General features: G+C 71.8%; 50 protein-coding genes (2 of these 50 running past the window's edge). 30 read left to right on the top strand and 20 right to left on the bottom strand.

Annotated features, from left to right (window positions below; translation table 11 throughout):
* From QFW81_RS17585 to QFW81_RS17525, 13 genes are all read left to right on the top strand, one after another.
* Positions 1-170 carry the final stretch of a sensor domain-containing diguanylate cyclase gene (locus QFW81_RS17585; RefSeq protein ID WP_280580513.1) on the top strand. Its footprint begins 1318 nt before the window's first position, so 170 of the gene's 1488 nt are visible here — the last part of the coding sequence; its start codon lies beyond the left edge, outside the window; it ends in the stop codon at positions 168-170.
* A gap of 81 nt (positions 171-251) precedes the next feature.
* Complete coding sequence (gene pyrH / locus QFW81_RS17580; RefSeq protein ID WP_280580512.1) at positions 252-974, top strand: UMP kinase; 723 nt, start codon at positions 252-254, stop codon at positions 972-974.
* Positions 975-1181: 207 nt separating this feature from the next.
* On the top strand, positions 1182-1739 hold the full coding sequence (gene frr / locus QFW81_RS17575) for a ribosome recycling factor (protein WP_280580511.1): 558 nt from the start codon (positions 1182-1184) through the stop codon (positions 1737-1739).
* A 47-nt stretch (positions 1740-1786) separates the two neighbouring features.
* The gene (uppS, locus tag QFW81_RS17570) at positions 1787-2599 is read left to right on the top strand and encodes a polyprenyl diphosphate synthase (protein WP_425604066.1); all 813 of its coding nucleotides are present in this window, start codon (positions 1787-1789) and stop codon (positions 2597-2599) included.
* Positions 2596-3471 (top strand): phosphatidate cytidylyltransferase, encoded by an 876-nt coding sequence (locus QFW81_RS17565; protein ID WP_280580510.1) that lies wholly within the window; start codon positions 2596-2598, stop codon positions 3469-3471. Before uppS ends, QFW81_RS17565 begins: the two co-directional genes overlap by 4 nt.
* Before the next feature lie 133 nt (positions 3472-3604).
* Complete coding sequence (gene dxr, locus QFW81_RS17560; RefSeq protein WP_280580509.1) at positions 3605-4777, top strand: 1-deoxy-D-xylulose-5-phosphate reductoisomerase; 1173 nt, start codon at positions 3605-3607, stop codon at positions 4775-4777.
* 9 nt (positions 4778-4786) lie between these two features.
* Positions 4787-6148 (top strand): RIP metalloprotease RseP, encoded by a 1362-nt coding sequence (gene rseP, locus QFW81_RS17555; protein WP_280580508.1) that lies wholly within the window; start codon positions 4787-4789, stop codon positions 6146-6148.
* A 62-nt stretch (positions 6149-6210) separates the two neighbouring features.
* The gene (bamA, locus tag QFW81_RS17550; RefSeq protein WP_280580507.1) at positions 6211-8769 is read left to right on the top strand and encodes an outer membrane protein assembly factor BamA; all 2559 of its coding nucleotides are present in this window, start codon (positions 6211-6213) and stop codon (positions 8767-8769) included.
* A 15-nt stretch (positions 8770-8784) separates the two neighbouring features.
* Positions 8785-9825, top strand: a complete 1041-nt coding sequence (gene lpxD / locus QFW81_RS17545) for a UDP-3-O-(3-hydroxymyristoyl)glucosamine N-acyltransferase (RefSeq protein WP_280580506.1) — start codon at positions 8785-8787, stop codon at positions 9823-9825.
* Positions 9822-10277 carry a 3-hydroxyacyl-ACP dehydratase FabZ gene (gene fabZ, locus QFW81_RS17540; protein ID WP_280580505.1) on the top strand — a complete coding sequence of 152 codons (456 nt, stop codon included), beginning with the start codon at positions 9822-9824 and terminating at the stop codon, positions 10275-10277. The genes lpxD and fabZ overlap by 4 nt, the downstream gene beginning before the upstream one ends.
* 1 nt (position 10278) lies before the next feature.
* On the top strand, positions 10279-11067 hold the full coding sequence (gene lpxA / locus QFW81_RS17535; protein WP_280580504.1) for an acyl-ACP--UDP-N-acetylglucosamine O-acyltransferase: 789 nt from the start codon (positions 10279-10281) through the stop codon (positions 11065-11067).
* A gap of 37 nt (positions 11068-11104) precedes the next feature.
* Entirely contained in the window at positions 11105-12316 is a 1212-nt protein-coding gene (gene lpxB / locus QFW81_RS17530; RefSeq protein ID WP_425604077.1) for a lipid-A-disaccharide synthase, read from the top strand.
* A complete protein-coding gene (locus tag QFW81_RS17525; RefSeq protein WP_280580502.1) occupies positions 12313-12888 on the top strand; it encodes a ribonuclease HII in 576 nt (191 codons plus the stop codon). Before lpxB ends, QFW81_RS17525 begins: the two co-directional genes overlap by 4 nt.
* A gap of 45 nt (positions 12889-12933) precedes the next feature.
* Here QFW81_RS17525 and QFW81_RS17520 read toward each other — a convergent pair whose 3' ends face one another.
* From QFW81_RS17520 to QFW81_RS17510, 3 genes are read right to left on the bottom strand one after another with little or no spacing between them, the layout of a single operon-like run.
* Positions 12934-13437, bottom strand: coding sequence for a gluconokinase (locus QFW81_RS17520; protein WP_280580501.1), 504 nt, complete (start codon positions 13435-13437; stop codon positions 12934-12936).
* Positions 13434-15824 (bottom strand): GH36-type glycosyl hydrolase domain-containing protein, encoded by a 2391-nt coding sequence (locus QFW81_RS17515; protein WP_280580500.1) that lies wholly within the window; start codon positions 15822-15824, stop codon positions 13434-13436. The genes QFW81_RS17520 and QFW81_RS17515 overlap by 4 nt, the downstream gene beginning before the upstream one ends.
* Positions 15821-17209 carry an MFS transporter gene (locus tag QFW81_RS17510; protein WP_280580499.1) on the bottom strand — a complete coding sequence of 463 codons (1389 nt, stop codon included), beginning with the start codon at positions 17207-17209 and terminating at the stop codon, positions 15821-15823. The genes QFW81_RS17515 and QFW81_RS17510 overlap by 4 nt, the downstream gene beginning before the upstream one ends.
* A gap of 216 nt (positions 17210-17425) precedes the next feature.
* Here QFW81_RS17510 and dnaE point away from each other — a divergent pair, with 216 nt between their 5' ends.
* Complete coding sequence (gene dnaE, locus QFW81_RS17505) at positions 17426-20971, top strand: DNA polymerase III subunit alpha (RefSeq protein WP_280580498.1); 3546 nt, start codon at positions 17426-17428, stop codon at positions 20969-20971.
* 61 nt (positions 20972-21032) lie between these two features.
* Here the strand turns inward: dnaE and QFW81_RS17500 are convergent, their stop codons facing one another.
* From QFW81_RS17500 to QFW81_RS17485, 4 genes are all read right to left on the bottom strand, one after another.
* The gene (locus QFW81_RS17500) at positions 21033-21749 is read right to left on the bottom strand and encodes a hypothetical protein (RefSeq protein ID WP_280580497.1); all 717 of its coding nucleotides are present in this window, start codon (positions 21747-21749) and stop codon (positions 21033-21035) included.
* A 333-nt stretch (positions 21750-22082) separates the two neighbouring features.
* Complete coding sequence (locus QFW81_RS17495; protein ID WP_280580496.1) at positions 22083-22796, bottom strand: rhodanese-like domain-containing protein; 714 nt, start codon at positions 22794-22796, stop codon at positions 22083-22085.
* Positions 22793-24031 (bottom strand): hypothetical protein, encoded by a 1239-nt coding sequence (locus QFW81_RS17490; protein ID WP_280580495.1) that lies wholly within the window; start codon positions 24029-24031, stop codon positions 22793-22795. The genes QFW81_RS17495 and QFW81_RS17490 overlap by 4 nt, the downstream gene beginning before the upstream one ends.
* Before the next feature lie 397 nt (positions 24032-24428).
* Positions 24429-24995, bottom strand: coding sequence for a sigma-70 family RNA polymerase sigma factor (locus tag QFW81_RS17485; protein WP_280580494.1), 567 nt, complete (start codon positions 24993-24995; stop codon positions 24429-24431).
* A 107-nt stretch (positions 24996-25102) separates the two neighbouring features.
* Here QFW81_RS17485 and QFW81_RS17480 point away from each other — a divergent pair, with 107 nt between their 5' ends.
* The 6 genes from QFW81_RS17480 (at position 25103) to QFW81_RS17455 (ending at position 32016) form a co-directional block, all read left to right on the top strand.
* Positions 25103-27481 (top strand): protein kinase domain-containing protein, encoded by a 2379-nt coding sequence (locus QFW81_RS17480; protein WP_280580493.1) that lies wholly within the window; start codon positions 25103-25105, stop codon positions 27479-27481.
* 90 nt (positions 27482-27571) lie between these two features.
* Positions 27572-28531: an acetyl-CoA carboxylase carboxyltransferase subunit alpha gene (locus QFW81_RS17475; protein WP_280580492.1), complete on the top strand. Its 960-nt coding sequence runs from the start codon at positions 27572-27574 to the stop codon at positions 28529-28531.
* A 63-nt stretch (positions 28532-28594) separates the two neighbouring features.
* Complete coding sequence (locus tag QFW81_RS17470) at positions 28595-29446, top strand: class I SAM-dependent methyltransferase (protein ID WP_280580491.1); 852 nt, start codon at positions 28595-28597, stop codon at positions 29444-29446.
* 23 nt (positions 29447-29469) lie between these two features.
* Positions 29470-30825, top strand: coding sequence for a tRNA lysidine(34) synthetase TilS (tilS, locus tag QFW81_RS17465; RefSeq protein WP_280580490.1), 1356 nt, complete (start codon positions 29470-29472; stop codon positions 30823-30825).
* A 35-nt stretch (positions 30826-30860) separates the two neighbouring features.
* On the top strand, positions 30861-31124 hold the full coding sequence (locus tag QFW81_RS17460; RefSeq protein WP_280580489.1) for an exodeoxyribonuclease VII small subunit: 264 nt from the start codon (positions 30861-30863) through the stop codon (positions 31122-31124).
* Complete coding sequence (locus QFW81_RS17455) at positions 31111-32016, top strand: farnesyl diphosphate synthase (RefSeq protein WP_331488096.1); 906 nt, start codon at positions 31111-31113, stop codon at positions 32014-32016. Before QFW81_RS17460 ends, QFW81_RS17455 begins: the two co-directional genes overlap by 14 nt.
* 114 nt (positions 32017-32130) lie before the next feature.
* On the opposite strand, the gene QFW81_RS17450 is transcribed toward QFW81_RS17455, so the two are convergent.
* The 3 genes from QFW81_RS17450 to pmbA all read right to left on the bottom strand — a co-directional run bounded on the left by QFW81_RS17450 (position 32131) and on the right by pmbA (position 34554).
* Complete coding sequence (locus QFW81_RS17450; protein ID WP_280580488.1) at positions 32131-32571, bottom strand: DUF4870 domain-containing protein; 441 nt, start codon at positions 32569-32571, stop codon at positions 32131-32133.
* A 170-nt stretch (positions 32572-32741) separates the two neighbouring features.
* Positions 32742-33101 (bottom strand): DUF4870 domain-containing protein, encoded by a 360-nt coding sequence (locus QFW81_RS17445; protein ID WP_280580487.1) that lies wholly within the window; start codon positions 33099-33101, stop codon positions 32742-32744.
* A 79-nt stretch (positions 33102-33180) separates the two neighbouring features.
* Positions 33181-34554, bottom strand: coding sequence for a metalloprotease PmbA (gene pmbA / locus QFW81_RS17440; RefSeq protein ID WP_280580486.1), 1374 nt, complete (start codon positions 34552-34554; stop codon positions 33181-33183).
* A gap of 17 nt (positions 34555-34571) precedes the next feature.
* Here pmbA and yjgA point away from each other — a divergent pair, with 17 nt between their 5' ends.
* Entirely contained in the window at positions 34572-35132 is a 561-nt protein-coding gene (gene yjgA / locus QFW81_RS17435) for a ribosome biogenesis factor YjgA (protein ID WP_280580485.1), read from the top strand.
* An 83-nt stretch (positions 35133-35215) separates the two neighbouring features.
* Here the strand turns inward: yjgA and tldD are convergent, their stop codons facing one another.
* The 4 genes from tldD to QFW81_RS17415 all read right to left on the bottom strand — a co-directional run bounded on the left by tldD (position 35216) and on the right by QFW81_RS17415 (position 42854).
* The gene (gene tldD, locus QFW81_RS17430; protein WP_280580484.1) at positions 35216-36667 is read right to left on the bottom strand and encodes a metalloprotease TldD; all 1452 of its coding nucleotides are present in this window, start codon (positions 36665-36667) and stop codon (positions 35216-35218) included.
* Positions 36668-36723: 56 nt separating this feature from the next.
* Positions 36724-40629: a YhdP family protein gene (locus QFW81_RS17425; protein WP_280580483.1), complete on the bottom strand. Its 3906-nt coding sequence runs from the start codon at positions 40627-40629 to the stop codon at positions 36724-36726.
* Positions 40630-40761: 132 nt separating this feature from the next.
* Complete coding sequence (gene rng / locus QFW81_RS17420) at positions 40762-42246, bottom strand: ribonuclease G (protein WP_280580482.1); 1485 nt, start codon at positions 42244-42246, stop codon at positions 40762-40764.
* Positions 42246-42854, bottom strand: a complete 609-nt coding sequence (locus tag QFW81_RS17415) for a Maf family protein (protein WP_280580481.1) — start codon at positions 42852-42854, stop codon at positions 42246-42248. The genes rng and QFW81_RS17415 overlap by 1 nt, the downstream gene beginning before the upstream one ends.
* Positions 42855-42975: 121 nt before the next feature.
* Between QFW81_RS17415 and QFW81_RS17410 the strand changes: the two genes are divergently transcribed.
* The 3 genes from QFW81_RS17410 to QFW81_RS17400 all read left to right on the top strand — a co-directional run bounded on the left by QFW81_RS17410 (position 42976) and on the right by QFW81_RS17400 (position 44852).
* Positions 42976-43713 (top strand): SIMPL domain-containing protein, encoded by a 738-nt coding sequence (locus tag QFW81_RS17410; protein WP_280580480.1) that lies wholly within the window; start codon positions 42976-42978, stop codon positions 43711-43713.
* A 3-nt stretch (positions 43714-43716) separates the two neighbouring features.
* Complete coding sequence (locus tag QFW81_RS17405; protein ID WP_280580479.1) at positions 43717-43881, top strand: hypothetical protein; 165 nt, start codon at positions 43717-43719, stop codon at positions 43879-43881.
* A gap of 281 nt (positions 43882-44162) precedes the next feature.
* A complete protein-coding gene (locus QFW81_RS17400; protein WP_280580478.1) occupies positions 44163-44852 on the top strand; it encodes an energy transducer TonB in 690 nt (229 codons plus the stop codon).
* Positions 44853-45029: 177 nt separating this feature from the next.
* Here the strand turns inward: QFW81_RS17400 and rlmH are convergent, their stop codons facing one another.
* The 6 genes from rlmH to leuS form a co-directional block, all read right to left on the bottom strand.
* Positions 45030-45500, bottom strand: a complete 471-nt coding sequence (rlmH, locus tag QFW81_RS17395; RefSeq protein WP_280580477.1) for a 23S rRNA (pseudouridine(1915)-N(3))-methyltransferase RlmH — start codon at positions 45498-45500, stop codon at positions 45030-45032.
* 147 nt (positions 45501-45647) lie between these two features.
* Complete coding sequence (rsfS, locus tag QFW81_RS17390; RefSeq protein WP_280580476.1) at positions 45648-46070, bottom strand: ribosome silencing factor; 423 nt, start codon at positions 46068-46070, stop codon at positions 45648-45650.
* A 30-nt stretch (positions 46071-46100) separates the two neighbouring features.
* The gene (gene nadD, locus QFW81_RS17385; protein WP_280580475.1) at positions 46101-46823 is read right to left on the bottom strand and encodes a nicotinate-nucleotide adenylyltransferase; all 723 of its coding nucleotides are present in this window, start codon (positions 46821-46823) and stop codon (positions 46101-46103) included.
* A gap of 22 nt (positions 46824-46845) precedes the next feature.
* Positions 46846-47886, bottom strand: coding sequence for a DNA polymerase III subunit delta (gene holA / locus QFW81_RS17380; protein ID WP_280580474.1), 1041 nt, complete (start codon positions 47884-47886; stop codon positions 46846-46848).
* A 13-nt stretch (positions 47887-47899) separates the two neighbouring features.
* On the bottom strand, positions 47900-48415 hold the full coding sequence (locus QFW81_RS17375) for an LPS-assembly lipoprotein LptE (protein ID WP_280580473.1): 516 nt from the start codon (positions 48413-48415) through the stop codon (positions 47900-47902).
* Between the two features lie 54 nt (positions 48416-48469).
* On the bottom strand, positions 48470-51223 hold the full coding sequence (gene leuS / locus QFW81_RS17370) for a leucine--tRNA ligase (protein WP_280580472.1): 2754 nt from the start codon (positions 51221-51223) through the stop codon (positions 48470-48472).
* 129 nt (positions 51224-51352) lie between these two features.
* On the opposite strand from leuS, the gene QFW81_RS17365 reads away from it, so the two are divergent.
* From QFW81_RS17365 to QFW81_RS17340, 6 genes are all read left to right on the top strand, one after another.
* On the top strand, positions 51353-52654 hold the full coding sequence (locus tag QFW81_RS17365; protein WP_280580471.1) for a metal-dependent hydrolase family protein: 1302 nt from the start codon (positions 51353-51355) through the stop codon (positions 52652-52654).
* A complete protein-coding gene (locus tag QFW81_RS17360) occupies positions 52651-52902 on the top strand; it encodes a SemiSWEET transporter (protein ID WP_280580470.1) in 252 nt (83 codons plus the stop codon). The genes QFW81_RS17365 and QFW81_RS17360 overlap by 4 nt, the downstream gene beginning before the upstream one ends.
* Positions 52903-53470: 568 nt before the next feature.
* Positions 53471-54346 carry a thioredoxin gene (trxA, locus tag QFW81_RS17355; protein ID WP_280580469.1) on the top strand — a complete coding sequence of 292 codons (876 nt, stop codon included), beginning with the start codon at positions 53471-53473 and terminating at the stop codon, positions 54344-54346.
* A 123-nt stretch (positions 54347-54469) separates the two neighbouring features.
* Positions 54470-54916: a DUF4442 domain-containing protein gene (locus tag QFW81_RS17350; RefSeq protein ID WP_425604076.1), complete on the top strand. Its 447-nt coding sequence runs from the start codon at positions 54470-54472 to the stop codon at positions 54914-54916.
* Between the two features lie 79 nt (positions 54917-54995).
* Positions 54996-57053, top strand: coding sequence for a protein kinase domain-containing protein (locus QFW81_RS17345; protein WP_280580467.1), 2058 nt, complete (start codon positions 54996-54998; stop codon positions 57051-57053).
* 39 nt (positions 57054-57092) lie between these two features.
* A protein-coding gene (locus QFW81_RS17340; protein WP_280580466.1) for a DUF502 domain-containing protein crosses the window boundary here: on the top strand, positions 57093-57671 show its 5' portion. It continues 108 nt past the right edge of the window; the window shows 579 of its 687 coding nt (coding positions 1-579); it begins with the start codon at positions 57093-57095; its stop codon lies off the right edge, out of view.

Genomic DNA, 57671 nt, shown 5'->3' with positions numbered 1-57671 from the left:
TGGCGCTGGTCGACGGGGCGCCGCTGTACATCACCTTCTCGGCCGGGCTGGCCAGCCAGGGCGACGGCGACCGGTTCGCCAGCGCGCAGGACCTGCTCAAGGCGGCGGACGACGCGCTCTACGGTGCCAAGCGCGACGGCCGCAACCAGGTCGCCGCGCCGGAGGGTTGACGCGCCGATCGCGCTCCGGCGGCGAACCGGCGCACGGGCCGATGGGCTAGAATCCCCGCGCTCCCCAGCCCCGAGGTCCGGATGTCCCAGCTTGCCTATCGCCGCGTCCTGCTCAAGCTTTCGGGCGAGGCGCTGATGGGTGGGGAGGACTACGGCATCGACCCCAAGGTCATCGGGCGCCTGGCGCGCGAGATCATCGAGGCGCAGCAGGCCGGCGCCGAGGTCGGCGTGGTCATCGGCGGCGGCAACATCTTCCGCGGCGCGGGGCTGGCGGCCGCCGGCATGGACCGCGTGACCGGCGACCAGATGGGCATGCTGGCCACCGTGATCAACGCGCTGGCGATGCAGGATGCGCTGGAGAAGCTCGGCGCCAAGGTCCGCGTCATGAGCGCGATCAAGATCAACGACGTGTGCGAGGACTACATCCGCAGGCGCGCCATCCGGCATCTGGAGAAGGGCCGGATCGGGATCTTCGCCGCCGGCACCGGCAACCCGTTCTTCACCACCGACTCGGGCGCCGCGCTGCGCGCGATCGAGATCGGTGCCGACCTGCTGCTCAAGGCCACCAAGGTCGACGGCGTGTACGACCGCGACCCGAAGAAGCATCCCGACGCGGTGCGCTACGACACCCTGACCTACGACGAGGTGATCTCGCGCGACCTGCAGGTGATGGACACGGCGGCGTTCGCCCTGTGCCGCGACAGCGACCTGCCGCTGCGGATCTTCGACATGTCCCAGCTCGGCGTCCTGCTGCGCATCCTCGGGGGCGAGTCGATCGGCACACTCGTGCGAGGCCGGGGCTGAGGTCCACGGCCCCTGCAGGCGCGGCGCCCACGCCTGCGACACGGTCCGCCCCGCCGCCCGTTGCCGGGCCGCCTTGGGTCGCACATCCGTGATCCGCACCCGCACGAGGCCGCGCCGCGCCCCTGCCGGCACGCGCCGACCGCAGGCCCGGTTGCCACACCGCCTATAATCCCGCAGTTCAACCCAGCACAACGACCGGAGCCGGCGATGCTCAACGAGATCAAGAAGGACGCCCAGACCCGCATGGCCAAGAGCGTCGACGCGCTGCGCCACACCCTGGTGAAGGTGCGCACCGGCCGCGCCTCGACCGCGCTGGTCGAGCACCTCAAGGTGAGCTACTACGGCTCGGACATGCCGCTGAGCCAGGTGGCCAGCGTCGCCGTCAGCGACGCGCGCTCGCTCACGATCACGCCGTGGGAGAAGCAGATGGTCGGCGCGGTGGAGAAGGCGATCCTGGCCTCGGACCTCGGCCTGACCCCGAACACCGCCGGCACCACGATCCGCCTCAACCTGCCCGCCCTGACCGAGGAGCGCCGCAAGGAGCTGAGCAAGGTGGTGCACAGCGAGGGCGAGGACGCGAAGGTCGCGATCCGCAACGTCCGCCGCGACGCGATCCAGCAGGTCAAGGAACTGCTCAAGGAGAAGCAGATCTCCGAGGACGACGAGCGCCGCACCGAGGACGAGATCCAGAAGATCACCGACAAGGCGATCAAGGATGTCGACGAGGTGGTCAAGGCCAAGGAACAGGAACTGATGGCGGTCTGATGATCGCCGCGAGCCGGGAGGGGTCCGCGACGACCGCCAGCCAAGCCATGCCCTCGACGCCTGCCCCGGATGCGCGCGACTCCGCCCTGCCCGCACGGCAGGAGGAGGCGCCCGGCGTGCCGCGGCACGTGGCGATCATCATGGACGGAAACGGCCGCTGGGCCGCGCGCCGCCGCCGTCCGCGCGCGATCGGCCACCGCGCCGGCGCGCGCGCGGTCAACGTGTGCATCGACTTCTGCCTCGAACAGGGCGTCCGCGCGCTCACCCTGTTCGCGTTCTCCAGCGAGAACTGGGGCCGGCCGGAAGAGGAAGTCGGGGCGCTGATGAAGCTGTTCCTGGCCGCGCTGGACCGCGAGGTCGAGGAACTGCACCGGCGCGGGGTCGAGGTGCGATTCATCGGCGATCGCACGCGTTTCCCCGCCGACATCCGCGCCCGCATGCAGGCGGCCGAGATGCTGACCCGCGGCAACGCGCGGCTGACCCTCGCGATCGCCGCCAGCTACGGCGGACGCCAGGACATCGCCGCCGCCGCGCGCGCGCTGGCCGAGGACGTCGCCGCCGGCCGCCTGCGCCCCGAGCAGATCGACGAGGCCGCCGTCGGTGCGCGGATGGCGCTGGCCGACCTGCCGCCGCCCGACCTGTTCATCCGCACCGGCGGCGACTTCCGGATCAGCAACTTCCTGCTCTGGCAGCTGGCCTATACCGAACTCTGGTTCACCGAGACGTTGTGGCCCGACCTCGATGCGGCCACGCTGCACGAGGCGATCCGCGCGTTCGCCGGCCGCGAGCGGCGCTTCGGGCTGACCGGGGAGCAGGTCTCCGGGACCGTCCCGCCTTCCCAACGGAGTGCCACCCCTTGACCCGCACCCGCGTCCTCGCCGCCCTGCTGATGGCTCCACTGGCGATCGCCGGCGTGCTGCTGCTGCCGACGCCCTGGCTGGTCGCGCTGTCGGCGATCGCGTTCCTCGCGGCGCTGTGGGAATGGTTCCGCCTGTCGGAGATCGACGACACCCTGCAGCGCACCCTGCTGCTGCTGGCCAACCTGCTGCTGATGGCGGCGCTGGTGTGGGCCTCGCCCACCGACAGCGGCGGCTCGCTGGTGCTGTTCAAGCTGGTGAGCATGATCGGCGTGGCGTGGTGGCTGGTGGCCATGCTGTGGCTGCGCCGCTACCACTTCGCCTCCGACCACGACACCCATGCGCGCGTGTTCAAGCTCGCCGCCGGCACCCTGGCCGTGGTCCCCGCCTGGTGCGCACTGGCGGTGCTGCACGCCGGCGACCCGGCACCGACCGGCCTGCGGCTGGTGCCGCAGGGCCACGTCTGGCTGCTGACCGCGCTGATGATCGTCTGGGCCACCGATACCGGCGCCTATTTCGCCGGCCGCAAGTTCGGCGGCCGCTGGTTCGACCGGCGCATGGCGCCGCGGATCAGCCCGAACAAGACCTTCGAGGGGCTCGCCGGCGGGATGTTGCTGGCCGTGGCGGTGGCCCTGGCGATGGCGCCACTGGCCGGCGCGGAAGCGTCACAACTGCCGCTGGTGGCGCTGGCGGCGGTGGCCACGGTGCTGTTCTCGGTGGTCGGCGACCTGTTCGAGAGCCTGCTCAAGCGTCACGTCGGCGCCAAGGATTCGGGCACCCTGATCCCCGGCCACGGCGGCGTGCTGGACCGGGTGGACAGCGTGCTGGCCGCGCTGCCGACCTTCGCGGTGGCGAAGATCTGGCTCGGCTTCTAGCCATGACCGCCGTCCGTTCCCGTCGCGCCGCCGCCTCGCCAACAGGCGCGCATGACCCGTGCAGGCGCCGGGCGGGCGGACGCGTGTCGACTGCGTCCCCCGGAACGGCCCCGGCGTCACGGGGCGCGGCGTGATGCAGTCGATCGCGGTCCTGGGTGCGACCGGTTCGATCGGGAGTTCGGCCCTGGACGTCATCGCACGGCATCCCGGCACGATGCGCGCCAGTGTGCTGGCGGCGGGCAGCAACGTCGCCGCGCTGGTGGCGCTGTGCATCCGCCATCGTCCCTCGCATGCGGTGATCGGCGAGGAAGGCGCCCTGGCGGCCCTGCGCGCGGGACTGCACGACGCCGGGCTCGACACCCGTGCCCACGCGGGCGCGGACGCGTTGTCCGCGCTGGTCGCCAGCGACGCCTGCGACACCGTGGTCGCCGCGATCGTGGGCGCCGCGGGCCTCGACTCGACGCTGGCCGCCGCACGCGCCGGCAAGCGCCTGCTGCTGGCGAACAAGGAATCGCTGGTGCTGGCCGGCGAACTGTTGACCGATGCCGCACGCGCGGCCGGCGCGACCATCGTGCCGATCGACAGCGAGCACAACGCGATCTTCCAGTGCCTGCACGGGCGCGAGGCCGGCGCCGACGTGCGCCGCGTCACCCTGACCGCATCGGGCGGCCCGTTCCGCGGGCGCGCCCGCGAGGCCCTGGCCACGGTCACCCCGGCCGAGGCGGTCGCCCATCCGAAGTGGTCGATGGGGCCCAAGATCTCGGTCGATTCGGCCACCCTGATGAACAAGGGGCTGGAACTGATCGAGGCCCACCACCTGTTCGGGCTGCCGGACGCGCAGCTCGACGTGCTGGTGCACCCCCAGAGCCTGGTGCACTCGCTGGTGGAGTTCGTCGACGGCTCGGTGCTGGCCCAGCTGGGGCTGCCCGACATGCGCACCGCGCTGGCGGTGGGGCTGGGCTGGCCACGCCGGCTGGCCTCCGGGGTCGGGCCGCTGGACCTGGCCGCCCACGGCCGGCTCGAGTTCGAGCCGCCCGACCTCGACACCTTCCCCTGCCTGGGCCTGGCACGCGGCGCGCTGCGCGCGGGCGGTACCGCGCCGGCCACGCTCAACGCCGCGAACGAAGTCGCGGTTTCAGCCTTTCTTCAGGGCCGCATCGGTTTCCTGTCCATCGCCGCGCTGGTCGAAGAGGCCCTGGCGGCGATCGCGGTCGAACCGGCGGAGTCGCTGGCGGCGCTCTGGGAAGCCGACGCGCGCGCGCGGCGCCATGCCGAACACGCCATTGCCACGGGTGCCATCCGATGAGCCGCCGCCATGACTGAGTTCCTCGGCTCCGCCTGGTGGCTGCTGGTCAGCCTCGGCATCCTGGTCACCATCCACGAATTCGGCCACTTCTGGGTCGCGCGGCGCTGTGGCGTGCGCGTGCTGCGGTTCTCCATCGGCTTCGGGGGCGCGCTGTGGAGACGGGTCGCCAAGGACGGGACCGAGTACCGCATCGCCGCGATCCCGCTCGGCGGCTACGTCAAGATGCTCGACGAGCGCGAGGCCGACGTGCCCGAGGCGGAGGCCGCACAGGCCTTCAACCGGCAGAGCGTCTGGAAGCGGATCGCGATCGTCGCCGCCGGGCCGGCCGCCAACCTGGTGCTGTGCTTCGTGCTGCTGTGGGCGATGTTCGTGATCGGCCGGCCCGACTACGCGCCGGTGCTGGGGCCGGCCTCGGGCATCGCCGCCGACGCCGGGCTGCGCACCGGCGACCGGGTGCTGGCCGTCGACGGACGGCAGACACCCACCTGGATGGAGCTGCAGATGGCGCTGCTGCCCGCCGCGCTGGACCGGGCCGACGTGCCGCTGCGGGTGGCGGGCGCCGACGGTGCCGAACGCGCGCTCGACCTGCGCCTGTCGCAGCTGCCGCAGGACTTCGACCAGCGCCAGGTGATTCGCAGCATCGGCCTGGTGCCGCGGCACTTCACCGTCCCGGCCGACGTGGGTCGGGTGCTGCCCGACGGCGCCGCCTGGGGCACCTTGGCCGAGGGCGACCGGATCACGGCGATCGACGGCCGCCCGGTCGAGCGCTTCGACGATATCGGCCCGCTGCTGCAGGCCCTGGGTGAGCGCGGCGGCGACGCGATGGTCGAGGTCACCCGCGACGGCGAGCGCCTCGCGTTCCCGCTGGAGCCGCGCGAGATCACCGACGATGCCGGCAACCGGCGCTTCGTGCTGGGGATCGAGGCGCCGGGCAGCATCGAACTGCCGCCCAAGGATGCCAAGCAGCAGTACGGGCCGGTGGCCGCGATCCCGGTGGCCGCGCGCGAGCTGGGGCACCTGACCGGGCAGCTCGCGGGCATGATCCAGCGCGCCTTCACCGGCCGCCTGGCGCTGGAGAACACCGTCGCCGGACCGCTGACCATCGCCCGCGCCACCAACGCCTACGCCAGCCAGGGCGTGGCCTGGTACCTGACCATCCTGGCCCTGCTGTCGCTGAGCATCGCGATCCTCAACCTGCTCCCGATCCCGCTCTTGGACGGGGGACACCTGTTGTATTACCTTATCGAGTTGGTCAAAGGCAGTCCGTTAAGCGAACGTGCGATGGCCGCCGGGCAGTATGTCGGCCTGGTGCTGTTGGCTAGCTTGATGGGCCTGGCGTTCTACAACGACATCCTGCAGCTGGTGCGCTGATGCCCCGCCTTCCGACCGCCACTGCGTCAGCAGTGGAGCTCTTCCCCAATCCGGACCGATCGATGACGCGTACTCCTGCCCGCCGCCTGCTCGCACTCGCCCTCGCGACCGCCATCGCGCCCGCCTGGGCCCAGCAGCCGGTGGACCCGCAGGCCGCGTTCGCGGTGCCGCCGCCGGCCCAGGCGCAGGCGCCGCAGCTGGCGCCCGGCGCCGGCAGCTTCACCGTCAGCGACATCCGCGTCGACGGCCTGCAGCGCATCGGCGCCGGCACGGTCTTCACCTACCTGCCGATCGAGCGCGGGGACACGATCAACCAGAGCCGCATTGGCGAAGCGGTGCGCGCGCTGTACCGCACGGGCTTCTTCGAGGACATCCAGATCGGGCGCCAGGGCGACATCCTGGTGGTCACCGTCACCGAACGCCCGGCGATCAACAAGCTCACGTTGACCGGCAACAAGGACATCAAGACCGAGGACCTGAGCGAGGGCCTGAACGACATCGGCCTGTCCGAGGGCGAGACCTTCGACCGGCTGGCGCTCGACCGCGTGACCCAGGAACTCACCCGCCAGTACAACAACCGCGGCAAGTACAACGTCGAGATCGAACCCACCGTCTCGCGGCTGGACCGCAACCGCGTCGACGTCACCATCGCGATCAAGGAAGGCAAGGCGGCCAAGATCCGCCACATCAACCTGATCGGCAACGAGCAGTTCGAGCAGGAAGACCTGACCGACACCTGGGAATCGGGCGAAAGCAACTGGCTCAGCTGGTACCGTCGCGACGACCAGTACTCCAAGGAGAAGCTCTCCGGCGATCTGGAGAAGCTGCACAACTACTATCTGGACCGCGGCTACGTCGATTTCAGCATCGACAGCACCCAGGTCTCGATCAGCCCCGACAAGCGCGACATGTTCATCACCGCCGGCATGACCGAGGGCGAGGTCTACACGATTTCGTCGGTCGAGCTCACCGGCGACACCGTGCTGCCGAAGGAGGACGTCGAGCGCCTGGTGCTGGCGAAGGAAGGCCAGATCTTCTCGCGCGCGATCCTGGAGCTGTCCTCGGATGCGATCACCGCCACGCTCGGCAACATCGGCTACGCGTTCGCGCAGGTCAACACCATTCCCGAGATCGACCGCGACGCGCGTACCGTCGGCATCAAGCTGCAGGTGGTACCCGGGCCGCGCGTGAACGTGCGCCGGATCGTGTTCCGCGGCAACACCCGCACCTCCGACGAGGTGATGCGCCGCGAGATGCGCCAGTTCGAGGGCGCCTGGTACTCGCAGGCCGCCATCGACCGCTCCAAGGTCCGCCTGCAGCGCCTGGGCTATTTCGAATCTGGCAGCGTCAACGTCGAGACCGAACCGGTCCCCGGCAGCAACGACGAGGTCGACGTGGTGTACAGCGTCACCGAGACCACATCGGGCAGCTTCGTGTTCGGCGTCGGCTATTCGCAGCTGGCCGGCCTCACCACGTCCGTGCAGCTGTCGCAGAACAACTTCCTCGGCAGCGGCAACCGGGTGTCGGTCGAGGCGCAGCGCAACGTCTACCTGCAGCGCTACGCGTTCTCGTTCCTCAACCCCTACTTCACCGACGATGGGCTGTCGCTGGGCTACAACCTGTGGTGGCGCGAGTTCGACAATTCCGAGTTCAACACCGCGCAGTATTCCTCCACCAACGCTGCGGGGCAGATGGTGCTCGGCCTGCCGATCACCGAGTCGGACACGATCTCGGCCCTGGTCGGCATCGACCGCAACCAGATCTTCGCGTTCCGCGGCTCGTCGCCGGAATCGATCGTCGACTACATCGACGCCGTCGGCCAGCGGACCTTCCACTCCTGGCGCGGCGAACTGGCCTGGGCGCGCGACTCGCGCAACGACTTCCTGCAGCCCACCCGCGGCACGCTGCAGCGGGTCTCGCTCGAGACCACGCTGCCCGGCTCCACGGTCGAGTATTTCAAGCTGAACTACGAGTTCTCGAAGTACTGGCCGATCAGCCGCGCGCTGGTACTCAACACCCGCTTCGAACTTGGCTACGGCGACAGTTACGGCGACGACGTGTACCGTACGTTCTGCCGCTCGCTGGGCGGCCAGCCGCTGCCGCCGCCTGGTGCGGACGGCGGGGACGCGGGCGACCCGCCCGGGAGCGAGGAGTGCGAGGACGGGACGGTGTTCAACCGCACCCTGGTGGCGACCGGCCTGCCCTTCTTCGAGAATTTCTACGCCGGTGGCGCGCGCTCGGTGCGCGGCTTCCGCGACAACACCCTCGGTCCGCGCGAGGCCGCCTTCAACAGCAGCTTCCTGCAGCCGATCGGCGGATCGCTCAAGACGGTCGGCTCGGTGGAGATGTTCTTCCCGCAGCTGATCAAGTCCCCGGCGGCGCGCGTGTCGGCGTTCGTGGACGTGGGCAACGTGTTCCGCGACGTCGATGCGTTCGAAAGCAGCGAACTGCGTGCCTCGGCCGGCGTCGCGCTGATGTGGCGCGCGCCCGTGGGCCCGATCTCGATCAGCTACGCCTATCCGCTGCGCAGCCAGGACTCGGTGCGCGACAGCAACGGCCGCGTGACCCAGCAGGGCGACGAGCTCGAGCGCCTGCAGTTCACCTTCGGCGGCGCGTTCTAGCCGTTCTCCGGGTCGATGCCGCGCCAGGGTGTCCAGGTCTCCGCGGGTGAACTCGCCGAACGCTTCGGCCTGGTGCTGCGGGGCGATCCTGCGCGGTTGATCGGCGGCGTGGGAACGCTCGCCGGCGCGGGGCCGGACGCGCTCTCGTTCCTCGCCAACCCGAAGTACCGCGGCCAGCTGGCCGCCACGCGTGCCGGCCTGGTGGTGGTGCGCGAGCGCGACGCCGACGCGTACGCCGGTGACGTGTTGGTGGCGCGCGATCCGTACGTCGCCTATGCCCGCATCGCGTCCCTGTTCGAGCCGGCGCCCGGGCAGGCACCCGGGATCCACCCGAGCGCGGTCGTGCACGCGCAGGCGCGGATCGATCCGGGCGCCAGCATCGGGCCGCTTGCAACGGTCGGTGCCGGCAGCCGGATCGACGCGGGCGCCACCGTCGGTCCGGGCTGCGTGATCGGCGAGGACTGCGTCGTGGGCGCCGGCAGCACGCTGGTGGCGCGCGTGACGCTGGTGCGGCGCGTGACGCTGGGGCAGCGCGTGCTGGTGCATCCTGGCGCGGTGCTGGGTGCCGACGGTTTCGGGCTGGCGCTCGATCGCAGCCAGGACGAGCCACACTGGATCAAGGTGCCGCAGCTCGGCGGCGTGCGCGTCGGCGACGACTGCGAGATCGGCGCCAACACCACCATCGACCGCGGCGCGCTCGAGGACACGGTGCTCGAGCACGACGTGCGCCTCGACAACCAGATCCAGATCGCGCACAACGTGCACGTCGGCGCGCATACGGCGATGGCCGGCTGCGTGGCCGTGGCCGGCAGTACCCGCATCGGGCGATACTGCATGATCGGCGGCGCCGCCGGGATCGCCGGGCACCTGGAGATCTGCGACCGCGTGGTGGTCACGGCGATGACGCTGGTGACCCACTCCATCCGCGAGCCCGGGGAGTATTCTTCCGGCACCCCGTTGATGGACAGCCGCAGCTGGCGCCGCAACGCGGTCCGCTTCAAGCAGCTCGATGCGCTGGCCAGGCGCGTGGGAGCTTCGCCCAAGGACACCGAATGACACAGCAGGTCACCCTTCCCATCGACAGCATCGGCATCCGCGCCCTGCTGCCGCACCGCTATCCGTTCCTGCTGGTCGACCGCGTGGTCGAGGCGGAACCCGGGCGGCGCGTGGTCTGCTACAAGAACATCACCGGCAACGAGCCGTTCTTCGAGGGCCACTTCCCCGACCGGCCGGTGATGCCCGGGGTGCTGGTGATCGAGGCGCTGGCGCAGGCAGGCGGAATCCTCACCCAGCTCACCCATGGCGGTGGGCTCGAGGGCCGGCTGTCGTATCTGGTGAAGGTCGACAACGCCAAGTTCTCGCGCATGGTGGTGCCGGGCGACCGGCTCGATCTGGAGGTGGAGATCAAGCGCGAGATCCGCAACATGACGCTCTATTCCGGCCTCGCGCGCGTGGACGGCGAGCAGGTGGCCTGCGCCGAGATCCTGTGCGCCGAGGTGCGCAGCTGACATGACGGCGGGCGGCATCCACCCCACTGCGGTGGTCGAGCCTTCGGCGCGGCTGGGCGAGGGTGTATCGATCGGTGCGTTCACCTGGATCGGGGCCGGCGTCGAGGTCGGCGACGGCACCACGATCGGCCCCCACTGCAGCGTGCACGGCCCGACCCGCATCGGGCGCGACAACCGCATCGTCGGCCACGCCGCGATCGGCGGGGATCCGCAGGACAAGAAGTTCCGCGGCGAGCCGGTGGCATTGGAGATGGGCGACCGCAACCTGGTGCGCGAGTTCGTGACCCTCAACCGCGGCACCGGCGACGGCGGCGGCGTCACCCGCATCGGCCACGACAACTGGTTCCTGGCCTACACCCACGTCGCCCACGACTGCTCGGTCGGCGACCACTGCGTGTTCTCCAACAACGCCACCTTGGCCGGGCACGTGCGCGTGGACGACCACGTGATCCTGAGCGGCTTCGCCGGCGTGCACCAGTTCTGCCGCATCGGCGCGCACGCATTCATCGGCATGGGCGCATTCGTCAACGGCGACGTGCCCCCGTTCCTGATGGTGGCGCAGGACAAATACGCGCGCCCGCGGGGCATCAATGCCGAAGGCCTCAAGCGCCGCGGCTTCGACGCCCCGCGCATCGCCGCGATCCGGCGTGCCTACCGCGCCCTGTACATGGGCGATGCGAAGCTGGACGAGGCCCGGGTCGAGCTGGAAGAGATCGCAACCGCCGGCAGCGCCGACGTGCGCGCGATGCTGGACTTCATCGACGGCGGCGAGCGGCCGCTGCTGCGGTGATACGGGCGCGGGTGTGGTCGTGACGCCTGTGCAGGACATGCAGCACGTGCACGAGGGACCTCGGCCGGACGCTGACACCGGATCGCCGCCCGCGCGCACGTTGCGGATCGCGCTGTGCGCCGGCGAGGCCTCGGGCGACCTGCTCGGCGCAGGCCTGGTCGAACACCTGCGCGCGCGCTTCCCCGATGCGGAATTCGCCGGCATCGGCGGGGCCGCGATGCGGGCGGCGGGGGTCGAGACCTGGCACGACGCCTCCGAACTCGCCGTCATGGGCCTGAGCGAAGTGCTGCGCCACCTGCCGCGCCTTCTGCGGTTGCGCCGGCGGCTGCGCCGGCGCCTGCTCGACTGGCGGCCGGACGTGTTTGTCGGCATCGACGCGCCGGATTTCAACCTCGGCCTGGAGCGCGCGCTCAAGCGCCGCGGGCTGCGCACCGTGCACTACGTCAGTCCCTCCGTGTGGGCGTGGCGCGAGGGACGCGCGGCGAAGATCGGCCGCAGCGCGGACCGGGTGCTGTGCCTGTTCCCGATGGAGCCGGCGATCTACGCGCGACACGGCGTGGACGCACGCTTCGTCGGCCATCCGATGGCCGATGCGATGCCGCTCAATCCCGACCGCCGCCGCGCGCGGGCGGACCTCGGGATCGAGGACGACGCGCCGGTGCTCGCCGTGCTGCCCGGATCGCGCCTGGGCGAGATCGAGCGCCTGGGCGCGATCTTTCTCGAGGCGGCCGGCCGGGTCGCTGAACGCGTGCCCGGCCTGCGCATCGTCGTGCCGGCGGCGACGCCTGCCTGCGGCGAGGCACTGCGGGCGCTGCTGGCATCGGCGCCGGTGCCCTCCGGCAGCGTCCGCCTGTTCGAAGGGCGCGCGCGCGAGGCGATGACCGCCGCCGACGTGGTGCTGCTGGCCTCGGGCACCGCGACCCTGGAGGCGATGCTCGCCAAGCGGCCGATGGTGGTGGGCTATCGCATCGCGCCCAGCACCTATCGCATCGTGCGTGCGCTGGGCCTGCTCAAGGTCGACCGCTACGCGCTGCCCAACGTGCTCGCCGGCACCACCATCGCGCCCGAACTGATGCAGGACGACTGCACGCCCGGACGCCTGGCCGGGGCCGTGCTGGCCTGGTTCGACGATCCCGCCGCGGTGATGGCGCTGGAGCCGGTCTATCGCGACCTGCACCTCGCCCTGCGCCGCGACGCCTCCGCGTCCGCTGCGGACGCCGTGGCCGGGCTGCTGGAGCCGGCGGCGTGACGCCGCTGGTCGCCGGCGTGGACGAGGCCGGTCGCGGTCCGCTCGCGGGACCGGTGGTGGTGGCCGCCGTGGTGTTCGACCCGTCGCGGCCACGCATCAACGGCCTGGACGATTCCAAGCGGCTCGCGCCCGCGCGCCGGGAATTCCTCTACGAGCGCATCGTCGAGCGCGCGCTTGCGTACAGCGTGGTGTTCGTCCAGGTCGACGAGATCGACCGGATCAACATCTTCCAGGCCACGATGGTCGGCATGCAGCGCGCGATCGCCCGCGTGGCGCACGTGGCCGGCCTGGCGCGCATCGACGGCAACGCGCTCCCGCGCGACCTGCCCTGCCCTGCCGAGGCGCTGGTCGGCGGCGATGGTCGCGACCGCTCGATCATGGCCGCCTCGATCATGGCCAAGGTGGCGCGCGACCGCGCCATGACCGCGCTGCATGCCGAGCACCCGCTGTACGGCTTCGATGCGCACAAGGGCTATTCCACGCCCTACCACCTCGCCGCGCTGCGCACGCATGGCCCCTGCGCGCACCATCGCCGCAGCTTCGCGCCGGTGGCGCAGGGCGCCCTGTTCTGAGCCGTCGACCGCGTCCGGAGGGATGCGATCCACGCCGGGACGCGGTCAGTCGAGCAGCGCCAGCGCCTGTTCGAGCATGCGCGCAGGCGTGAGGTCGATGTCGAGCCCGAACACGTCCGATTCCCCTCGCGGCGGCTCCAGCGCCGCGAACTGGCTGTCGAGCAGCGAGACCGGCATGTAATGGCCGCTGCGCGCCTGCATGCGCGCCGCGATCAGCGCCTGCTCGCCGTGCAGGAACACGAAGCGCAGCGGCAGGCGCGCCTCGCGCAGCATGTCGCGGTGGCGGCGCCGCAGGCCGGAAAAGGCCAGCGCCACGCGCTCTCCCGCATCCGTGCGCCGCTGCAGGTCGGCGACGATCCGCTCCACCCACGGCTGGCGCATGGCGTCGGTGAGCGCCTGGCCGCTGGCCATGTGGGCGCGCGCCTGTTCGCTGTGGAAGTCGTCGGCATCGAGGAAGGTCGCCGGCCAGGCCGACGCCAGCGCGCGCGCCAGCGTGGTCTTGCCGCTGCCCGACACGCCCATCACCACCGCCACGCGGACCTGGCTCATGCCGCCACCCCGGGCTCCGGCAGCCACACCTGCACCCGGTAGCGCCGGCCGGGCGCCACCTGCGCGATGCGGCCGTCCGCGACCGGCTCGCCGTCGACCTCGACCTGCATCGATGCGATGTCGCGGCTGCGCTCGATCGCGACCTCGAAGGTCGCGCCGCGGAATCGCCGCAGCGCCCGCGCACGCGGCCAGTGCGACGGCAGCTGCGGTGCGATCCGCAACCCCGCGCCCTCGCCGCGCAGCCCGAACAGCGACTCGATCACGCAGCGGTACAGCCAGGCGGCGGTGCCGGTATTGAACAGCTGGCTGGAGCGCCCCGCGGTGCGCGGGTGCAGCCGCCAGGCGCCGCGGTAGTAGTTCGGGACGAACACCGGCAGCTGGCCGCGACGGGCGCAGTCCTCCGCGTCGGGCCCCGACAGCATCGCCCGCAGCGTGCGCCAGGCGTGGTCGGACTCGCCCACCGCGTACAGCGCGTGCAGCCAGAACGCGGCGGCGTGGTTGTAGATCGCGCCGTTCTCGGCCGAGCCCGGGAACTTCTGGGTCAGGCGACCCACGTCCTCGCGCATGCCGGTGTACGGCGGCCCGAGCATGGCCACGCCCCAGGGCGAGACCAGTTCGGCCCCGACGGCTGCGATCAGCCGCTGCCGGCGCGCGTCGTCGGCCGCGCCGCTGAGCATCGCCCATGCCTGCGGGTTGAGATAGATGCGGCCTTCCGCATCGGCGCGCACACCGAACGCGACGCCGTCGTCGGTGATGCCGCGCCCGTACCAGTCGCCGTCCCACAGCTGCGTATTGACCGCGGCGTTGAAGGCTTCGGCGCCTGCGAGGAACGCCGCCCCCTGCGCCTGGCGGCCGCCGGCCTCGCAGATCCCGGCCCACAGCCGCAGCGCATGCGCGGACGCCAGCGACAGCCAGCCCGACACCCCGCGCCCCTTCCAGCCGACCATGTTCATCGGGTCGCACCAGTCGCCCTGGGCGATGAAGCTCAGCCCGCGCGCATCGCGCTGGTCGAGCAGCCACTGCATCGCGCGATCGATCCGTTCGGCGACACGCAGGCGTGCGCCGGTCCGGTCCTCGACCTCGGCCTCCAGCAGGGCCATGTCGCCGGTCTCGTCAAGGTAGGCCTGCAGGAACACCGGCAGCCACACGCAGTGGTCGGTATGGGGCACCTGGTTGATGTACTTCAGCTGCGCGCCCTCGACCAGCAGGATGCCGTCGGGCATCGCGCCGCCGGGCTCCTGCTGCGACAGCGCGTGCAGGAACGCCGCGCGCGCCGTGGCCGGCCGGATGAAGGCCATGCCCATGTGGTCCTGCAGGTAGTTGCGCGTCTGCGGGTCGGTGGTCAGCCGGTTGGAATCGCCGTGGTAGTAGACCTGGCGCGGCAGCCAGTGGTTGGCGAAGGCGTCGAACCAGGGATCGGGCGTCTCGATCTCGAGGCAGCCGCGGCCCTCGTCCAGGTAGGCCGCATAGGCGGCGGTGGCATCGATGAAGCCGTCTGTCTGCAGATGGCGCTCGCGCAGGGCCGCGATGTGCGCGTCGTCGCGCGCGGGCGCGAACACGAAGCGCAGCGAATCCGCCTCGTCGGTCGCCAGCGACAGCCGATACTGCAGCGCCGCGGTCGGCGTTTCGTACAGCGCGTCTCCACCGGGCAGCCGCGCGGCGCCTGTGATGGCATCGGGCGCGTGCAACCCGCCGCCGCCTTCGAATGCGGCCTGGTTCGCCTCCCAGGCATCGGGCGTCCGTCCATGCAGCAGGACGGTGCGATCCAGGAATTCGCGCTGGCGGAACCAGTCGTCCACCTTCTGGTACGGCGTGACGCTGCTGCAGACGATCCCCCCGAGGTCCGGCCGGTAGCCGCCGGACTGGTTCATCCACGACATGTAGCCGACCGGGAAGTACGGATACAGCGACAGTCGACGCGCCCGCCCGGACAGGTTGCGCACGTCGATGGTCCACAGTTCGGCCACGTCGTCGGGCGGCAGCCGGACCGCCATCGCGACTTCGATGCCGTCGCAGGCCACCGTCCAGCGCACGCCGCCCGGTTCGATCTCCCAGCGGAACGCGTCCGGGCGCCTGTTCACCGGCGCGTGCGGCGCCGAGAACAGCAGGCCGGAGTCCTCGTCCTTCACGTAGCAGAAGCGCCCCGGATGGTGCGCGTACACCGGCTGCTCGGGCTGCATGAAGGTCTTCGCCTCCAGCGCCGGCGCGTGCGCATACTTCGCGGGCTCGGGCTGCATGAACTGCGCCGTGGCATAGCCGCGGCCATTGAGCTGCAGCAGCAGGCGCCGGTTCCACAGGAACGTCGATGCGTACGGCATCGCGACCGGGTCGTGCAGCACACAGCGCCGGCCGCCGTCTTCGAACGTGCACGGGCCCTGGGTCGTCATGCCGCGGCGTCCCGGCGCGACTGCAGGTCGTCCTGCACCCGCGCCAGTGCGGCATCGTCGAGCGGATACGCGCTGACCAGCCACGCGGCCAGCAGCGCCACCACGCCCGGAATCACCGTGAGCAGCAGCGCGATGCCCTGGCGCGAGGCATCGGACTGCGCCTCGTTGGCCACGTAGCCCATCGCCGCCAGCATCCAGGCGATCGCCGCCGAGGCCAGCGCGCCGCCCAGCTTCTGCGAGAACGTGGCGGCGGCGAAGGTCATCGCGGTCGCGCGCCGCCCGGTCTTCCATTCGGTGTAGTCGGCGCAGTCGGCGTACATCGAGAACGCGAGCGGCGATTTCGGGCCCAGCAGCAGGCCGATCGCGGTGTTGATCGCGAACAGGGTCCACACCGCGTCGGGCGGCACGAAGTACATCGCGCAGCTGAGCACGCCCACGCCGGCCATCAGCCACATCAGCAGCGAGCGCTTGTCCATCAGCCGGGTCAGCAGCGGCGTCGAGGCGGCCCCGACCGCCAGCGCCACCGAGTACACGCCCAGGAAGGTGCCGGTCAGCTCGGGCCGGCCGATGTGGTACTTGAGGAAGTACACCAGCGACCCGCTGCGCATCACGATCGTCACCATGATCACCAGCGCCAGCACGAACAGCACCAGCCACGGCCGGTTGCGCAGCAGGTCGGCGATGTCCTGGCGCACCGCGCTGCGCTGCTGGGGCGGCGGTGCGATGCGTTCGCGCGTGGTCAGGAACACCGTGGCGAAGGTGGCCGCGGCGATCACCCCGTACAGGCCGAGCGTGAGCTGCCAGCCAAGCGCCTCGTCGCCGCGGCCGAGCCAGGCGACCAGGTCCAGCGTGAGCCAGTTGACCAAAGTGGTGCCGGCGAACGCGGCGATGAAGCGGAAGCTGATCAGGGTGGTGCGCTGCTGGGTATCGGCGGTGATCACGCCCGAGAGCGCCGAGTACGGCATCGACAGCACCGTGTAGGCCAGCATCATCAGGGTGAAACTGGCGTAGGCCCAGAGCAGGCGGCCGTCGGGGTCCAGGTCGGGCACGGTCCAGGTCAGCACGCCGGTGATCGCCATCGGCACCGCGCCCCACAGCAGGTAGGGCCGGAACCGGCCCCAGCGGGTGCGGGTGCGGTCCGCCAGCGCCCCGATCAGCGGGTCGGTGACCGCGTCGACGATCTTGGTCACCAGCATCATGGTGCCCACCGCCGCGGCCGCCAGGCCCATCACGTCGGTGTAGAAGATCAGCAGGAAGGCCGAGATGTTGGCCCAGTACAGGTTGAAGCCGAAATCGCCCAGGCCGTAGCCGAGCTTCTCGCGCATCGGCAGCCGCGCTTTCGCGCGCGTACCACCTGGCCGTGTGTCGCCGCGTTCGTCCTGCATGGTCCTCCCCGGGCCGCGCCCGTCTGCGCAGGCGTCCGCGCCGCACTGGCGTGGTAGCGCTATCAAGAGTGCCGGCAACCGGCCGCGAAGGCAAACGGCGCGGCGGGCGCCGGAGCCTCCGGGGCTGTCGGGCGGTGCCCGCGCGGCAGGCTGTCAAGCCTTGTCCGTACCCCCGCCGCCGCCTACCCTGCACGGGGCCTGCCTGCCGTGGCCCCGATGTCCGCCCGTTTCGTCCACCTCCATCTCCACAGCGAGTATTCGCTGGCCGATTCGACGATCCGCATCCCGGAACTCGTCAGGCGTTGCGCCGAGCTCGGCCAGCCCTCGGTGGCCATCACCGACCGCAACAACCTGTTCGCGCTGGTGAAGTTCTACCGCGCCGCGGAGGGGGCCGGGCTCAAGCCGATCGCGGGTGCGGACGTACTGGTCGCCGAGGGCAACGATCCGCCCGCGCCGCTGACCCTGCTGTGTCGCGACCACGCCGGCTACCTGTCGCTCTCGCGCCTGCTCACCCGCGCCTGGACGCAGGGCCACCGGCACGATGGCGTGGTGGTGCGTCCGGAATGGCTGGCCGAGGCTTCCGAGGGCCTGTTCGCGCTGGCCGGGCGCCACAGCCGGGCCGGCCAGCTGCTGGCCGGGGGCCGCGACGACCTCGCCGCCGGGGCGCTGGGCGACCTGCAGCGCACCTACGGCGATCGCTGCTTCCTCGAACTCACCCGCCTCGGCCTCGACGGCGAGGAGGCCTTCAACGCCTTCGCGCTGCACGCCTCGACCACCCGCGGGATCCCGGTGCTGGCCAGCAACGACGCGCGCTTCCTCGATGCCGACGGCTTCGAGGCCCACGAGGCACGGGTGTGCATCGCCTCCGGCCGCGTGCTCGACGATCCGAAGCGGCCCAAGGACTACGCGCCGGGCCAGTACCTCAAGTCCAGCGAAGAGATGGCCGCGCTGTTCGCGGACGTGCCCGACGCGATCGACAACACCCTGGCCCTGGCCCAGCGCTGCAACCTCGAACTGCGCCTGGGCAAGTACTACCTGCCGGCGTTCCCGGTGCCCTCGGACGAGACCCTCGACAGCTGGATCCGCAGCCAGGCGCGCGACGGCCTCGCGACCCGGCTGGACCGGCACCCGCTGGCGCCCGGGCATACGCGCGAGAGCTACGACGCGCGACTGGAGCGCGAGCTCGACGTCATCATCTCGATGGGGTTCCCCGGCTACTTCCTGATCGTGGCCGACTTCATCAACTGGGCCAAGCAGCACGGCATCCCGGTGGGCCCGGGCCGCGGCTCCGGCGCCGGCTCGCTGGTGGCCTGGGCGCTGGGCATCACCGACCTCGACCCGCTGCCCTACGACCTGCTGTTCGAACGCTTTCTCAACCCCGAACGCGTGTCGATGCCGGACTTCGACATCGACTTCTGCATGAACCGGCGCGACGAGGTCATCGACTACGTCGCCGCCCGGTACGGCCGCGACCGGGTCAGCCAGATCATCACCTACGGCACCATGGCCGCGAAGGCGGTGCTGCGCGACGCCGGCCGCGTGCTCGGCCATCCCTACGGCTTCGTCGACGGGCTGTCGAAGCTGATCCCGCTGCAGCCGGCCGATCCGCTGTCGCTCGAGGACGCGATCGGTCGCAGCAAGCGTGCGCAGAAGGACAGCGCGTACGTGGTCTCCGAGTTCAAGGAGCGCTACGAGACCGAGGACGAGGTGCGCGACCTGGTCGACCTCGCGCTGCAGCTCGAGGACCTCACCCGCAACGCCGGCAAGCACGCCGGCGGCGTGGTGATCGCGCCGTCGCCGCTGTCGGACTTCTGCCCGCTGTACGCCGAACACGACGAGGGCGGCCGCGGCCGCAACCCGGTCACCCAGTTCGACATGAGCGACGTCGAGGCGGTGGGCCTCGTGAAGTTCGACTTCCTCGGCCTGCGCACGCTGACGATCATCGACTGGGCGGTGAAGGCGATCAATGCGCGGCGCGCGGCGGAGGGCGAATCGCCGCTGGACATCACCGCGCTGCCGCTCGACGATCGCGCCACCTACGAACTGTTCGCGCGTGGCGACACGGTCGCGGTGTTCCAGTTCGAATCGCGCGGCATGCGCGAGCTGCTCAAGCGCGCGAAGCCCGATACCTTCGAGGACATCATCGCGCTCGCCGCGCTGTTCCGCCCCGGCCCGCTGGGTTCGGGGATGGACCGCGACTGGGTGGACCGCAAGCACGGCAACGCCGAGGTCACCTATCCGCACCCGCTGCTCGAGCCGGTGCTCAAGCCCACCTACGGCGTGATCGTCTACCAGGAACAGGTGATGCAGATCGCCCAGGTCCTGGCCGGCTATTCGCTCGGCGGCGCCGACCTGCTGCGCCGCGCGATGGGCAAGAAGAAGGCCGAGGAGATGGCCAAGGAGCGCGCCAAGTTCGAGGCCGGCGCCGCGAGCAACGGCGTCGACCCGCGGGTCGCGACCTCGATCTTCGACCTGATGGAGAAGTTCGCCGAGTACGGCTTCAACAAGTCGCACTCGGCCGCCTACGCGCTGGTCGCCTACCAGACCGCGTGGCTGAAGATGCACCACCCGGCCGAGTTCATGGCCGCGGTGCTGTCCTCGGACATGGACAACACCGACAAGGTGGTGGGCTTCCTCAACGAAGCCAAGGCGATGGGGCTGACCGTGCTGCCGCCGGACGTGAACGCATCGAACTACATGTTCGAGGCGATCGACGGACAGACCGGTGCGGACGGGACCCGCGGCACCATCCGCTACGGGCTGGGCGCAGTGAAGGGCGTGGGCCGCGGCGCGTGCGAGTCGATCATCGAAGCGCGCGGCGAGGGCTACGCGGACCTCTACGAATTCTGCAAGCGGGTCGATGCCGGCAGGCTCAACCGGCGCACGCTCGAGGCTCTGATCCACGCCGGCGCGCTGGATGCGCTGGCGCCCAGCCGCGCCAGCCTGATGCTGCAGCTGCCCGAGGTGCTCAAGGCGACCGACCAGATCGCACGCAACCGCGCGGCGGGCATGTTCGACATGTTCGGCAGCGGCGGCGCGGCCGACATCCACATCGAACTGCCGACCTGCGCCGAATGGCCGCTCAAGCAGAAGCTCGACGGCGAGCGCGACACCCTCGGCCACTACCTCAGCGGCCATCCGCTCGATCCCTACCGCGAGGAGCTGCGCGCACTGGTCGGGCACGACCTCGGCCAGCTCGACGCACTGTGGGCCGCGCGCCCGGACACCGGCGGGCGCAGCTGGCGCCCGGAGACCACCGTGGTCGTCGCCGGCCAGGTGCTGGCGATGCGCAAGCGCGGCGATTCGCAGGCCTTCGTACTGATCGAGGACGGGCGCGGGCGGCTGGAGTGCGCGTTCTTCGCCGAGGAATACTTCGGCAACGCCGCCCTGCTCACCCGCGACCGCATCCTGGTGATCGAGGGCGGGCTGCGCGAGGACGAGTTCAGCGGCGGCTTCTCGCTGCGCGCGCGGCGCTGCTGGGATTTCGAGCAGGTGTGTCCGCAGCACGCGCAGGGACTGGCGCTCAAGCTCGACCTGCGCGTCCCCGGCTCGCTCGACCGGGTGGAATCGCTGCTGTCGCGCCATCGACCGGGACACACGCCCTTGCGCTACGAGCTGCTGCTGCCCACCGGCGCGGCAGGCAAGCTCGACGTCAACGGCAGCCAGGGCATCCGGGTCGACGCGGACCTGCCGTGCACGCTGCGGACCCTGCCGGGCGTGCAGCAGGTGAGGCTGTCGATCTCGCGCCCCTGGGCGAACTGATCGCGCCGCGGGCAGCGCTGGCCTGCGCCGGCGGGACCGGGGCTTGCGCCTGGCCCGGAGATCACATCCCGCCCCCGACGCGCGCCGTGCCGGAGCGGACGAGCCGTCGCGCCTCCCATTCGCGCTCGCAGGCCTGCACTGCCGCGTGCGAATCCTCGTCCGAGCCCACGTAGGCCATGTGGGCGATCATGCGCGCGGACGCGACGCACGCGTCCAGCTGCGCATCCCACCCCTCGCGCTCGAGCCTGATCGCGTATTCCACGTCGTCGCGCAGGCGCTGGCCATCGAAGACGCCCGCAGGCGCCGAGCGCACACGCGTGCGCAGGATGCCCGTGCGCATGTTCTCGCCCATTGCCTGCGGCCCCGGATCGGATAGGTGCAACCACACGTGGATCTCCGCCCGCATCGGCACGCCGTCGCGCAGGTATCCGGCGGCCAGGGTGACGTCTTCGTTCGAGACGCGGTCCTCGTAGCGGTCGTACTTGCTGCCCAGCACCTTCGAGTCCGGAAACAGGCGCGCCCGCATCGTTTCGACATGCGTCGGCACGATCCGCGGATCGACGTGCCGCTCGCCCGCCTCCGGGACGAGGACAGGCACCTCGATCGCGGGCCACTGCTCGACGCGCTGCCGGCCATCGGCCGAGCTCATCCACCAGCGCAGGCAGTCGTCGTCCTCGCAACCGGCCTCCACGACGAACGCGCCTCGCCAGCCGTCCGGCAGAACGGCCCGGATCCGCTGCGCAAGCGCGTCGGCGTATGCGCCGCGACCCTCGACCACCACCCTCGGCGCATGCGGCGCGACGCGAGCCGTTGCCCGTACCGGCGGGGGCCCATCCGCCTGCGCCGACACCATCCCGGGCTCCACCGCCGGCGTGTGCGGCAGTTGGTCCTGGGTGGCAGCGGCCCTTCGCGGCACGCCGTCGCCACCCCCGGCGGCCGGCCCCGCATCACGCACGCCACAGGCCGTCGCCAGTCCCATCCATGCCAGCCACAGGACGGTCGCGCCTGGATGCCGCACGTCACCCGTTCCCGTCGACACGCATCGCCGCCCGCACCGCGTGGCCGTCGTCAACCGCCCTGCACGCGCTCACCGTGCGCGTGCGCATCGCGTTCAACGCCCCTGGCCCTGTCCCGCGCCCTGCTGACCGTCGCCGTCCTGCACCGGCAGGCCCGCCTGCTGCCAGGCCTCCAGCCCGCCGCGATACCAGGCGACGTTGCGGTAGCCGAGCTTCAACGCCCGCAGCGACGCGTTGTAGGACCCCCAGCACTGCACGCCGGCGCAATAGAACACCAGCATCCGCGACGGGTCGCCGCCGGTGGCCTGCTGCAGGTACTGGCCGAACCCGCGCTGGACCTCGTCGTCGAAACTGCCGCCCTGCGACGCCGGCGCCACCGGCACCGCGCCCGGGAGGTGCCGCATGCCACCGTAGGCGTGCAGCAGCAGCACGTCGCCCTGGCGCGACTGCAGCAGCTGCGACAGCGCGCGGGTATCGATCACCTTGCCGCCCGGGATCGACGTCGGCGTGGGGCCGTGCATCTGCTCCGTGGGCCGCAGTTGCTGCGTCGGTGCGACGCCGAAGTCCTGGGCCTCGTTCGAAGGTCCGGCCATCGCAGGGCGCGACATGCCCGCATTCGCACCGGGCCCGGATGGCGGGTCCTGCGTCCTGCCTCCCTGGCCGTAGGCGTCCGGAACCGGCTGCGGACGCACCTGCGCGGGTGCATTGCCGCCGAAGCTGTCCTGCGCGATGGCCGGGGCCGCGACGCCCAGCGACAGCCACGCGGCCACGGCGATGGCCAGCATTCCGCGGGGGCGCGACCCGATCACGGCACGCGCTCCAGTTCGACGTAGCCGCTCGGCGGATTGGGATAGGCCTCGTCGGTGCTGTAGGCCTGGCTGGGGTCGTTGCTGTTCTGGAACACCTGGTCGCCGCCGTGGATGCTCGACTTCACCACCGTGCCGTCGACGCCGGCATACGAGTTGACCTGGTTGATCGTGTCGATGTTGCTGGCGTGCATCCGGTCGCTGGTCGCGCTGGTGTTGGCCGCGATCGCGCTGTAGATGCCGGCGACCTCGCGATTGGTCCGCATGCGGATGGCGGCGCGATCGGCTTCCCCGCGCGCGCTGATGATCGCCATCTGCCGGTTGTGCCAGTCGTTGATGCTGCGACGCTGGCCGTCGCTGACGCGCTGCAGGTTGGCCATGCCGCGCTGCTTCATCGCCTCGAGCCATTGCGGGTTGAGCCGCATGGTCGCGCCGACGCGCTTGCCCAGCTCGAAGTCGACGCGGCCGTTGGGTCCGCGCACCGAACTGATGGTGGCGGTGCCGGCCACCACATTGCCCTGCATCTGCGAGAACGTGATCGCCGCGCCCAGCACCTCGCGCATCTCCACCCCGTCCTTGTTGTAGGCGATCAGCACGCGGCCCGCGTCGTGGCGCAGTTGCGCCTGCGGATGCGACTGCGCGGACTGCGCCATCTGCTGCGCCACCTCGGGCTGGTCCTGGTAGTCGAGCACGCGCGCACCGGGGCGCGTTCGCTGCACGGTGGCCTCGAGGAACTCGCGGGTCGAACGGTAGGGCGCCGCCGGGCAGGGGTTCATCTGGATCTCGGTGCCCGCGACCTGCCAGTTGAAGCCGGGCAGGATCTCGATCGCGGTCAGGCTGTCGGGCGCCATCGCGGTCCAGCCGATCTGCAGCTGGTTGGTGATGCAGTCGGTGCCGTCGTTCCAGGCCACGCCGCCGACCGTCTGCCAGCCCGCCGGGATCTCGAGGTCGGCCGCGATTATCGGCTGGCCGAAGCCGGCGCGGTCGATGATCTGCGCCGGCTGCATGCGGCTGGTGTCGAGCGGCGGCGGCATCGCCGATGCCTCTCCGGCAGGCGCGGAAGCCAGCATGCTGGCTTCCCCGGATACGGCGTCGTTCCCCTGCGGCCATTGCGCGCCGCCGCTTTCCTGCTGCACGAGGGCATCCTCCTGAAGCGATTCCTGCGGCTTGCTGCACCCCGCCAGCGAGATCGCCAGGGCGGCGGCCAGTAGGGTGGGCATCTTGGTGCGGTCGATCATGGTCGGCTCCCGGGGGGGCGGAATCGCCCCGTCAGTCCTGCAGGCGCATGACGCGGGAAAACCGGCTCACGCGCAGGCGACGCGTCCGCATGAGCCGATCCCGCCCCGGTTCGCGCCTGTCATGACATGGCCGCTCGTGGCCGACGACCGGAGTCGCCCCATGTCAACGCAATCCGGAAAGGCCGGCCATCCCGCCGCGGCCCCGGCGCGCGAATCCTCCGGCGGACCGGATGCGGGCGTTCGCCTGGCTCCTCCGGCACCCACCAGGCCGGCCCCGGCGAGTCCCGCGACAGGCACGGCCGCGCATCGCAATCGCGCCAGCGATACCGCCCCCACGGGAATCGCGGCAACCGGCGATGGCGACGGCGGCAGGTTCGAACGCCTGCGCGCGGCGTGGTCAGCCCTGATCCGCCAGAGCGTCGAACAGCCAGGCGCGCGCGACCTGCCAGTGGCGCTTGACGGTCGCCGGCGAGAGGCCGACCGCCTCGGCGGTCTCCTCGATCGTCAGGCCGCCGAAGTAGCGCAGCTCGACGATCCGCGCCTTGTCCGCGTCGAAGGCCTCGAGGCGGCCCAGGACCTCGTCGAGCGAGACCAGATCGATCCCGGCGTCGGCGGCGTCTCCGGCGATCTGGTCGAGCGCGGTCAGTGACATCCGCTCGCCGCCATCGCGCTTGTGCGCCGACCGTCGCCGCGCGTGGTCGACCAGGATCTCGCGCATGATCCGCGCCGCCAGCCGCACGAAGTGAATCCGGTCCTGCCAGTCGATGCGTTCCAGCCCGCTGAGGCGCAGGTAGGCCTCGTTGACCAGCGCGGTAGGCTGCAGCGTGTGGTCGCGGCGTTCGCCGGCCAGTTGCCGGCGCGCGATCGCGTGCAGTTCCGGATAGGCCATGCCGACCAGGCGATCGCGCGCGGCACGATCGCCGCCGCGCCAGCCGGCCAGCAATTGAGTGAATTCCCCGGTCACGCGATCGAGTGTAGCAGCGCGCCTGGCGACCCGATGCGGCATGCAACCCGCCCCGATTTGCTACGGTCGCGCTTCGGGCGGCGGGCACGCCGGGGGGACAGCGCAGCATGAGCGTCGCGGACGAAGGCCAGGTCCTGGACTGGTTCGAGCGCGCGCTCGACCGGCCAGCCGCCGAACGCGTGTCCTGGCTGTCCACCCAGGCGGTGCCCGACTGGCTGCGGCTGCGGGTGCTGCGCCTGCTGCAGGCCGAATCGGACCTCGGCGGCTTCCTCGAGCAGCCCGTACTGGTGCCTGAGCCGGACGGCTTCCCGCAGCTGGGCGAACGGGTCGGCCCCTTCCAGCTGGTCGAGCGCATCGACAGTGGCGGCATGGGCGTGGTCTATCGCGCGCGCCGCGCCGACGAGGCCTACGACCAGGACGTCGCGCTCAAGCTCATCCGCCCGCTGCACCTGGGCGCGAACGCGGGGTTCCGCGCACAGCTGATCGCCCGGTTCGAGAACGAGCGCGCCCTGCTCGCGCGGCTCGGCCATCCCAACATCGCGCGCATCCTCGATGGCGGCAGCACCGCCTCGGGACTGCCGTGGCTGGCGATGGAACTGGTCGACGGCCTGTCGCTGGTCGCGTACTGCGACCGCCATGCGCTCGACATCCCGGCGCGACTGGCGCTTTTCCGCAAGGTCTGCGACGGTGTGCAGGAAGCGCACCGGCACCTGATCGTGCACCGCGACCTCAAGCCGGAGAACATCCTGGTCGATGCCGCGGGCGAACCGAAACTGCTCGACTTCGGCATCGCGCGCCTGCTCGACGCCGGCGACGAGGCGGGCGCGGTGTCGGTGACCTCGTTGACGGCGATGACGCCGGCCTACGCCAGCCCGGAACAGGTGCGTCGCCAGCCGACCACCACGCGCTCGGACGTCTATTCGCTCGGCGTGCTGCTGTACCAGCTGCTCACCGGCGTGCGGCCCTACGAGCTGGCGGGACTGAGCCCGGCGGAGGCCGAGCGCACGGTCTGCGACACCCGACCGCGATCGCTGCGCGTGGCCACCGATGCGGCGGCGCTGGACGATGACGACCGTCGCCGACGCCTCGCAGGCATCGATGGCGACCTCGAGCGGATCGTCGCCAGGGCGATGCACAAGGACATCGAGCGGCGCTACGGCTCCAGCGAAGAGCTCGCGCGCGACATCCAGCGCTGGCTCGACGGCAGGCCGGTGCTGGCGCATCCGGATTCGGCCGCGTACCGCTTCGGCAAGTTCGTGCGTCGCCATCGCGTGGGCAGCACGCTCGCCATCGCGGCACTCGTCGCGATCGTCTCGGCTGGCGGCATCGCCGCATGGCAGGCGCACCAGGCCGCCGCCGACATGCGCCAGGTCAACGCCTTCCTGATGGACGTGCTGTCGATGTCGGATCCGTTCGAGACCGGCGGCGAACTCACCCTGGGGCAGGCGCTCGACGGCGCCGCGGAACGCATCGACGAATACTTCCCGGGACGCCCGGATCTGTCCGCGGAAGTCCGCTTCGGCATCGGCTACAGCATGCTCGACCGCCACCGGTTGCCGCAGGCGGAGGCGCAGCTGGTGCGTGCGTTGCAGGACCACGAGCGCGTGTTCGGCCGCGACGACGCGCGCACCCTCCGCGCGCTCGAAGGCGTCGCCGGCCTGCGCCAGGACCAGGCACGGATCGCGGAGGCCGAGGCGCTGTTCATCGACGGCATCGCGCGCAGCGAACGCGCTGGCCTGGTGGCGGACCCGATCCACCTGTACCTGCTCAACAACCTGGGCATGCTGTACATGGCGCAGGACCGGTATGCCGAAGCCGGCACCTACCTGCAGCGCGCGCACGATGCCTGGACAGCGCACCACGATACCGGCGAACCGAGCGCCGACCAGGGCAACCTGCTGTCGAACCTCGCCCAGGTGGCGCACGAGCGCAAGGACGTCGCGCGCGCCGACCGCCTGTACCGCGAAGCGCAGGCGATCTTCGAGGTGCTGTATCCCCGCGGCAGTCCGGACCTCGCGATCGCCATCGGCAACCGGGGGCTCTTGGCAGAAGAACAGGGCGACGCGAGCGGCGCGCTCGCGCTCTACCGGCAGTCGCTGGCCATGCGCGAACGCGTCTTCGAGGGCGACCATCCGATGGTGGCGGTGGCGCTGACGCACGTCGCGCGGATGGCGGCGGCAACGGGCGATACCGCCGACGCGCTGGATCACGCCCTGCGTGCGGTGGCGATGGCCGACCGCGTCCACGTCCAGCCCAGCCCGCGCCACGCCTCCGCCTACGGCACGCTCGCCGAGGCGCGACTGGCCGGCGGCGACGCCCGGGGCGCACGCGAGGCGCTGACGCGGGCATACGCGCTCCTCGCGCGGCTGGAAGCGCCTCCGCCCTCGGTGGCGACGTATCTTGCGCGTGTGAAGGCCTCGCTGTGCGCCGCGCCCGGCGCCATCGCGTCCTGTCCCGAACCCGCGACGGCCGCCGACGCACCGTGAAACCGCGGGGCGCGGCCCGCCGCACGCCCCGGTACGGTCGCCCCGGCCCGTGTCGGCTAGACTGCGCGCTTTGATGCAGCAGTCCCGGGCATGAATCCGAACTACCTCGACTTCGAGCAGCCGATCGCGGACCTCGAGGCCAAGATCCACGAACTGCGCCAGGCCAGCAGCGGCCCGGCGGTGAACATCGACGCCGAGATCCACGCGCTGCAGGACAAGCTGCGCAAGCGCACCGCGCACATCTTCCGCGACCTCAGCGCCTGGCAGGTGTCGCAGCTGGCGCGCCACCCGATGCGTCCGTACACGCTGGACTACATCAAGGTGATGTGCGACGAGTTCGAGGAACTGGCCGGCGACCGCGCCTATGCCGACGATCCGGCGATCGTGGGCGGCATGGGTCGCATCTCCGGTCGCCCGGTGGTGATCATCGGCCATCAGAAAGGCCGCGACACCAAGGCCAAGGTGCGCCGCAACTTCGGCATGCCGCGGCCGGAGGGCTACCGCAAGGCGCTGCGGCTGATGAAGCTGGCCGAACGCTTCAAGCTGCCCCTGCTGACCTTCATCGACACGCCCGGCGCCTATCCCGGCATCGGCGCCGAAGAGCGCGGCCAGTCCGAGGCGATCGCCCGCAACCTGATGGAGATGGCCGAGCTGAAGACGCCGATCCTGTGCACGGTGATCGGCGAGGGCGGTTCCGGCGGCGCGCTGGCGATCGGCGTGGGCGACCGCACCCTGATGCTCGAGTACAGCACCTATTCTGTGATCTCGCCGGAAGGCTGCGCCTCGATCCTGTGGAAGGATGCCGGCAAGGCGCGCGATGCCGCCGAACAGCTGGGCCTGACCGCGCGGCGCCTGCGCGAACTGCAGCTGGTGGACAAGGTGGTGCGCGAGCCAATCGGTGGCGCGCACCGCAATCCGCGGCAGACCGCGATCCGGCTCAAGACGGTGCTGTTGAACGAACTCGACGCGCTGGAGGCGGTGCCGGTGGCCGACCTGCTGCAGCGGCGCTACCGGCGGCTGCGCGGATACGGCGCGTACGAAGCGGCCTGAGGGACGCGGGGCGATGGCTGGGAGCCGTCGCCTGCGCACGGGGGAAAAACGGGGGAAGGGGCGATGTCAGAGGCGATCGACCGCATCAACCTGCGCACCATGCGCGATCCGGCCGTGGTCGCGCACTACGCGCGGCCGTGGGGGCTGAGCCCCGCCGAACAGGCCACGTTCGCGCGCGTCGCGCCACTGGCGCGCGGCCGCCGGATCCTCGACATCGGCGTCGGCGGCGGCCGCACGGTCGAGGCGCTGCGCGCGATCAGCGACGACTATCTCGGGATCGACTACAGCGTCGACATGGTCGAGGCCTGTCGCCGCCGGTTCCCCGCCGCGCAGTTCGAGTTCGCCGATGCACGCGCGATGGACGGCATCGCGGACGGCTCGGTGGGTCTGGCCGTGTTCGCCTGCAACGGCATCGGCATGGTCTCGCACGCCGACCGGCTGCGGATCCTGCGCGAGGTGCAGCGGGTGCTGGAACCCGGTGGCCTGTTCGTGTTCTCCACCCACAACCGCAACTCGCCCGAATTCGGCCGCGGCTTCCGCTGGCCGTCGTTCGAGTGGTCGTGGCACCCGCTGCGCGCGGCGGTGCGGTCGCTGCGGTTCTGCGGCGAGTTCGTGCTGCGGCTGCGCAACCGGCGTCACTTCCGGCCGTTCGAGGTGCACGCGCCGGACTACGCGATCATCAACGACCAGTGCCACCATTACGGCACGATGCTGTACTACGTCACGCTCGACCGGCAGCGCCGGCAGCTGGCCGAGGCCGGATTCGAGCCTGATGCCGAGGCCTATGACCTCGCCGGCGAACCGATCCACGACGACAGCGCGCACGATTCGATCACGCTGATCGCCCGCAAGCCGCTGGCGTACGATCCGACCGGCACCGCGGTCATCGCCGCCGCCCAACCGGTGGCCGGCTGACGCGCCGGCGCTAGGCGAACGCGGTGACCGTTCCCGTCCCTTTTCCGCTGCCCGCGCTTCCGCGCGAGGGCGCGTTGCTGGTCGGCTACAGCGGCGGTCTCGATTCGACCGCCCTGCTGCACCGGCTGGCGCACGACCACCGCCTGCGCCGCCTGGGCCTGCGCGCGATCCACGTCCACCACGGGCTGCACGCCGACGCCGACGACTGGGCCGCGCACTGCGCTCGCACCTGTGCGGCATGGGGCGTCGACCTGGCGACGGAGCGGGTCGAGGTGCGAGCGGACGCAGGCGACGGTCCCGAGGCTGCGGCGCGCACCGCCCGCCATGCCGCGTTCGCCGACGCACTGCGCCAGAACGAAGTCCTCGTGCTCGCACACCATCGAGACGACCAGGCCGAGACCTTCCTGCTGCGTGCGCTGCGCGCGTCCGGCGTCGACGGCCTGGCCGGGATGCGGCCGTGGCGCGCGTTCGGCCGCGGCTGGCTGTGGCGGCCGCTGCTGGACACACCGCGGCAGGCGCTCCACGACTACGCCCGCGCGCTCGAGCTGGACTGGATCGAGGATCCTTCGAACGCCAGCGACGCGGCCGACCGCAACCACCTGCGACTGAACGTACTGCCGCGCCTGCGCGCCCGCTGGCCGCACGCCGATGCCGCGTTCACCCGCGCGGCGGCGCTGCAGGGTGACGCTGCGCGCCTGCTGGACGACGAGGACGCACGCGCCCTCGCCCAGGCGCGGACCGTCGACGGCCACTACCTGCACGCCTCCCGTCTGGCGGCCCTGCCCGCGGCGCGCCGCGCGCGCGTGCTGCGCCTGTGGATGGAACGTGCCGGCCTGCCGCCGCTGCCGGCGCGCGGCGTGGCCCGGGTCGATGCCTGGCTGGACGGGGAACGTCCCGCCGACGCGGCGACCTTCGCCTGGCAGGTGGGAGAAATCCGCTACTGGCGCGACCTGCTGTGGGCCGGCCCGGCCCCTCCTCCAGGCCCGGCCGACGTGCGCCTGCGCTGGAACGGGGCCTGCGCGCTGGCGTGGCCGGGCGGCGGCGTGCTGGCGCTGGAGCCTGCGGACTTGCGTGCGAATCCCGATGCGGCACCGGCCAGCGGTGAAGCCCCGTTGCGCGTCCCTGCGGCCGGCTTCGTGGTCCACGCGCGGCGCGGCGGCGAACGCATCACCCTTCCAGGCCGCCGCCACTCGCACGCGCTCAAGCATGTGCTGCAGGACCTCGGCGTCCCCCCATGGATCCGCGCCCGGCTGCCGATCCTCGCCGACGCCGACGGCAGCCTGCTGGCGGCCGGCGACGTCGCGGTGTCGGATCGTTTCGACACGTGGCTGCGTGCGACCGGCCGGCGCCTGTCCTGGACCGGCATCGCGGCAAACTGACGCACGCGCGAGACGTGCTGGCTTACACTGCACGCATGGTCCGCAAACCCGCCAACGAACCCTCGCCGGTGGCCGATTTCGAAGCCTCGCTCGACCAGCTCGAGCAGCTCGTCGAAAAGATGGAACACGGCGAGATGAGCCTGGAAGAGTCCCTCGCCGCCTACGAGCGCGGCGTGGGCCTGTATCGCCGCTGCCAGCAGGCGCTGGAGCAGGCCGAACTGCGCGTGCGCCTGCTCACCGACCCCGACGCGCCCGAGCGCGCCGAGCCCTTCCCCGGCCTCGCCGATGGCGAGGCCTGAGCCCGGGGCTGACGGCACCGATCCGCGCCCGGAGCGTTGGCGCGCGCGCGTCGACGCCATCATGGCGGGCGCGCTCGACAGCCTCGACGGAACCGAACCGCGCCTGCTCGCGGCGATGCGCCACGCCGTCCTCCTCGGCGGCAAGCGCATGCGGCCGCAGCTGGTCTACGCCAGCGGCACCGCCTGCGGTGCGCGCGAGGACGACCTCGACGCCGCTGCCGCTGCAGTCGAACTTGTCCACGCCTACTCGCTGGTGCACGACGACCTGCCCGCGCTGGACGACGATGCCCTGCGCCGCGGCCAGCCCACGGTGCACGTCGCCCACGGCGAGGCGACCGCCATCGTCGCCGGCGACGCCCTGCAGGCGCTGGCGTTCTCGCTGCTGGCCGATGCGCCCCTGCCCGATGCATGCCGCGTGGCGATGATGGCGGAGCTGGCGTCCGCCTCCGGCGCGGCCGGCATGTGCGGCGGACAGGCCTTCGACCTCGCCGCCACCGGCAGCGAACCGATCACGCTCGCCGCGCTCGAACGCCTGCACGCGATGAAGACCGGCGCGCTGCTGCGCGCGGCGGTGCGCCTCGGTGCGCTTGCCGCCGATGCGGACCCATCCACGCGCGCGGCGCTCGACCGCTTCGCCGGCGCACTCGGCCTGGCCTTCCAGGTCCGCGACGACCTGCTCGACATCGAAAGCGACACCGCCACCCTCGGCAAGACCGCGGGCAAGGACGTGGCGCAGGACAAGGCCACCTTCCCCGCGCTGATCGGTGTCGAGGCTTCGCGTGCACGCCTGCGTGAACTGGCGCGAGTCATGCAGGATGCGCTGGAGGGATGTCGCGGCGACACCACGGCACTCGCGGAACTCGGCCGCCGCGTGATCGAACGAAACCACTGACCTGCCTGAAAGCCGGTCACCGGGCCGGTCCGGTCCGGTGGCCACCGGCGCGGCAACCGGCGAATCAAGCCCGCCCCGCTGGACGCTATCCATCGCGTCCGGGCAAGGCCGGCCTCAGCCCAGCAGCCGCAGCGTCAGCGGGTAACGGTACTCCTCGCCGCTCCACGCCCGGGTCGCGGCCACGATGCTGCAGACCAGCCACATCACCGCGATCGCGGCCACGGCCACCAGCAGCACCAGTCCGGCCGGCAGGGTCACGATCAGGCCGATGCCCAGCGTAAGCACGGTCGCGCCCAGCAACAGCAGGCCGGCCACGCACACGACACAGGCGTAGAGGAACATGCTGAGGTTGAAATTGAACGCCTCGCGCGCGTGCGCGGCGACGAACGGCGCTTCGTCGCGCTTGAGCAGGTAGACCACGCCAGCGGCCAGCATGCCCGCGAATCCGGCGGTCCAGCTGGTCAGCAGCGCCAGTACGAGCGCGGCGACATGAGTGCCGGCCGCCCACTGGCGGTCGGTCGTAGTGGCGTGTTCACGATGCGACATCGCATGCATGGCGGTGCTCCCCGCCGGAAACCGTCCGGCGCAGGACTGATGATGCGACCGCGTGTGGCGAACTCAACCCAACTGATGCCCTATCCGGGCCCCGGCACTCGCGGCACGACGCCGGGCCCGCGCCTCACGGAAGTGCCAGGGGGCACGTCCGCGAGCGCCTTCGCCGCCGGTCAGTTGATCAGGCGGATCGCGAACGGATAGCGGTAATCCTCGCCCTTGTTGGCGGCCAGGCCCGCGATGATGCTGAAGATGATGCAGACGATCCAGAGGATGAAGTTCAGCAGCGCGCCGATCAGGATGATCGACAGGATGATGCCGATGATGTAGCCGAACAGCAGCGTGATCTGGAAGTTCAGCGCTTCCTTGGACTGGCTGATGAGGAACCCCTTGTCGGCCTTGTCCTTGTTGATCAGCCAGACCACCAGCGGCACGATGAAGCCCAGGATGATGCCCGACAGGTGCGTGAGCATCGCGACGGTGCGATCGTCCTGGCTCGCCGTGCCGCCCTGGACGGGATTGAAATCGTTCATGCGCTTATCCCCGGAAGTTGTTGGATCCACGATTCACGCGTGCGGCTCCCTCCGCCGCACGGCCGGAGCTAGCATACCGTCAATCTGAACCGGCGACCGTCATGCCGCCCACCAGGATCGACCCGGTGCGGATGTGCGAACGCGGGTCGACGTCGGTGCCCACGGCCTCGATCGCCAGGAACATCTCGCGCAGGTTGCCGGCGATGGTGATGCCGTCGACCGGATGGGTGATGGCGCCGCCCTCGACCCGGAAGCCGGCCGCGCCGCGGGAATAGTCGCCCGTCACCGGATTCACGCCCTGCCCCATCAGCTCGGTGACCACGATGCCGTCGCGCATGCCCGCGACGAGCGCCTCGAACCCGCCGGCATTGGCGGCCACCGCGAGGTTGTGCACGCCGCCGGCGTTGGCCGTGGTCTGCAGGCCCAGCCGGCGCGCCGAGTAGCTGCCGAGCACGTAGCGCTGCAGAACGCCGTCCTCGACCAGCGCCGAGGCGCGGGTGGCCACGCCCTCGCTGTCCCACGCGGCCGAGCGCAGGCCGCGGCGCAGGAACGGATCCTCGTGGATCGAGAACCAGTCCGGGAACAGCGGCTGGCCGAGGCTGTCGACCAGGAAGCTCGCGCGCCGGTAGAGCGCACCGCCGGACACCGCTCCGAGCAGGTGCCCGACCAGCGAGCGCGCCACTTCGGCGCAGAACAGCACCGGCCAGGTCCCGGTCGGCATCGCGCGCGGCTCCATCCGGGCCAGCGTGCGCTGCGCGGCGCGGCGCCCGATGGCGGCCGGCGCCTCGAGGTCGTCCGCCGCCAGCGCATAGCTGTACCAGCCGTCGCGCTGCATGTCGGCCCCCTGTCCGGCGATCAGCGCGCAGCCGATGCTGTGGTGGCTGCCGCGTTCGGCGCCGACGAACCCGTGCGAGTTCGCGTACACGCCCAGCGACGTGCTGGTGCTGGTCGAGCCCCCGTCGGAGTTGGCGATGCGCGCGTCGGCCTCGCGACCGGCGGCTTCGCACGCGAGCGCGAGATCGACGGCATGGTCGGCCTCGAGCATCCACGGATGCCAGTCGTCGAAATCGGGCCAGCCGTCGGGCCCGGGACGGGCCATCAACCCGGCGTCGGCCAGCCCGGCCGCCGGGTCGTCCTCGGTATGGCGCGCGATCGCGCAGGCCTGGGCCACGGTGGCCTCGAGGCTGGACTCGCGCAGGTCGGCGGTGCTGGCGCTGCCCTTGCGCCGGCCGAAATACACGGTCACGCCGATGCCCCGGTCGCGGGTGGATTCCACCGTTTCGACCTCGCCCATGCGCACGTTCACGCTCAGTCCGCGCTCCTCGGTGCACGACACCTCGGCCTGGTCCGCGCCCTGCGCGCGGCAGGCATCGAGCAGCCGTGCGGCCAGGGACTCCAGGTGGTCGAGGCGCGCCTGGCTGTCGTCGGCGGCGGGAACGGCAACGCTGTTCAATGGCTTATCCTGATGCGATGAGAGGAAAGGACGAGGACACCGGCGAGTTCCTGGCGCCCAGTCGCAGCCAGCAGCGGCGCGAGGCGTTGGACGTGCTCGCGCTCGCGGCCCAGCTGTCGGAACTCGAGCCGGGCCGGCTGGCGAAGCTGCCGGTGCCCGAACACCTGCTGCCGCACATCGCCGAAACCCGGCGCATCACCTCGCACATCGCACGCAAGCGCCAGCTGGCGTTCCTGGCCAAGCAGATGCGGCGCGAAGACGACGAGGTGCTGGACGCGATCCGCGACGCGCTCGATGCCGGCGGCGAGGCGGCCAGGCAGGAGACCGCGCGGCTGCACCGCGCCGAGCGCTGGCGCGAACGTCTGCTGGACGACGGCGACGAAGCGCTGGCCGAGCTGCTGGCCGAATTCCCGCAGGCCGACCGGCAGCAACTTCGGCAGCTGACGCGCAACGCGATCGAGGAACGCGCGCGGAACAAGCCGCCCAAGGCGTACCGGGAACTGTTCCGCGAGATCCGGGACCTGCTGGCGGCAGGTGCGGACGATCCGGGCGTCGCCGAGGGCCCGCACGAGGACTGAACCTTCGCCACGCCGCACACCCGGGGCCGGCACCGCATGCCGCGTCAGCACCAGTCGGGGCGACCGCTCGGACACCACCGACCTCAAGCCTTCGTCCCGCCCACCGTGATCTGCGACACCAGCAGGGACGGCTGGCCGACGCCGACCGGCACGCTCTGGCCGTCCTTGCCGCAGGTCCCCACGCCCTCGTCCAGCGCCAGGTCGTTGCCGACCATGGTCACCCGCTGCATCGTCTCTGGCCCGTTGCCGATCAGGGTGGCGCCCTTGACCGGCGCGGTGATGCGCCCGTCCTCGATCAGGTAGGCCTCGGTGGCCGAGAACACGTACTTGCCGCTGGTGATGTCGACCTGGCCGCCGCCGAAGTTGACCGCGTACAGGCCCTTCTTCACCGAACGGATCATCTCCTCGCGCTCGCGGGTGCCGGCCAGCATGTAGGTATTGGTCATGCGCGGCATCACCAGGTGCGCGAACGATTCGCGGCGGCCGTTGCCGGTCGGCGGCACGCCCATCAGCCGCGCGTTGAGCGTGTCCTGCATGTAGCCGGTGAGCACGCCGTCCTCGATCAGCGTGGTGCACTGGGTCGGCGTGCCCTCGTCGTCGATGTTGAGCGAACCGCGGCGCCCGTCGAGGGTGCCGTCGTCGACGATGGTCACGCCCGGCGCGGCCACGCGCTGGCCCATCCGGCCGGCGTAGGTGGACGTGCCCTTGCGGTTGAAGTCGCCCTCCAGGCCGTGGCCCACCGCCTCGTGCAGCAGCACGCCCGGCCAGCCGCTGCCGAGCACGACCGGCATGGTGCCGGCGGGCGCATCGACCGCCTCCAGGTTGACCAGCGCCTGCCGCAGCGCTTCGCGCGCGAAGCTCTCGGGCCGGCCGTCGGCCAGCAGCTCGTCGTAGGAGAAGCGCCCGCCATAGCCGGAGTAGCCGCTCTCGCGGCGTCCGTCCTGCTCGACGATCACCTGCACGTTCAACCGCACCAGCGGCCGCACGTCGCCGCCGAGCACACCGTCGCTGCGCGCCACGAGCACCGTGTCCACCCCGCCCATCAGGCTGACCATCACCTGCTTCACCCGCGGGTCGGCCGCGCGCACCGCGCGGTCCACGCGTCGCAGCGCCTCGACCTTGGCCGCGCTGTCCAGCGCGTCGACCGGATCCAGCGCCGGATACAGCTGGCGCCCGGCCCCCACCGCCAGCGCACGCGGGGACCGCGCATCGCCGTCGCGCGCGATCGCCCGCGCCGAGCGTGCCGCCTCGAGCAGCGCATCGCCGTTGATGTCTTCGGAATAGGCGAAGCCGGTCTTCTCGCCGCTGATCGCGCGCACGCCCACGCCCTGCTCGATCGAATGCGCGCCGTCCTTGACGATGCCGTCCTCGACGCTCCAGCTCTCGCGCCTGGAATGCTGGAAATACAGGTCGCCGAAGTCGATCCCGGGCCCGAGCAGGGTCCCGAACATGCGGTCGAGCTGGTGGGCATCGAGCCCCGCCGGCAACAGCAGGCGGGATTCGGCGAGGGCGAGCGGCGACTGGTTGGATTCCATGCGGTCAGTCTGGGGCCTGCGACGCGGAGCGCAAGCCCGGCGATGCGCGGTTCCGTTCAGTGCACGCGCCGGTCGCGGTCGCGTGGCGCGGCCGCCGCCTGCGGCACGCCGGCGGCGTCCACCACTTCCACCCGCGGCTCCTTCCAGGGACCGGTGACGCGGTAGGTGCGCGCGCCCATCTCGCCCAGCGGGCGCCGCAGCATCGCGTTGGCGACCGCGCCGACCGCAGCGCCCACCGGCCCGCCGGCGATCGCGCCCACCGCCGGCAGCAGGTTCCCGGTCCGCGGCAATACTTCGATGGTCTGGTCGTGGGTCTGCGCACGCAGGTCGCTGCGTCCGCGCATGTGGATTTCCGCAGCGGGACCGTCGATCGACATGTCGTCGCTGCGGGCGATGCCGTTGGCGAAGCGCACGCTGCCGCCGAGGCGGTCGAACGTGAATCCCCTGGTGAAGAAGTCGCTGAAATCCAGCATCAGACGGCGCGGCAGCTGGGCGATGCTGAGCAGGCCCAGCACGCGTCCGGCGCCGGGTTCCACTTCCACCAGGCGTCCGTCCTTGATCGCGAGCGAGAGCTCGCCCTGCATCGCGCCCAGTGCGAAATCGCCGGGGCTGCGCGGCCAGCCGGCGTCGAAGCGCAGCGTGCCCTCGCCGCCGTGGATGCTGCTGCCGAAGCCCAGCCCGGTCATCAGTTCGCCGAAGTCGCGGCTGTCGGCCTGCACCTGCAGGCGGGTGCGGGCGCTGGCGCCGCGACCGGTCCAGCTGCCCCCGGCATCCAGCGTCTGGCGTTCGGAGCGTGTCTGCAGCCGTTCGATCTCGAGGCCCGCCGCGGTCTGCCGGGTCCGCAGTTCCAGGCGCCCGAGCGCGAGGCCGCCGAAGCGGAAATCCTCCACGTCGAGCGACAGTGGCGGCACCCTGGACGGGTCGACGGCGTCGCGGTCGTCCGACGGCGGGGCTGCAGGCGGGGCTGCAGGCGCCGCCGTCGCGATCCGTGCGTCCGACCGCGGCGCCGGGGTCGGCGTCGCCCAGTGCAGGCGCGAGAAGCGTCCGGTGACGGCCGCGCCCGACTCGCGCGGGATCCGCAGTGCACCAGTCAGCGCCTCGCCCTCGAACCGCACCATCGTGGCGCCGTCGGCTTCGCTGGCGCGCAGGCGGGTGTCCGGGAACCGGCTTCCCAGCAGGCGCAACTGCGAGGTGGTGATGTCGATGCCGCGCAGGGGCATCGCGTCGCCATCGCGCTCGCCGCCCTCCCCGGTCGCGCTGCCGCCTGTCGCGAGCGTGGCCCAGCCCAGCGCGTCCAGTTCCGGCGCGTGGCCGCTCGCGACCAGCCCGGTCGACGGCGGCGCCTGTGCCACCCGCGCAGCGCCCAGCACCACCCGCACGCCGGTCCCGGCGCGCGTGCTGCGCGCACGCAACGCGACGCGTCCGCCGAGGTCGACGGTGATCTCGCCATCGCCCAGCGGCAGCGCGGTGGTGATGGTCGTCGGCAGGCCCTCGGCTGCGGGCTTGGCCAGCGGCTCGGGCAGGTTGAGCGCGGTCCCGGCGAGGGTGGAGCGCAGCTGCAGCCTGGCCGGCGCGGCCCGCGCGCCACGCGTCGCGCGTGGCACCGAGACCCCCACCTGCCAGCGCGAACGTCCGCGGATGCGCGCTGCCAGCCAGTCGAGCTGCGGTGCGTGCTGCATCAGGTCGTCGGCCGCCAGCACCGCATCCAGATCGGCCTCGAACGCGGCATCCGCATCGCGCACATGGCCGCGACCCGCGCGCAGCGACAACGTCCCCGGGCGCCCGTCGCGGACCGCCGCCAGGCCATCGCCATCGAACCCATGCTGGTCGTAGCGCGCCTGCCCGCGCACCTGCTCGAAGCCCAGTTTCCAGCGCGCGTCGGCCAGCGACACGCCGTCCAGGTCGATGTCGCCCGCGATCGTCGGCCGCGCGCCGCCGCCACGCAGCGGCAGCGACATCGCGAACGTGGCCGCGACCGGCCCGCCGGCCGACAGCTGGTCGAACGTGTCTTCCAGGCCGTTGCGAAGGGGGCTGCCGCCCAGGACGGCGAGCAGCCTGCCGGCATCGCCCGCGACGCGTGCGCGCACGTCCAGCGCCGCTTCGCCGTAGTGCGCCAGTCGAGCCTCGATGTCGCGGACCTCGACCCCGCCGAGCAGGCCGCCGCCGCTCAGCGAAAAGCCGTCGTTGACGAACCTGACCTCGCCGGCGAGCTGCTCGAGCGCCGGCCAGTCGGGCTGGAACTTCACCGTGGCATCGACCAGCCTGGCGTCCGCCTGGAACAGGCCGGCATGCTGGTCGCCACGCAACGTGCTGAACGGCCAGTCGTCGAGATCGCCCGACACCAGCGCCTGCCCGTCGCGCACGCGACCGGCGACCAGCGCATCGTCGAGCCAGCGTTCGGCAGCATCGGGCATGACATGGCGCACCCAGAAGCGCCGCGCGACCGGCACCTGCGCCTCGTCGACCCGGGCGGCGAGCGACAGGACCGGGCGCGTGCCGTCGTTCTGGAACCAGATCCCGCCGCGCACGTCCGCCGCGTAGCCCTCGCCCTGCACCCGCAGCGCCGGCGTCCCGACCTTCAGGCCCGCACCCTCGCGCCAGCCGGCGACGTCGCCGCGCAGCGTGAACACGTGCGGCGGCCCGAAGCCGGAAGGCCAGTCGAAGCGCACGCGGGCGACGGGGTCGGGTTCGAAGCGGAACCCGTCGGCATCGCCACTCAGCGTGCCGGCAAGTCCGGACAGGCCGGGCGTATCGCCGACGCTGGCCATCTGCAGCGACTCCACCCGCGCCCGCGCGCGCAGGCGCCCGTCGGCCTCGCGCGCCAGCGCCAGGTCGTGGATGCGGGCATCCGGCGCGGCACCCAGCAGCCAGTGGCGCAGTCCCGGCTCGAGCCGGTCGCCCAGCGCCAGCGCGGACAGCAACGGACCGGCATCGATGCGCGTCGCGTGCAGCGCAAACCGCGCTCCACCCGCTACGGCGAGGCCGTCGAGCACCTGCGGCGCCTCGTCGCGCGCCAGGCGCAGGCGCGGTGCGTCCAGCCGCCAGCCATCGTCGGTGGCCTGCCAGCGCGCGCGCGCCTCGAGCGTGCCGATGCGCAGGCGCGGCGGCGACGACCGCGACCCCAGCGGAGCGCCGCGCAACCCGACGTCCGCCAGCGCGGTCTCCAGCGTGATCCGGCTCACCCTCCGCTGGTGCAGCTGCAGCCAGACCTGGGCACGCCCCTTGCCCGATTCCACCTCCACCCCGGCATAGCGCAACAGCGGCGCCCAGGCGCCGAGATCCGCGTCCATGGCCGCGGCGTATGCGCGGCCGTCGCCATCGCGCCGGCCGAGGTCGAGCGTCAGGTCCAGCGGGGGTGCCGCACCGTCGATCCAGGCCCGGGCCGCGGCGCGCGTACGGTCGCCGTCCACCCGCAGGCGCAGGTCGATCCGCGGCACGCTCGCGCGGATGCCGAGCGACGGCGCATCGATGTCCAGGCGTCCGCCGATCACCTGGAGTTCGCCCAGCGACTCGAGCGCATCGAACGGATCCGCGCCGGGCTGGCCGTCGCCCGGCAGTCCGCGCACCCGCCAGCGACCATCGTCCGAACGCTGCAGCGCGAGCTGCAGGCCGCGCAGGCGCAGTTCGGTGAACGAGCGCCCCGGCAGCAGGCCGGCGTACTGCGCGATCAGGATCTCCGCCTCGCCGATGCGCAGCGCGTCCCCGCCCTCGCCGATGCGCAGGCCGTCCACCCGCAGCAGCGGGCCGCGCCGCGTCCATTGCGTGTCGAGCCGGTCGAAAGCGACCGGACGCCCTGCGCGCTCGCCCAGCCACGCCGCCACCCGGTCCGGGTGCCGCTCGGCCAGCGGCAGCAGGCGGCTGACCGCACCGGCCGCGAGCGCCGCCAGCACCAGTCCCAGCACGACGACGTACCACGCGCCACGGCGCGCGAGCCGCAGGCGGCGGCGGAGTGGCGTGGTCACCGGCGTCCCGCCGGACGCGACGCCATGCTCCCCGACCGGTAAGCGGTGATGCGGACAGGCGGGCACGCCCCTCCGGTCCCGCGTCCCGCGCGCCCGCCAGCAGCCGCAAGCGCGTCGACACGATCCGGGGCGCTACAGCAGGACCACATCGAACTGCTCCTGCAGGTACTGCTCGTCGGCCTGGAAGCGGATCGACTTGCCGAGGAACTCCTCCAGCTCGGCCACAGCGGGCGATTCGTCCTCGGTGATCCGCGCCACCACCTTGGGCGAGGCGATCACCAGCAGCCGCTCGGCCTCGAACTGGCGCACCGCCCGTACGATCTCGCGGAAGATCTCGTAGGTCACCGTCTCGGGCGTCTTGACCATGCCGCGCCCGCCGCAGGCGTCGCAGGTCTCGCTGAGCTGGCGCTGCAGGCTCTCGACCGTGCGCTTGCGCGTCATCTCCACCAGCCCCAGCGGGGAGAAATCGTAGACCGTGGTCTTGGCGTGGTCCTTGGCCAGCGACTTCTCGAGCGTGCGCAGCACCTGGCGGCGGTGCTCCTCGTCGACCATGTCGATGAAGTCGATGATGATGATCCCGCCCAGGTTGCGCAGCCGCAGCTGCCGCGCCACCGCCTGCGCGGCCTCCAGGTTCGTGCGGTACACCGTTTCCTCGAGGTTGCGCTGGCCCAGGAACGAGCCGGTATTCACGTCGACCGTGGTCATCGCCTCGGTCTGATCGATCACGAGATAACCGCCGGACTTCAGCGGCACCTGCTTGTCCAGCGCACGCTGGATCTCGTCCTCGACCCCGTACAGGTCGAAGATCGGGCGGTTGCCGGTGTACAGCTCGATGCGTTCGGCCAGCACCGGCATGTACTTGGCGACGAACGCCTGCAGCCGGTCGAAGGTCTCGCGCGAATCCACCTTCACCTTCTCCACGTCCTTGCGGATCAGGTCGCGCACGGCGCGCAGCGGCAGGCTCAGGTCCTCGTAGATGCAGGCCTGCACCGGCGCCTCCCGCGAGCGCTTGCCGACGATGTTCCACACCCGCGACAGGTAGGCCAGGTCCTCGGCGAGCGCCTCGGACGGCTGGCCCTCGGCATTGGTGCGCACGATGTAGCCCAGCGGCGCGTCGGGCGGCGAGAGCTCGGCCACCAGGCCCTTGAGCCGCGCGCGTTCGGTTTCGTCCTCGATCCGCGCCGACACCCCGATCACCCGCGACTGCGGCAGCAGCACCAGGTAGCGCGACGGAATGCTCAGCTGCGTGGTCAGGCGCGCGCCCTTGCTGCCGATCGGGTCCTTGACCACCTGGACGATCACTTCCTGGCCGTCGCGCAGCAATTCGGTGACCGGGCGGACCGGCTGCGGCACCGGCGGCAGGGCGTCGTCCTCGGCCTCGGGCTGCGCGGGACGGATCACGTCGTTGGCATGCAGGAACGCGGTGCGTTCCAGGCCGATGTCGACGAACGCGGCCTGCATGCCGGGCATCACCCGCTGCACCTTGCCCTTGTAGATGTTGCCGACCACGCCCCGGCGCCAGCCGCGCTCGATGTGCAGTTCCTGCAGCATGCCGTTCTCGACCACCGCCACGCGGGTCTCGCGCGGGGTGACGTTGACCAGGATCTCTTCCGACATCAGCCCGTCCCCTGCCGCGCGCCGTCCACCGACGCAAATCCGGTGCCGATCCCGAACTGGCGCAGCAGCCCCGTTGTCTCGTGCAGCGGCAGGCCCATCACGCCCGAATAGCTGCCTTCGAGGCGGGCCACGAAGCGCTCCGCGCCGCCCTGGATCGCGTAGGCGCCGGCACGGCCCATGGGCTCCCCGCTGGCCACGTAGGCGGCGATCTCGGCGTCGTCGAGCTCCGCGAACGTCACCCGCGACCGGCACAGCGCCTGCGCCTCGCGCCCGGCGGACACCAGGCTGACGGCCGACAGCACCTCGTGGGTCCGGCCCGACAGGCTGCGCAGCATCTGCGCGGCATCCGTGGCCTCGCGGGGCTTGCCGAACACGCGGTCGTCGAGCACCACTTCGGTATCCGCGCCCAGCACCACTGCCCCCGGGACGGCCACCATCGCCAGCAAACCTGCCCCCGCCTTCTCGCGGGCGACGCGGCGCACATAGTCCTCCGGTGGCTCGCCGGTTGCGCGCTGCTCGGGCACGTCCACCTCGATCACGCCGAAGGGCACGCCGAGACGCGCCAGGAGCTCGCGCCGGCGCGGGGACTGGGAGGCAAGATGCAACATGCGGCAAGGATACCCGCGGGGGCTCGCGCGCCGGTCGAACCCCGGCCGTTAACCCCGTTCAGGCTCACGGGCCGTTCACCGGATCCTGACGACCCTTCCCCCGTCACTCCCGGAGTTCGACATGATCCGTCCCACCGCTGCACTGCTGCTCGCCTCCACCCTCGCCCTGGGCGCCCTCGTGATGACCAACGCCAACGCGCAGACACCCGCCCCCGCCATCGCCCCGACCGACGGCACCCTGCTCTCGGTCTCGGCCCACGCCGAGGCCAGCCGCGTGCCCGACGTGGCCAGCCTGTCCACCGGCGTGGTCACCCAGGCCGCCGACGCCAATGCCGCGCTGAAGGCCAACTCCGCCGAGATGGCCAAGGTGGTCGCCGCGATCAGGGCCGCCGGCATCGCCGAGCGAGACGTGCAGACCAGCGGAATCAGCATCCAGCCGCAGTACCGCTACGCCGAGAACCAGCCGCCGGTGATCACCGGCTACCAGGCCAGCAACACCGTGAACATCAGGGTGCGCGACATCGCCAGGCTGGGCGACGTGCTCGACGCACTGGTCGCCAGCGGCGCCAATCAGGTCAACGGCCCCAGCTTCGAGATCGACAAGCCGGAAGCCGCGTACGACGAGGCCCGGCAGTCCGCGCTGAAGCTCGCCCGGGCGCGCGCGGAGATGTACGCCGAATCGCTTGGCCTGCGCGTGCGGCGGATCGTGAGCATCAGCGAAGGCGGCGGGTTCCAGCCGCCGATGCCGATGATGGTGAAGGCGCAGGCGATGGACGCGCGCATGGAATCGGCGCCGGTGGCCCCGGGCGAAACCACGCTCTCGGCCAATCTCGATGTCGTGTTCGAACTGGGGAACTGAGCCATGTCCAAGACACCCGATCGGCATGAGGAACGCTCCGGCTACCCGGAAACGCAGCCACTCGACCGCGAAGACGCCCGCAAGGCCGGGGTGCGCAAGGAACCCGATCCCGACGACGGTGGTCTCGACCGCGACCCGGAGCAGGACGGCACCAACGAAGAGGACTGAAGCGGCACGCCGCGGCCCCCGGTGCTTCGACGCCGGAGGCCGCCTCGCATGGGGTGTCCGCCCGGCGGCAATGTGCGCCACGTTCCGATCACTCGGGGCAGCGGCGCAGCCTAGACTTCCGTCGCATTGTGCGAGCGTCCCGCGCGGGAGTAGCGTGGAGCTGCAGTCGGTCACGCGCCAGCGCGGGACACCGGCTTCGCCGGATCGACCCCGGCGCCGCCACTGGCGCGTTCGCAGCCACACGGTGGCCATTCCGGCCACCGGCAACGCGGAGGTGGGCCATGGTGTCGCAGCAGACGCATCCGATTCCACGCACGGCGCAGTTTCCCCGGCTCGACGCGAGCCGCATTCTCGGCCTCAGCAGCACGCTCGCGCTCAACGTGCTGGCGTTGTCGTTCCTGCTGATGCCGATGACCCTGCCCACCCCTCCAGCGGTCGAGGTGGACAGGCGCGACCTCGAAGTGATCGACATCGTGCCGGTCGTACGGAAGACCCCGCCGCCGCCTCCGATCGTCCCGGTGGTGCGGCCGCGCCCCGAGGTGCCACCGCAGCCGGCGATGCCCCGTGCCGCGACGCCGACCCCGGATGCACCGGTCCTGGTCGACCGGGGCATCCCTGTGCTTTATCCCGTGGCCCCCACCCCGGCGGAATCTCCCGCGCCGCCCGCCTTGGCCCCCACAGGCCCCGAGATGGGCCTGCAGCTGCAGTACGCCAGTGCCCCTGCGCCTGCCTACCCGCGTGCGGCACTCCAGCGCCAGCTCGAGGGCACGGTGTTGCTGCGGGTGCTGGTCGGGATCGACGGTCGCCCCTTGGAAGTGCAGGTCGAGCGCAGCAGCGGGCATTCGGTGCTGGATCGCGAGGCCGTACGCCACGTGCAGCGCAGCTGGCGCTTTCAGCCGGCGCTGCGCGACGGCCAGGCGGTGCAGGCCGTGGGCCTGGTGCCGATCGACTTCCGGCTGGACCGCGGCTGAGGATGGACAGGCTGGCGCCGCATGTCCCGGCCGGACATGCGACGCAGCCTGCCTGCGGTGAGTCGTCCGACCGCATGCGTCGGCGAAACGCCGCGGGTCGAGGTGCGCCGTGGCCCGAAGCCCGCGGAGTGCGCGCTGACGTGATCGAAACAGCCGCGCGCTTTGCGCGCCCGGACTTCAGGCGCGATGGTAGGGATGGTTGGCGAGCAGCGCCGCAGCGCGGTAAAGCTGCTCGGACAGCACCAGCCGCACCAGCATGTGCGGCAGCGTCAGCGGACCGAGCGACCATTGCTCGTCCGCGCGCGCCAGCACCTCGGGCGCATGGCCTTCCGGCCCCCCGACCAGGAAGGCGAGGTCGCGCCCCTGTCCGCGCCAGTGCTCCATGCGCTGTGCAAGCTGTTCGGAGGAATACCCGCGGCCGCGGCCGTCGAGTGCGACCACATGCGCATGCTTCGGCAGCGCCGCGAGTACGCGCGCACCCTCGTCCTGCATCGCGCGGACGACGTCCCGTCCCTTGCCGCGCACGCCGGGCTCGACCTCGACCAGGTCGAGCGGCAGCCAGTGCGACAGGCGCTTGCGGTACTCACCGTAGCCCTCGGACACCCACGCCGGCGGACGCTCGCCGACGGCGATCAGGCGGGCCTTCACCGCGCCAGATCCGCCGCGCGGATGCCGGCGGACCGATCGAACACGTGCAACCGATGACTTGCGGCAAAACCGGCGAAGCACACCCCCTGGCCTCGAGCCTCGTCGATCCGGGATCGCCGGATCCCCGCCGCGCAGCGGTGCGGGCGCTCAGCCGCGGTCGTCGCCCGCGGCATCGTCGCCGGCCTCGGGCGGCTGGTCGCCCACCGTCCACAGGCGTTCGAGCGCGTAGAACTCGCGTACCCGCGGCAGCATCACGTGCACCACCACGTCGCCCAGGTCCACCAGCACCCATTCCGCCTCGCGCTCGCCCTCGACGCCGAGCGGCTGGCAGTCGAGCTGCTTGGCCTGCCTGACCACTTCGTCGGCGATCGACTTCACGTGCCGGGTCGAGGTGCCCGAGGCGATTACCAGGTAATCGCAGACGCTGGTCTTGCCACGGACATCGATCTCGGTGACGTCCTTGGCCTTGAGTTCCTCGACCGCGGCATGGATCGACCTGAGCAGCACGGGGGCCGGCGGCGGCGGGTCGGGAAGGCGGGTCTTGATGACGTGCGCGGAGGAACTGGTCAAGGGCAATGGCTCGGGCGGCTGCGGAGGCGATTATAGCGATCCGGCCGTCTGCGGCCCGTGCACGCCGTACAGGCGGTGACGGACGATGTAGTCGGCGACGGGTACCGGCACCAGGTCGCGCCAGGCCTCGCCGGCGGCGATGCGCCGGCGGATCCGGGTGGCGGATCCCGGGTGCAGCGGCTGGCGCAGGCACAGCACGCGACCCGCGGGCGCGGCGCGCAGGGCACTCGGATCGTCGGTCCAGCGACCTGCAAGGTGGGCCGCGAGCGCCGCCGGCAGGCGCGCGTCGAGGCGGCTGCCGGGACGGTCGGCCACGACGAAATGGGTCAGGGCGGTCAACGTCGTCCACGCGTGCCAGGTCGGCAGACCGAGCAGGCTGTCGGCGCCGACCAGCAGCGCGATCGGCGTCGTTTCGCCGAGTTCGCGGCGAAGCTCGCGCAGCGTGTCGACGCTGTAGCTCGGACCGTCGCGATGCAGTTCGCGCTCGTCCAGCAGCAGGCCCGGTTCGCCGTCGATCGCCAGCGCCAGCATCCGCGCGCGCTGCCCGGCGCTCGCGCCCGGGGGCGCACGGTGCGGAGGATCCGCCGCCGGCATCAGCCGGATCGGGCAGTCCAGCACAGCCCGGGCGCCGCGGGCGACCGCGAGGTGGCCGTGGTGCACCGGGTCGAAGGTGCCGCCGTAGAACACGTGCAAGCCGCCGGTAGTCTCTCCGCCTCCGCACACTGCGGCCGGCGCGCTGCCCGGACCCGTCATCGCCGGAGGCACCGCGAGCGGCTCACGCCAGCGCCGCCGCCTTCGGTTCGGCGACCGCCACCAGCAGCCGCTCCAGCGCCAGCCAGGCGTCGGCCGGTTCCTCGCCTGGGCGTGGACGGCCCTTGGCGATCCGGTCCACGCCGCCGGCAAGCACCACGAAACGCTCCCAGCGCGGCGCCGGATGCCGTGCCAGCGCGCGCCGGTAGACCGCCTGCTTCGAATCCCACACCCGCTGCGCCTTGAACTCCGCGGCCAGGTTGCCGCCGCGCGCCTGTACCCGCGACAGCGCCGCGACGCGGCCGAGTTCCATCACCACCATGCCCATCAGCGCGGGCACCGCCTCGCCCTCCGCGCGCAGCCCGGCGAGCATGCGCACGGCCTGCGCCGGCTGGCCATTGAGCGCGGCGTCGACCAGACGGAACACGTCGAAGCGCGCGGCATCGGCCACCAGCGCCTCCATCCGCGACGCATCGATGGGCGCGTCGTCGGCCAGCAGTGCGAGCTTGTCGACCTCCTGCGCCGCGGCCAGCAGGTTGCCCTGCACCCGCTCCGCCAACCGCTGCACCGCCCCGCGGTCGGCGCGCACGCCACGCTGGCGCAGGCGCGATTCCAGCCAGCCCTCCAGTTCATGCGGGCGCACCTGCGGCGCCTGGACGACATGCCCGGCCTTCGCGATCGCCTCGCTCCACTTGCCGCCGTGCTGGCGGCTCCAGTCGCCGGCGGTGACCAGCAGCACGATGTCGCCCGGCGGCTGCGCGCAGTAGCCCGCGATCACCTCCGACCCTTCCTTGCCCGGACGACCGGTGGGCAGGCGTACTTCCAGCAGGCGCTGGGCCGAGAACAGGCTCGGGGCGCGGAAGCTGGCGTCGAGGGTGTTCCAGTCGAAGTCGCGGCCGTCGGCGTCGAACACCTCGCGCTCGCCGAACCCGGCCTCGCGGGCGCGTGCACGGATCGCATCGGCGGCCTCGAGCACCAGCAGCGGTTCGGCCCCCGCGACCAGGTAGGCCGGCCGCAACGGCTCGGCGGCGAGCTGGGCGGCGAGGCGGTCGGGCTTCAATTCCATCCGCCCGTACGGCTCACTGCGCGGCAGGCCGCAGCTCGCGGGTGGCGGCGTCGATGCGGCGCAGGATCGAAGCGCTCATCTCGCGCTGCAGCTCGCGGGCGAGCAGCTCGCGCTCGGTATCGGTGCCGGTGGAATCGGTCGGCACCGAGATGTAGTCGCGCGCCAGTTCCACCGCCTGCTGCGGCACGATCTCGTCGCCGTTCTCGTCGACCATGGCGAATACCACCGCGTAGCGCAGCGTGTATTCCTGCGCGCGGCCGCGCTGGTCGATGCTCAGCGGCACCGAGGCCCAGCGCTCCGAACGCAGGGCCAGCGTGGTGAACCGGCCCTCGGCATCGGCTTCGACCACCGGCGCGCCGGCGCGCTCGAGCGCGCGTTCGAGCGTTCGTGCCAGGGGACTGTACGGATCGCGCGAGGTGACCTTCACCTGGCCCATGTCGTCCGGCAGCACCAGCGCGTCGCGCAGGTGGAAACCGCAGGCGGACAGCGCGAAGGCGAGCAGGAGGGCGGTGAGTCGGGTCCGGATCATCGGCGAAGTCTGGCGGAGGGCGCAGGCGCCGGCAAGCGCTCCGGGCCGGCACGTTCAGCCGGCGACGACATTGACGATCCGGCCCGGCACCACGATCACCTTGCGCACCGTCAGCCCGGACAGGAAGGCCTGCACGTCGGGTTGCGCGAGCGCGGTCGCCTCGATCGCCTCGCGCGGCGCGTCCACGGCCACCTCGATGGTGCCGCGCAGCTTGCCGTTGACCTGCACCGCCAGGGTCACGGCGTCGCGCACCAGGGCGGCCGGGTCGGCCTGCGGGAACGGCAGGTCCTCGAGCAGGGTCTCCGCATGGCCGAGCGCCTGCCACATGGCGTGGCTGGCGTGCGGGGTGATCGGGTTGAGCAGCAGCACCATCGTCTCCAGGCAGTCCTGGCGCAGGGCGCGGCCGTTGGCGGAGGCATCGTCGAACTTCGCCACCGCGTTGAGCAGTTCCATCACCGCCGCGATCGCGGTGTTGAACGCATGGCGCCGGCCGTAGTCGTCGCCGACCTTCTGGATCGTCTCGTGAAGCTGGCGGCGCAGTGCCTTCTGTTCCGGGGTGGCCGCGGCGGCGCCGAACGCGACGGCCGGGCCGCCCGACGCGTGCCGCTGGACCTGGGTCCACAGCCGCCGCAGGAACCGCGACATGCCTTCCACGCCGGCCTCGTTCCACTCCAGCGACTGGTCCGGGGGCGAGGCGAACATGGAGAACAGGCGCACGGTATCCGCGCCGTAGCGGTCGATCATCGCCTGCGGGTCGACGCCGTTGTTCTTCGACTTGGACATCTTTTCCACGCCGCCGATCAGCACCGGGTGGCCGTCGGCCCGGAGCGTGGCGCCGGTGATGCGTCCCTTCTCGTCGCGCTCGACCTCGACGTCGGCCGGGTTGAACCATTCCTTGGAGCCGTCGACGTGGTCGCGGTAGTAGGTGTCGGCGATCACCATGCCCTGCGTGAGCAGGCGCGTGGCCGGCTCGTCGCCGTCCACCAGCCCCTGGTCGCGCAGCAGCTTGTGGTAGAAGCGGAAATACAGCAGGTGCAGGATCGCGTGTTCGATGCCGCCGATGTACTGGTCCACCGGCGCCCAGTACTTCGCGCGATCGTCGACCATGTCGGCCGCGCCCGGCGAGGTGTAGCGCGCGTAGTACCAGCTCGACTCCATGAAGGTGTCGAAGGTGTCGGTCTCGCGTTCGGCCGGCTTGCCGCAGGTCGGGCACGTGGTCCGGCGCCACTCGGGATCGGACTTGATCGGCGAGTGCACCACGCCCGGGTTGGCGAAGGCATCGGCCACGTCCTCCGGCAACAGCACCGGCAGCTGGTCCTCCGGCACCGGCACCGCGCCGCAGGCGTCGCAATAGATCACCGGGATCGGGCAGCCCCAGTAGCGCTGGCGGCTCACCCCCCAGTCGCGCAGGCGGAAGTTGACCCTGCGCCGGCCGGTGCCCTCGGCCTCGAAACGGCGGACCAGCGCTTCGAACGCCGCGGCGTACTCCAGGCCGTTGTATTCGCCGGAGTTGATCAGCACGCCGCGCTCGGTATGCGCGCCGCGCTGTTCGATGCCTTCCAGGTACTCGCGCACCACGTTCACCGCCGCGGCGGTGTCGTAGGCATCGACACTGCCGCCGGACAGCGCGGCCTGGAACGGATCGGCATCGTGCGCCACATCGCCGATCACTTCGGCCAGCGCGTCCCGGACCTCCGGCGGCACGATCACCGGACGCACCGGCAGGCCGTAGGCCTTGGCGAATTCCCAGTCGCGCTGGTCGTGCGCGGGCACCGCCATCACCGCGCCGGTGCCGTAGCCCATCAGCACGAAATTGGCGACGTAGATCGGCACGTCCTCGCCGGTGAGCGGATGGATCGCCCACTGGCCGGTGGCCATGCCGCGCTTGTCCTGCGCCTCCAGCTCGGCTTCCGACACCCCGCCCCGGCGCAGTTCGGCCAGGAACGCCGCCAGCTCCGGATTCGACTGCGCGGCCTTGAGCGCCAGCGGATGCTCGCCGGCGATCGAGATGAAGGTCACGCCCATCAGCGTATCCGGGCGCGTGGTGTACACGCGCAGCGGTTCGTCCTCGCCGTCGACCCGGAACGCGAATTCCAGGCCTTCGCTGCGGCCGATCCAGTTGCGCTGCATGGTCTTGACCGACTCGGGCCAGCCGTCGAGCGTGTCCAGGCCGTCCAGCAGTTCCTGCGCGTAGTCGGTGATCTTGAGGAACCACTGCGGGATCTCGCGCTTCTCGACCACCGCGCCCGAGCGCCAGCCGCGGCCGTCGATCACCTGCTCGTTGGCCAGCACGGTCTGGTCGACCGGATCCCAGTTCACCACCGAATTGCGGCGATAGGCCAGGCCCTTGTTCATCAGCCGCACGAACATGCGCTGCTCGTGGACGTAGTAGTCCGGCGAGCAGGTGGCGAACTCACGCGACCAGTCGATCGCGTAGCCCAGCGCCTTGAGCTGCGCGCGCATGTGGTCGATGTTGGCCCAGGTCCACTTCGCCGGCGCGGTGGCGTTCCTGATCGCGGCGTTCTCGGCCGGCAGGCCGAAGGCGTCCCAGCCCATCGGCTGCAGCACGTTCCTGCCGGTCATGCGCTGGTAGCGGCTGATCACGTCGCCGATGGTGTAGTTGCGCACGTGGCCCATGTGCAGCGCGCCGGACGGATACGGCAGCATCGACAGGCAGAAGAACTTCGGCCTGCCCGGCTGCTCGGTCACCTCGAACGCGCGCGTGTCCTCCCAGAACCGGCGCGCGGCGGCCTCCACGGGGGCGGGCTGGTAGGCGGCGGTCTCGGTGGCGGCGGGCTCGGCGGACACGGCTTCTGCAGGAGGAAAGTGGACCGGGAAGCCTACCGCAGCCGGCAGGTTCCGTCATGCGCTCACGGCGCGCGCGGGCCGCGTCGCGCGGTGTGGTTCAATCCCCCGCACCTCGCCTGGAACCCGCCGATGCCATCGCCCCGCCGCCTGCTGCTCCTCGTCCTCGCCGCCTGCGGTGCACCCGCGCTGGCCGCCGAGCCCGTCGCCCTGCACTGCGAGCGCCTGTTCGACGCGCGCGCGGGCCGGATGCTCGGCGAACACACGATCGTGGTCGAGGACGGCCGCGTGCGCTCGCTGCTGCCGGGCCGGGCCAAGCTGCCCGACGGTACGCGTTCGATCATGCTCGCCGGACGCACCTGCCTGCCGGGATGGACCGACCTGCACGTGCATCTGGGCGGGCAGTCGAGCCCGCAGAGCTATTCGGAAGGCTTCCGCCTGGATCCGGTGGACTTCGCCTACCGCTCGGTCGGCTACGCCGGCAAGACGCTGCAGGCCGGCTTCACCAGCGTGCGCGACCTCGGCGGCGAGATCGCCCCGCACTTGCGCGATGCGATCAACCAGGGGCTGGTCGAGGGCCCGCGCATCTTCGCCGCCGGCAAGTCGATCGCCACCACCGGCGGCCACGCCGACCCGAGCAACGGCCACAACTCGATGCTCTCGCACCTGATCGGCCCGCCCGGCCCGACCGAGGGCGTGATCAATTCGATCGACGATGCGCGCCAGGCGGTGCGCCAGCGCTACAAGGACGGCAGCGACGTAATCAAGATCACCGCGACCGGCGGTGTGCTGAGCTACGCGAAGTCCGGCGACGCCCCGCAGTTCACCGTCGACGAGATCCGCGCGGTCGTCGACACCGCGCGCGACTACGGCTATCGGGTCGCGGCGCACGCGCACGGCGAGGAAGGCATGAAGCGCGCGGTCGAGGCCGGCGTGACCAGCATCGAACACGGCACCCACATGAGCGAGGAGGTGATGCGGCTGATGAAGACGCGCGGCACCTGGTACGTGCCCACGATCTACGCCGGCCGCTTCGTCGCCGACAAGGCGAAGATCGACGGCTATTTCCCCGAGATCGTGCGGCCCAAGGCCGCGCGCATCGGCGCCCAGATCCAGGACACCGCCGCACGCGCGTACCGGGGCGGAGTGAAGATCGCCTTCGGCACCGACCAGGGCGTGGGCCCGCACGGCGACAACGCGCGCGAGTTCATCTACATGGTCGAGGCCGGCATCCCGCCCGCGTACGCGCTGCAGTCGGCAACGGTGCACGCCGCCGAGGTGCTCGGCGTCGACGACCAGGGCGTGATCGAGGCCGGCAAGCGCGCGGACATCATCGCCCTGCCGGGCGACCCGGTCGCCGACATCGCCGCGGTGATGAACGTCGACTTCGTGATGAAGGACGGGGTCGTGCACCGCATGCCGGCGGCGCAATGAACCTGGAATGGCTCGGCTATCTCGCCGCCACCCTGACCACGTTCGCATTCGTGCCGCAGGCGGCCAAGACCATCCGCAGCCGCGACACGCGCGGGATCTCGCTGGGGATGTACGTGGTGTTCATCGCCGGCGTCGCGTGCTGGTTCGGCTACGGGATCGTGCTCGGCTCGTGGCCCATGATCCTCGCCAATGCGCTGACGTTCGTGCTGGCGGCGGTGATCCTGGGGCTGAAGCTGCGCCACGGCTGACACCGGGCGTGCTGGCCGGCGACGCCTCGGGCCACGAGCGCGATCAACCCTGTCGCCCGCACTGCAGGCCCGGAACCGTGCAGGCGCACGGGCGCAGCTCCGCGGCGCCCGCGGCAGCCCGGTGGCGCCCGGCAGGGCGACCGGATGCACCAGATGCGAATACCCCGGCAGCGCCGCGGACAGCGCCACGAAGGCACCTGCCGCGATCGATGCCGCAATCGGCGCCAGCCAGCGATCGGGCAGGCTCACGGGGTCGCCCATTGCACCGCGACCTCCATCTCGACGGCGCAGGTGCGCGCAGGGCGTGCCACCCGCCTCAGCGGCACGCGCCCGGGCTTCGCCCCCGGATCTGTCCGGTCCCGGAGACCGGGATGGAATGCGCGTCGCAGCGGGGGACGACGGCGCCCGCCGCGCGCATGCGCGATGCCGGATTCCAAGCTGTCCGCCTCCATCGACCGGGTGTCGCGACCAGCTTACTGCGGCCGCCGACGGGACCCAATCCGGCAGGTCCGCTTGGAATCCATGGCCGCCGCCGCCATCCTTCCCACTCCCCGCACTGGAACCGCGCATGTCCACCGCCGCCGCCACGCCGCACGTCTTCGATGCCACCACCGCCGGATTCGAGGCCGACGTCCTGCAGAAGTCGCTCGAGACTCCGGTGCTGGTCGACTTCTGGGCCGAGTGGTGCGGGCCCTGCAAGACCCTGGGCCCGGTCCTGGAGAAGCTGGCGGCCGACTACCACGGCGCGTTCCTGCTGGCCAAGGTCGATACCGAGAAGGAGCCGCAGATCGCCGGCGCGTTCCAGATCCGCTCCATCCCGACCGTGTTCCTGGTCAAGGACGGGCAACTGGTGGACGGCTTCCAGGGCGCCCTGCCCGAGGGCCAGGTGCGCGAGTTCCTGAAGCACCACGGCATCGAACCGGCGCCGGCCAGCGATGAGCAGGCAGACGCCGCGCCTCCTCCGCCGCCGGATCCGCACGCCGAGGTGCCGCGCCTGCGCCAGGCGATCGAAACCGAGCCGGACCGCGCCGAACTCCGGCTCGACCTGGCCCTCGCCCTGCTCCAGACCGGCGCCGCGGCCGAGGCCGAGACCCTGCTCGACGCCCTCCCCGCCAACCTCGCCACCGACGACCGCGCGGTGAAGGCCCGCGCGCGCCTGGGCTTCTCGGCGCTGCTCGAGGGTGCGCCGCCGGTGCAGGCGCTGGAAGCCGCGGTCGCCGCCGATCCGTCCGACCTGCGCGCGCGCCACCTGCTCGGCGCCCAGTACCTGGTGGCCGGTCGCAACGAGGCCGCGTTCGAACAGTTCCTGGCGATGCTGCGCGCCGACCGCGACTTCCAGGACGGCCTGCCCCGCAAGGCCCTGATCGACGCGTTCCGCGTGGTCGACGACGCCGAGCTGGTCGGTCGCTACCGCCGGCAGATGGCCTCGTTGCTGCTGGTCTGAGCCGCCCGGCGGGACACTGCTCGACGGCGGGAGCGGACCGCCGCCCGCCGCCAACTGCGCCCATACGCGTGCGCATGGTAGGCTCGCGGCGCCTCCACGCCCGCCTCCGCCATGCGCTCGAAGCTGCGCCCCGCCCACCTGCGCTGGATCCTCAACCTGTGGCCGCCGTTCGCCGCGGCGGGGATCCGCGTCACCCAGCTGGCCGATGACTGGCGCAGTGCGCGGGTCGAGCTGCGCATGCGCCCGTGGAACCGCAACTACGTCGGCACCCATTTCGGTGGCAGCCTGTTCGCGATGACCGACCCGTTCTGGATGCTGATGACGCTGCAGTCGCTGGGGCGCGAATACATCGTGTGGGACCGGGCCGGCGGGATCGACTTCGTGAAGCCGGGTCGCGGGACTGTCGCGGCGGAATTCCGGCTGGACGCGGAGGTCCTGGACACGATGCGTGCAGCGACCGCCGGCGGCGAGCGCTACCTGCACTGGTTCGAGACCGATGTGGTCGACGCCGGCGGCGAGGTGGTGGCGCGGGTGCGCAAGCAGCTGTACGTGCGCCGCAAGCGTCGCTGAGCCTGCCGGCGGACGCGCGCGGGGTTCACCCGTCGGCGTCGGAGGCGTGTGTATCCTCGGCGGTCGTACAGGGGGCACGATGAACGGCTGGCCGACACAGGATGCGCAACGACCGCTGCCCGGGGTCCCGGGCTATCGCGTCGCGCGCGTGATCGGCGAAGGCGGCATGTCCACGGTCTACCTCGGCACCCAGCTTTCGCTGGGGCGCGAGGTCGCGATCAAGGTGATGCGACCCGAGGCGCTGGCCGACGAAGTCAGCCGCCGGCGGTTCGAGAACGAGGCCCGCACCATCGCGCGCCTGGAGCATCCGCACATCGTCGGCATCCACGAGGTCGGGCGCACCGACGACGGCCTGCCCTGGTACGCGATGCCGCACCTGGCGCGCGGCCACGTCGGCCAGCGCGACCTGACCGCCGACCCGCAGCGCGTACGCGAGATCCTGCGCGCACTGCTGTCCGCGCTCGCCTTCGCCCACGCCCGCGGGGTGATCCATCGCGACGTCAAGGCCGAGAACGTGTTGTTCGACGAAGCCGACCGGCCCCTGCTGGCGGACTTCGGCATCGCCCTGCGCCGCGGCCATGGCACGCGGGTGACGATGACCGGGCTCGCCGTCGGCAGCACCGCCTACATGGCGCCCGAACAGGCGCGCGGCCAGCAGGTCGACCACCGCGCCGACCTCTACAGCGTCGGCGTGCTGGCGTGGGAGATGCTCACCGGCGAGCTGCCGTACAAGGCCGACGACGCACTGTCGATGGCCATCCAGCACGCGCAGAATCCGATCCCGAAGCTGCCGCCGGCGCTGCGCCACTGGCAGAAGTTCTTCGACCGGGCGATGGCGAAGTCGCCGCGCAAGCGTTTTGCCGATGCGGCGCAGATGCTCGAGGCGCTCGATCGCGTGCCCGTCCACCAGCGCAGCCGCGGACCCGATCCGCGCGAACTGCTGGCGCGCATGCGCGCACGCCTGCGGCGCGTGACCAGGCCGGCCTGGGTGGCGGTGGCCCTGGTGCTGGCCGCCGCGATCGGCCTGGGCATGCATGGCCGCTCGCCGTCCGAAGCAGGCCCGGCAGCCGCTGGACGCACCGCGGGGCCGGCCTCCGCAGCCGATGGATCGGAATCCGACGCGTCTGCGGGCGCGCCCGCCGGCACCCACACGCCCGGGGACGCCCCCGGCGACATGCTCGCCGCCGCGCCGTTGTCCACCGCGGACCGGCTGCTCGAACAGGCGCGCGCGCAGGTCGAGGCCGGCAGGCTCGCGGCGCCGGCCGGCGACAATGCCGGCGAGACCCTGCTTGAAGCCGCCCGCGCGGACCCCACCCATCCGCAGCTGGCCGGCACCGCCACGCGCGTGTCCGATGCGCTGCGCGACGCCACCGTGCGCGCGATCGCGCGCGACCGCGCGTCGGACCTCGACCTGCTGCTGCGCACGGCGGCGCGGGTCCAGGCCACCGGCGTGGTCCCCGACGCGGCCCGCGCCAGCTGGCGCACCCGCGTGGGCGAGGCGATCGAATCCCGCGCCGAAGCGGCGCTGACGCGCGTCGACCGGGCCGCGGCGCTGCGCATGGCCGATGCGGCGGGAGCCGCCGGGCTGCCCGACGCCACGGTGCGCCAGTTGCGCGCCCGCGCCGAGCGCCTTCCCGACCTGCAGGGACGCGATCCCGGCAACCTCGACGGCATGAAGGTGCTGGAGGGCACCGCGCGTCCGCTCGCCGCCTACCTGCGTCCGGTGACGCGCAGCGAGTACGCGCGTTTCGCCGAGACCACCGGCCGCGAACCGTCGCTGTGCCGCGAGCGCGCCTCGCTGCTGCGGATGGTGTCGCCGCGCGACTGGACCCGACCCGGCTTCGACCAGGGCGACGGCGATCCCGTGGTGTGCGTGTCGGTGGCGGACGTCGAGGCCTACGCGCAATGGTTCGGACGCCGCGACGGTCACCGCTACCGCCTGCCGACCGCCGCCGAGGCCGCGGGCCTTCCCGCCACGGGCGGCCGGGCACTTTCCGAATGGCGCGCCGACTGCGCAGCCGACTGTGCGAAGCGTCGGGCCGCGGGCGCCAGCTTCCGCAGCGGCGAGGCCTCGCGCACGCTCGACGCGGACCGCGGCTACGACGACGTCGGCTTCCGCCTGGTGCGCGAGCTCTGACGCATCGCGGCCGTCGCGCCGCGCCGGTAAGATCGCCGCATGTCCCCCACCCCGACCCTGCCGCAGCGCCTGCAGCGGCTGTTCCTCACCGGCCTGCTGACCCTGCTGCCGATCTGGCTGACCTGGGTGGTGGTCAAGTTCGTGTTCGTGCTGCTGTCGGACATGAGCCGGCACTGGGTGGGACCGCTGTCGCACCAGATCGCGGCCTGGTTCCCGAGCACGCTGGGATGGATCAACGCCGACTCGGTGCAGGCCACCATCGCGATGGTGGCGACGCTGCTGCTGATCCTCGTGGTCGGCTGGCTGGCGCGACGCGTCGTCGGGCAGCGCCTGCTGGGATGGGTGGAGGCCCTCGTGCAGCGGATTCCGCTGGCGAACGTGATCTATTCCAGCTCGCGCAAGCTGCTCGACATCCTCCAGACCAAGCCCGACGGCACCCAGCGCGTGGTGCTGATCGACTTCCCGCACGACCAGATGAAATCGGTCGGTTTCGTCACCCGGGTGATCCGCGAACAGGGCACCGGGCGCGAGCTGGCCGCGGTGTACGTGCCGACCACGCCCAACCCGACTTCCGGGTACCTGGAGATCGTGCCGGTGGAGAAGCTCACGCCGACCGAC

This window comes from Luteimonas kalidii, assembly GCF_029887935.1.
Lineage (GTDB): Bacteria > Pseudomonadota > Gammaproteobacteria > Xanthomonadales > Xanthomonadaceae > Luteimonas > Luteimonas kalidii.
Note: the sequence above shows the minus strand (reverse complement) of the source record. Positions and strands in the feature narration are given on the sequence as shown.

Coding starts and splice junctions, on each gene's coding strand:
- pyrH (WP_280580512.1), top strand. CDS start 252: ATGTCCCAGCTTGCCTATCGCCGCGTCCTGCTCAAGCTTTCGGGCGAG.
- frr (WP_280580511.1), top strand. CDS start 1,182: ATGCTCAACGAGATCAAGAAGGACGCCCAGACCCGCATGGCCAAGAGC.
- uppS (WP_425604066.1), top strand. CDS start 1,787: ATGCCCTCGACGCCTGCCCCGGATGCGCGCGACTCCGCCCTGCCCGCA.
- dxr (WP_280580509.1), top strand. CDS start 3,605: ATGCAGTCGATCGCGGTCCTGGGTGCGACCGGTTCGATCGGGAGTTCG.
- rseP (WP_280580508.1), top strand. CDS start 4,787: ATGACTGAGTTCCTCGGCTCCGCCTGGTGGCTGCTGGTCAGCCTCGGC.
- bamA (WP_280580507.1), top strand. CDS start 6,211: ATGACGCGTACTCCTGCCCGCCGCCTGCTCGCACTCGCCCTCGCGACC.
- lpxD (WP_280580506.1), top strand. CDS start 8,785: ATGCCGCGCCAGGGTGTCCAGGTCTCCGCGGGTGAACTCGCCGAACGC.
- fabZ (WP_280580505.1), top strand. CDS start 9,822: ATGACACAGCAGGTCACCCTTCCCATCGACAGCATCGGCATCCGCGCC.
- lpxA (WP_280580504.1), top strand. CDS start 10,279: ATGACGGCGGGCGGCATCCACCCCACTGCGGTGGTCGAGCCTTCGGCG.
- lpxB (WP_425604077.1), top strand. CDS start 11,105: ATGCAGCACGTGCACGAGGGACCTCGGCCGGACGCTGACACCGGATCG.
- QFW81_RS17520 (WP_280580501.1), bottom strand. CDS start 13,437: ATGAGCCAGGTCCGCGTGGCGGTGGTGATGGGCGTGTCGGGCAGCGGC.
- QFW81_RS17515 (WP_280580500.1), bottom strand. CDS start 15,824: ATGACGACCCAGGGCCCGTGCACGTTCGAAGACGGCGGCCGGCGCTGT.
- QFW81_RS17510 (WP_280580499.1), bottom strand. CDS start 17,209: ATGCAGGACGAACGCGGCGACACACGGCCAGGTGGTACGCGCGCGAAA.
- dnaE (WP_280580498.1), top strand. CDS start 17,426: ATGTCCGCCCGTTTCGTCCACCTCCATCTCCACAGCGAGTATTCGCTG.
- QFW81_RS17490 (WP_280580495.1), bottom strand. CDS start 24,031: ATGATCGACCGCACCAAGATGCCCACCCTACTGGCCGCCGCCCTGGCG.
- QFW81_RS17480 (WP_280580493.1), top strand. CDS start 25,103: ATGAGCGTCGCGGACGAAGGCCAGGTCCTGGACTGGTTCGAGCGCGCG.
- QFW81_RS17475 (WP_280580492.1), top strand. CDS start 27,572: ATGAATCCGAACTACCTCGACTTCGAGCAGCCGATCGCGGACCTCGAG.
- QFW81_RS17470 (WP_280580491.1), top strand. CDS start 28,595: ATGTCAGAGGCGATCGACCGCATCAACCTGCGCACCATGCGCGATCCG.
- QFW81_RS17460 (WP_280580489.1), top strand. CDS start 30,861: ATGGTCCGCAAACCCGCCAACGAACCCTCGCCGGTGGCCGATTTCGAA.
- QFW81_RS17455 (WP_331488096.1), top strand. CDS start 31,111: ATGGCGAGGCCTGAGCCCGGGGCTGACGGCACCGATCCGCGCCCGGAG.
- QFW81_RS17450 (WP_280580488.1), bottom strand. CDS start 32,571: ATGCATGCGATGTCGCATCGTGAACACGCCACTACGACCGACCGCCAG.
- QFW81_RS17445 (WP_280580487.1), bottom strand. CDS start 33,101: ATGAACGATTTCAATCCCGTCCAGGGCGGCACGGCGAGCCAGGACGAT.
- yjgA (WP_280580485.1), top strand. CDS start 34,572: ATGAGAGGAAAGGACGAGGACACCGGCGAGTTCCTGGCGCCCAGTCGC.
- tldD (WP_280580484.1), bottom strand. CDS start 36,667: ATGGAATCCAACCAGTCGCCGCTCGCCCTCGCCGAATCCCGCCTGCTG.
- rng (WP_280580482.1), bottom strand. CDS start 42,246: ATGTCGGAAGAGATCCTGGTCAACGTCACCCCGCGCGAGACCCGCGTG.
- QFW81_RS17415 (WP_280580481.1), bottom strand. CDS start 42,854: ATGTTGCATCTTGCCTCCCAGTCCCCGCGCCGGCGCGAGCTCCTGGCG.
- QFW81_RS17410 (WP_280580480.1), top strand. CDS start 42,976: ATGATCCGTCCCACCGCTGCACTGCTGCTCGCCTCCACCCTCGCCCTG.
- QFW81_RS17405 (WP_280580479.1), top strand. CDS start 43,717: ATGTCCAAGACACCCGATCGGCATGAGGAACGCTCCGGCTACCCGGAA.
- QFW81_RS17400 (WP_280580478.1), top strand. CDS start 44,163: ATGGTGTCGCAGCAGACGCATCCGATTCCACGCACGGCGCAGTTTCCC.
- nadD (WP_280580475.1), bottom strand. CDS start 46,823: ATGACGGGTCCGGGCAGCGCGCCGGCCGCAGTGTGCGGAGGCGGAGAG.
- holA (WP_280580474.1), bottom strand. CDS start 47,886: ATGGAATTGAAGCCCGACCGCCTCGCCGCCCAGCTCGCCGCCGAGCCG.
- QFW81_RS17375 (WP_280580473.1), bottom strand. CDS start 48,415: ATGATCCGGACCCGACTCACCGCCCTCCTGCTCGCCTTCGCGCTGTCC.
- QFW81_RS17365 (WP_280580471.1), top strand. CDS start 51,353: ATGCCATCGCCCCGCCGCCTGCTGCTCCTCGTCCTCGCCGCCTGCGGT.
- QFW81_RS17360 (WP_280580470.1), top strand. CDS start 52,651: ATGAACCTGGAATGGCTCGGCTATCTCGCCGCCACCCTGACCACGTTC.
- trxA (WP_280580469.1), top strand. CDS start 53,471: ATGTCCACCGCCGCCGCCACGCCGCACGTCTTCGATGCCACCACCGCC.
- QFW81_RS17345 (WP_280580467.1), top strand. CDS start 54,996: ATGAACGGCTGGCCGACACAGGATGCGCAACGACCGCTGCCCGGGGTC.